Origin of the sequence: Hymenobacter sp. BT491 (assembly GCF_014349165.1) — a bacterium.
GTDB classification, from domain to species: domain Bacteria; phylum Bacteroidota; class Bacteroidia; order Cytophagales; family Hymenobacteraceae; genus Hymenobacter; species Hymenobacter jejuensis.
In genome coordinates this window covers 1-57,671 of the sequence record NZ_JACSJJ010000002.1, presented here as the reverse complement: position 1 = coordinate 57,671, position 57,671 = coordinate 1, and the positions used below count along the sequence as shown (strand labels likewise).

At 55.0% G+C, this 57,671-nt stretch carries 48 protein-coding genes (1 of these 48 running past the window's edge); 23 read left to right on the top strand and 25 right to left on the bottom strand.

Annotated features, from left to right (window positions below; translation table 11 throughout):
* On the top strand, window positions 1-114 hold the 3' end of the coding sequence (locus H9I52_RS06145) for a Gfo/Idh/MocA family protein (RefSeq protein ID WP_187453147.1). Its footprint begins 1,092 nt before the window's first position; 114 of the gene's 1,206 nt are visible here — the last part of the coding sequence; the start codon falls outside the window, past its left edge; the stop codon is at window positions 112-114.
* Between the two features lie 40 nt (window positions 115-154).
* On the opposite strand, the gene H9I52_RS06140 is transcribed toward H9I52_RS06145, so the two are convergent.
* The gene (locus tag H9I52_RS06140; protein ID WP_187453146.1) at window positions 155-544 is read right to left on the bottom strand and encodes a VOC family protein; all 390 of its coding nucleotides are present in this window, start codon (window positions 542-544) and stop codon (window positions 155-157) included.
* 364 nt (window positions 545-908) lie between these two features.
* On the opposite strand from H9I52_RS06140, the gene H9I52_RS06135 reads away from it, so the two are divergent.
* Window positions 909-2,234, top strand: coding sequence for a hypothetical protein (locus tag H9I52_RS06135; protein WP_187453145.1), 1,326 nt, complete (start codon window positions 909-911; stop codon window positions 2,232-2,234).
* Between the two features lie 173 nt (window positions 2,235-2,407).
* Here the strand turns inward: H9I52_RS06135 and H9I52_RS06130 are convergent, their stop codons facing one another.
* Together H9I52_RS06130 and H9I52_RS06125 are read right to left on the bottom strand one after the other, a co-directional pair.
* Window positions 2,408-3,106 carry a hypothetical protein gene (locus H9I52_RS06130; protein ID WP_187453144.1) on the bottom strand — a complete coding sequence of 233 codons (699 nt, stop codon included), beginning with the start codon at window positions 3,104-3,106 and terminating at the stop codon, window positions 2,408-2,410.
* 50 nt (window positions 3,107-3,156) lie between these two features.
* The gene (locus tag H9I52_RS06125; RefSeq protein WP_187453143.1) at window positions 3,157-3,399 is read right to left on the bottom strand and encodes a hypothetical protein; all 243 of its coding nucleotides are present in this window, start codon (window positions 3,397-3,399) and stop codon (window positions 3,157-3,159) included.
* A 110-nt stretch (window positions 3,400-3,509) separates the two neighbouring features.
* Here H9I52_RS06125 and H9I52_RS06120 point away from each other — a divergent pair, with 110 nt between their 5' ends.
* From H9I52_RS06120 to H9I52_RS06100, 5 genes are all read left to right on the top strand, one after another.
* The gene (locus H9I52_RS06120; RefSeq protein WP_187453142.1) at window positions 3,510-4,856 is read left to right on the top strand and encodes a YfcC family protein; all 1,347 of its coding nucleotides are present in this window, start codon (window positions 3,510-3,512) and stop codon (window positions 4,854-4,856) included.
* Between the two features lie 294 nt (window positions 4,857-5,150).
* Window positions 5,151-5,714: a biliverdin-producing heme oxygenase gene (locus tag H9I52_RS06115; RefSeq protein WP_187453141.1), complete on the top strand. Its 564-nt coding sequence runs from the start codon at window positions 5,151-5,153 to the stop codon at window positions 5,712-5,714.
* Window positions 5,696-8,011 carry an ATP-binding protein gene (locus H9I52_RS06110; RefSeq protein ID WP_187453140.1) on the top strand — a complete coding sequence of 772 codons (2,316 nt, stop codon included), beginning with the start codon at window positions 5,696-5,698 and terminating at the stop codon, window positions 8,009-8,011. The genes H9I52_RS06115 and H9I52_RS06110 overlap by 19 nt, the downstream gene beginning before the upstream one ends.
* A gap of 2 nt (window positions 8,012-8,013) precedes the next feature.
* Entirely contained in the window at window positions 8,014-8,463 is a 450-nt protein-coding gene (locus tag H9I52_RS06105) for a response regulator (RefSeq protein ID WP_187453139.1), read from the top strand.
* An 8-nt stretch (window positions 8,464-8,471) separates the two neighbouring features.
* Window positions 8,472-9,719 (top strand): ATP-binding protein, encoded by a 1,248-nt coding sequence (locus H9I52_RS06100; RefSeq protein ID WP_187453138.1) that lies wholly within the window; start codon window positions 8,472-8,474, stop codon window positions 9,717-9,719.
* 76 nt (window positions 9,720-9,795) lie between these two features.
* Here the strand turns inward: H9I52_RS06100 and H9I52_RS06095 are convergent, their stop codons facing one another.
* Window positions 9,796-10,197: a DUF6960 family protein gene (locus H9I52_RS06095; RefSeq protein ID WP_187453137.1), complete on the bottom strand. Its 402-nt coding sequence runs from the start codon at window positions 10,195-10,197 to the stop codon at window positions 9,796-9,798.
* A gap of 395 nt (window positions 10,198-10,592) precedes the next feature.
* Entirely contained in the window at window positions 10,593-11,312 is a 720-nt protein-coding gene (locus tag H9I52_RS06090) for a hypothetical protein (RefSeq protein WP_187453136.1), read from the bottom strand.
* A gap of 171 nt (window positions 11,313-11,483) precedes the next feature.
* Between H9I52_RS06090 and H9I52_RS06085 the strand changes: the two genes are divergently transcribed.
* The 8 genes from H9I52_RS06085 (at window position 11,484) to H9I52_RS06050 (ending at window position 20,436) form a co-directional block, all read left to right on the top strand.
* Window positions 11,484-13,301, top strand: coding sequence for an alpha-amylase family glycosyl hydrolase (locus H9I52_RS06085; RefSeq protein ID WP_262385976.1), 1,818 nt, complete (start codon window positions 11,484-11,486; stop codon window positions 13,299-13,301).
* Window positions 13,302-13,487: 186 nt separating this feature from the next.
* Window positions 13,488-15,326 (top strand): glycosyltransferase, encoded by a 1,839-nt coding sequence (locus H9I52_RS06080; RefSeq protein WP_316248004.1) that lies wholly within the window; start codon window positions 13,488-13,490, stop codon window positions 15,324-15,326.
* Between the two features lie 278 nt (window positions 15,327-15,604).
* Window positions 15,605-16,429, top strand: a complete 825-nt coding sequence (locus tag H9I52_RS06075; protein ID WP_187453135.1) for a DUF4198 domain-containing protein — start codon at window positions 15,605-15,607, stop codon at window positions 16,427-16,429.
* A gap of 105 nt (window positions 16,430-16,534) precedes the next feature.
* Entirely contained in the window at window positions 16,535-16,909 is a 375-nt protein-coding gene (locus H9I52_RS06070; RefSeq protein WP_139516449.1) for an STAS domain-containing protein, read from the top strand.
* Window positions 16,910-17,043: 134 nt separating this feature from the next.
* Window positions 17,044-17,964 carry a ribonuclease Z gene (locus tag H9I52_RS06065; RefSeq protein WP_139516448.1) on the top strand — a complete coding sequence of 307 codons (921 nt, stop codon included), beginning with the start codon at window positions 17,044-17,046 and terminating at the stop codon, window positions 17,962-17,964.
* Window positions 17,965-17,986: 22 nt separating this feature from the next.
* The gene (locus H9I52_RS06060; RefSeq protein WP_187453134.1) at window positions 17,987-18,733 is read left to right on the top strand and encodes a queuosine precursor transporter; all 747 of its coding nucleotides are present in this window, start codon (window positions 17,987-17,989) and stop codon (window positions 18,731-18,733) included.
* 97 nt (window positions 18,734-18,830) lie between these two features.
* On the top strand, window positions 18,831-19,808 hold the full coding sequence (trpS, locus tag H9I52_RS06055; RefSeq protein ID WP_139516446.1) for a tryptophan--tRNA ligase: 978 nt from the start codon (window positions 18,831-18,833) through the stop codon (window positions 19,806-19,808).
* Window positions 19,809-19,995: 187 nt separating this feature from the next.
* Window positions 19,996-20,436 carry a VOC family protein gene (locus H9I52_RS06050; protein WP_222940423.1) on the top strand — a complete coding sequence of 147 codons (441 nt, stop codon included), beginning with the start codon at window positions 19,996-19,998 and terminating at the stop codon, window positions 20,434-20,436.
* Between the two features lie 112 nt (window positions 20,437-20,548).
* On the opposite strand, the gene H9I52_RS06045 is transcribed toward H9I52_RS06050, so the two are convergent.
* Both H9I52_RS06045 and H9I52_RS06040 read right to left on the bottom strand, forming a co-directional pair.
* A complete protein-coding gene (locus H9I52_RS06045) occupies window positions 20,549-21,400 on the bottom strand; it encodes a hypothetical protein (protein ID WP_262385975.1) in 852 nt (283 codons plus the stop codon).
* A 111-nt stretch (window positions 21,401-21,511) separates the two neighbouring features.
* On the bottom strand, window positions 21,512-22,732 hold the full coding sequence (locus H9I52_RS06040) for a CaiB/BaiF CoA transferase family protein (protein ID WP_187453133.1): 1,221 nt from the start codon (window positions 22,730-22,732) through the stop codon (window positions 21,512-21,514).
* Between the two features lie 75 nt (window positions 22,733-22,807).
* Here H9I52_RS06040 and H9I52_RS06035 point away from each other — a divergent pair, with 75 nt between their 5' ends.
* A complete protein-coding gene (locus H9I52_RS06035) occupies window positions 22,808-23,833 on the top strand; it encodes a Gfo/Idh/MocA family oxidoreductase (RefSeq protein ID WP_187453132.1) in 1,026 nt (341 codons plus the stop codon).
* A 228-nt stretch (window positions 23,834-24,061) separates the two neighbouring features.
* Window positions 24,062-25,564 carry a DEAD/DEAH box helicase gene (locus H9I52_RS06030; RefSeq protein ID WP_187453952.1) on the top strand — a complete coding sequence of 501 codons (1,503 nt, stop codon included), beginning with the start codon at window positions 24,062-24,064 and terminating at the stop codon, window positions 25,562-25,564.
* A 241-nt stretch (window positions 25,565-25,805) separates the two neighbouring features.
* Here the strand turns inward: H9I52_RS06030 and H9I52_RS06025 are convergent, their stop codons facing one another.
* The 11 genes from H9I52_RS06025 to rocF form a co-directional block, all read right to left on the bottom strand.
* Entirely contained in the window at window positions 25,806-26,675 is an 870-nt protein-coding gene (locus tag H9I52_RS06025; RefSeq protein ID WP_187453131.1) for a family 16 glycosylhydrolase, read from the bottom strand.
* Window positions 26,676-26,709: 34 nt separating this feature from the next.
* Window positions 26,710-27,507 carry a PKD domain-containing protein gene (locus tag H9I52_RS06020; protein WP_187453130.1) on the bottom strand — a complete coding sequence of 266 codons (798 nt, stop codon included), beginning with the start codon at window positions 27,505-27,507 and terminating at the stop codon, window positions 26,710-26,712.
* A gap of 35 nt (window positions 27,508-27,542) precedes the next feature.
* Window positions 27,543-29,033 carry a RagB/SusD family nutrient uptake outer membrane protein gene (locus H9I52_RS06015; protein WP_187453129.1) on the bottom strand — a complete coding sequence of 497 codons (1,491 nt, stop codon included), beginning with the start codon at window positions 29,031-29,033 and terminating at the stop codon, window positions 27,543-27,545.
* Between the two features lie 19 nt (window positions 29,034-29,052).
* Window positions 29,053-32,196 carry a SusC/RagA family TonB-linked outer membrane protein gene (locus H9I52_RS06010; RefSeq protein WP_187453128.1) on the bottom strand — a complete coding sequence of 1,048 codons (3,144 nt, stop codon included), beginning with the start codon at window positions 32,194-32,196 and terminating at the stop codon, window positions 29,053-29,055.
* A 615-nt stretch (window positions 32,197-32,811) separates the two neighbouring features.
* Window positions 32,812-34,842 (bottom strand): 7TM diverse intracellular signaling domain-containing protein, encoded by a 2,031-nt coding sequence (locus tag H9I52_RS06005; RefSeq protein ID WP_187453127.1) that lies wholly within the window; start codon window positions 34,840-34,842, stop codon window positions 32,812-32,814.
* 60 nt (window positions 34,843-34,902) lie between these two features.
* A complete protein-coding gene (locus H9I52_RS06000) occupies window positions 34,903-35,832 on the bottom strand; it encodes a 1,4-dihydroxy-2-naphthoate polyprenyltransferase (protein ID WP_187453126.1) in 930 nt (309 codons plus the stop codon).
* A gap of 62 nt (window positions 35,833-35,894) precedes the next feature.
* On the bottom strand, window positions 35,895-36,488 hold the full coding sequence (locus tag H9I52_RS05995) for a glutathione peroxidase (protein ID WP_187453125.1): 594 nt from the start codon (window positions 36,486-36,488) through the stop codon (window positions 35,895-35,897).
* A gap of 127 nt (window positions 36,489-36,615) precedes the next feature.
* Window positions 36,616-37,197 carry a TIGR00730 family Rossman fold protein gene (locus H9I52_RS05990; protein WP_187453124.1) on the bottom strand — a complete coding sequence of 194 codons (582 nt, stop codon included), beginning with the start codon at window positions 37,195-37,197 and terminating at the stop codon, window positions 36,616-36,618.
* A 64-nt stretch (window positions 37,198-37,261) separates the two neighbouring features.
* Entirely contained in the window at window positions 37,262-39,055 is a 1,794-nt protein-coding gene (gene argS, locus H9I52_RS05985) for an arginine--tRNA ligase (protein WP_187453123.1), read from the bottom strand.
* Between the two features lie 208 nt (window positions 39,056-39,263).
* The gene (locus H9I52_RS05980) at window positions 39,264-39,647 is read right to left on the bottom strand and encodes a hypothetical protein (protein ID WP_187453122.1); all 384 of its coding nucleotides are present in this window, start codon (window positions 39,645-39,647) and stop codon (window positions 39,264-39,266) included.
* A gap of 186 nt (window positions 39,648-39,833) precedes the next feature.
* Window positions 39,834-40,835, bottom strand: coding sequence for an arginase (gene rocF, locus H9I52_RS05975; RefSeq protein ID WP_187453121.1), 1,002 nt, complete (start codon window positions 40,833-40,835; stop codon window positions 39,834-39,836).
* A 243-nt stretch (window positions 40,836-41,078) separates the two neighbouring features.
* Here rocF and H9I52_RS05970 point away from each other — a divergent pair, with 243 nt between their 5' ends.
* Window positions 41,079-42,479 (top strand): arginine decarboxylase, encoded by a 1,401-nt coding sequence (locus H9I52_RS05970; protein WP_139516432.1) that lies wholly within the window; start codon window positions 41,079-41,081, stop codon window positions 42,477-42,479.
* Between the two features lie 689 nt (window positions 42,480-43,168).
* Here the strand turns inward: H9I52_RS05970 and H9I52_RS05965 are convergent.
* Window positions 43,169-43,702 carry a D-glycero-alpha-D-manno-heptose-1,7-bisphosphate 7-phosphatase gene (locus tag H9I52_RS05965; RefSeq protein ID WP_187453120.1) on the bottom strand — a complete coding sequence of 178 codons (534 nt, stop codon included), beginning with the start codon at window positions 43,700-43,702 and terminating at the stop codon, window positions 43,169-43,171.
* A gap of 82 nt (window positions 43,703-43,784) precedes the next feature.
* On the opposite strand from H9I52_RS05965, the gene hemG reads away from it, so the two are divergent.
* The 3 genes from hemG to H9I52_RS05950 all read left to right on the top strand — a co-directional run bounded on the left by hemG (window position 43,785) and on the right by H9I52_RS05950 (window position 47,018).
* Window positions 43,785-45,125, top strand: a complete 1,341-nt coding sequence (hemG, locus tag H9I52_RS05960) for a protoporphyrinogen oxidase (RefSeq protein ID WP_187453119.1) — start codon at window positions 43,785-43,787, stop codon at window positions 45,123-45,125.
* Between the two features lie 82 nt (window positions 45,126-45,207).
* Window positions 45,208-46,017: a polyprenol monophosphomannose synthase gene (locus H9I52_RS05955; RefSeq protein WP_187453118.1), complete on the top strand. Its 810-nt coding sequence runs from the start codon at window positions 45,208-45,210 to the stop codon at window positions 46,015-46,017.
* A 56-nt stretch (window positions 46,018-46,073) separates the two neighbouring features.
* Window positions 46,074-47,018 (top strand): TerC family protein, encoded by a 945-nt coding sequence (locus tag H9I52_RS05950; protein ID WP_187453117.1) that lies wholly within the window; start codon window positions 46,074-46,076, stop codon window positions 47,016-47,018.
* A gap of 116 nt (window positions 47,019-47,134) precedes the next feature.
* Here H9I52_RS05950 and H9I52_RS23205 read toward each other — a convergent pair whose 3' ends face one another.
* Window positions 47,135-49,270, bottom strand: coding sequence for a transglycosylase domain-containing protein (locus tag H9I52_RS23205; RefSeq protein WP_187453116.1), 2,136 nt, complete (start codon window positions 49,268-49,270; stop codon window positions 47,135-47,137).
* A 159-nt stretch (window positions 49,271-49,429) separates the two neighbouring features.
* On the opposite strand from H9I52_RS23205, the gene purB reads away from it, so the two are divergent.
* Window positions 49,430-50,794, top strand: a complete 1,365-nt coding sequence (gene purB, locus H9I52_RS05940; protein ID WP_187453115.1) for an adenylosuccinate lyase — start codon at window positions 49,430-49,432, stop codon at window positions 50,792-50,794.
* 46 nt (window positions 50,795-50,840) lie between these two features.
* On the top strand, window positions 50,841-51,941 hold the full coding sequence (locus tag H9I52_RS05935; RefSeq protein ID WP_187453114.1) for a glycosyltransferase family 9 protein: 1,101 nt from the start codon (window positions 50,841-50,843) through the stop codon (window positions 51,939-51,941).
* A 19-nt stretch (window positions 51,942-51,960) separates the two neighbouring features.
* Here H9I52_RS05935 and H9I52_RS05930 read toward each other — a convergent pair whose 3' ends face one another.
* The 5 genes from H9I52_RS05930 to H9I52_RS05910 form a co-directional block, all read right to left on the bottom strand.
* Window positions 51,961-53,088, bottom strand: coding sequence for a glycosyltransferase (locus H9I52_RS05930; protein WP_187453113.1), 1,128 nt, complete (start codon window positions 53,086-53,088; stop codon window positions 51,961-51,963).
* A gap of 82 nt (window positions 53,089-53,170) precedes the next feature.
* Window positions 53,171-54,157 (bottom strand): glycosyltransferase family 2 protein, encoded by a 987-nt coding sequence (locus H9I52_RS05925; RefSeq protein WP_187453112.1) that lies wholly within the window; start codon window positions 54,155-54,157, stop codon window positions 53,171-53,173.
* Window positions 54,150-54,680 carry a DUF4199 domain-containing protein gene (locus tag H9I52_RS05920; RefSeq protein WP_139516422.1) on the bottom strand — a complete coding sequence of 177 codons (531 nt, stop codon included), beginning with the start codon at window positions 54,678-54,680 and terminating at the stop codon, window positions 54,150-54,152. Before H9I52_RS05920 ends, H9I52_RS05925 begins: the two co-directional genes overlap by 8 nt.
* Before the next feature lie 44 nt (window positions 54,681-54,724).
* Window positions 54,725-55,219, bottom strand: a complete 495-nt coding sequence (locus H9I52_RS05915) for a DUF4199 domain-containing protein (protein WP_230471376.1) — start codon at window positions 55,217-55,219, stop codon at window positions 54,725-54,727.
* A 100-nt stretch (window positions 55,220-55,319) separates the two neighbouring features.
* Window positions 55,320-57,374, bottom strand: coding sequence for a BatA domain-containing protein (locus H9I52_RS05910; protein WP_262385974.1), 2,055 nt, complete (start codon window positions 57,372-57,374; stop codon window positions 55,320-55,322).
* Between the last annotated feature and the right edge of the window lie 297 nt (window positions 57,375-57,671).

The window sequence follows — 57,671 nt, the reverse complement described above, 5'->3', positions numbered from 1 at the left end:
CCCGGCGAAATGGGCCTGCGCGACGTGCAATTGTTGGAAGCCATCTACCGTGCTGCCGACACAGCTACCCGCATTTCTACGAAAGACGTGGCCGCTGTACTCGATAAAGTGTAGGCGGCTACTGCCCGCGGCGTGCGTAATACGTCAGGGTTGGTTACTGCTCGTAAAACTCCAGCGGCAGGCCGTCCGGATCGGCAATGAAAGTAAAGCGCTTGCCAGTGAATTCGTCCGTCCGGATGGGCTCATATACAACATTATGATTATTAAGATGTTGCGCAACAGCTTCCAGATCCGGAACGGCAAAAGCCAAGTGGCGCAAGCCGGCCGCTTCGGGGCGCGACAAGCGTTTGGGGGTTTCGGGAAAGGAAAACAGCTCGATGACGTACTGCCCGTTCAGGGCCAGATCAAGTTTATACGACTGTCGTTCAGCCCGATACACTTCTTGCAGGACGCTTAGGCCCAGCACTTCCGTGTAAAACCGCTTCGAAACTTCGTAATTGGAGCAGATAATGGCAATGTGGTGAACCTGGGTTATCGAGATCATGGGCAAAGCTAAAAAGCAGGGTTATTTGGTAAATGTAGGCGGCGGCAACTTGGTGGTTTATACTCCATTGCGCATCTTCCTTGTTTAGCTTCAATCCTACTGGCAGGTTGCCGTTGCTTGCCTCAGCGGCGTAGCATTTCCGACCGACAATTAGCACTTGCTAATATTTTGATTGTTAAAATAAGCGATCGGTCTTCCCGTAGCTGCCGACACGCCACCTCAATTGAGTACAACTCTTGCCCTGTTTTTGGTTTCGGTTTTTTATGGACAAACCCGTGTCAGCCAGGCGTACAGAATACTCGCTTATACTTTGTCTTGTCCAATTACACGCGGCTAAAACGCCTGCTTATCCACCTCTTATTACATGAAAATTTTTGCTCCGGCACGTCTTGGTTTGTGGCTAACGACCACGCTCACAGTGGCTTCTACGCCCGCCTTCATCTCCCCGATTCGTATGCACGCAGAAGCGCCAGCCGCCGCGGTTAAAGTAGAAGTCCGCAAGCAGCAGAACGGCAAGTTTCAGCTTTTGCGGAGCGGCAAGCCGTATTACATCAACGGTGCGGGCGGCTCGCAGTACCTCGACCGGCTGGCAGCGTACGGCGGCAACTCCTTCCGGACGTGGTCGACGACGGATGCCGACAAAACGCTGGCCGAGGCCAACAAATACGGCCTGACGGTGATGATGGGCCTGGATGTGGCCCGCGAGCGCCACGGCTTCGACTACAACAACACGGCTGAGGTGGCCAAGCAGCTGGCGCGGCTGCGCGCCGACGTGCTGAAGCACAAAGACGACCCGGCCCTGCTGCTGTGGGGCATCGGCAATGAGCTAAACCTCGACTACACCAACCCGAAGGTGTGGGACGCCGTGAACGACATCGCCAAAATGATTCACGAAGTCGACCCGAATCACCCGGCCACCACGGTGCTGGCCGGCCTCAACCCCAAGGAGGCGGCGTTGGTGAAAGCCCGCTGCCCCGACTTGGATTTGCTGGCCGTGAACACCTACGGCGGCCTGCCCGCACTGCCCAAACAGATCCGCGACTACGGCTGGGAAGGCGCGTACATCGTGGCCGAATGGGGCCCGACCGGCCATTGGGAATGCCCCCAAACGTCTTGGAAGGCTTCGGTAGAGGAAACCAGCAGCCAGAAAGCCGACGCCTACCAAAGCCGCTACGCCGCCTCAATGCAGCAGGATACGGAGCGCTGCCTGGGCTCGTATGCGTTTCTGTGGGGGCAAAAACAGGAGCGCACTCCCACGTGGTACGGCCTCTTTACCGAAGATGGCAAGGAATCGGAAGTCATTGACGTACTGCAACATCTCTGGACGGGCAAGTGGCCCGCCAACCGCGCGCCCCACGTTTCGCCGCTGCTACTCGACGGCAAAAAAGCCACCGACAACGTGTATCTGAAGCCCGGCGGTAGCTATTCTGTCGCGGCCACGGCCACCGACCCTAACCGCGACCCGCTCACTTACCGCTGGGAGCTTTTGCCCGAAAGCACCGATCTGAAGCAGGGCGGCGACCGGGAAAGCCGGCCGGTGGCCGTTCCGAACGCCGTTGCCAATAAGCAGCCGGGGCAGGCCCTGCTCACGGCGCCGGCCAAAGAAGGCGCGTACCGCCTGTTTCTGTATGTCTACGACGGCAAAAACAACGTTGCGACCGCCAATATTCCCTTTTATATAAAATCTTGATAATCAAGCATTTATAAACAATTGCTGTTTTTAAGCCAAACCCAACAGCCTTAAAAAGTAGAAACGGCCGGTGCGTTTGCGCCGGCCGTTCTAGTGAGTCTGGAAACAGGTATGTAAGAGGTAGTGTCGGGAGCGGGGGTAAGCGTAAGCGATAAGTATAGAATAACGATAGGCTAACGGGTAGTTACGGCGAGGTGCTGTTCCGGCGGTCGACTTCGCATGGTTGCCATCTTGGCCATGAACATATAGTAGCGCGAAAGTGCCTGAAAGTAAGCCGCTTCTGAGGTATAAATTCGGCCCGAAGCGGCTTCGTCAAAGCAGGGTACCACGCCAAATTCGCCGTTGATCAGGATCTGGCCTTCACTGTCTTTGGTGGTGATGGCCCGGAACCCAGCCGGATCGGCGACGTGCAGGCGGGCGATGATCTCGTCGTAGAGGCGGTACTTCATCTTGCCGCTGTCACTGACGATGAAACGGCCCGTACGCTGCGGAATCGTCATTCCCTTACTGCCGAAGCCTTCCTGTCGAAATCCTTCGATGGTGCGCTCCTGCCCGAAGATCGCAATCGGGTCGTCGCCTTCGCCCGCATCGCGGTAGTGGTGAAACGGAATCGGTTCGTGCGCCACCGAGAAATTTGCGTCGTAGGCTCCCGGCTCGTCGATTTCGGAGTTGAGGGTGCTGAGCTTGATGTAGTAGTCTTCGTTCAATAAGGATCGGTTAAGCCCTGCCATGCGCTGCTGCGCCTGCTCTAAGCGCCGCTCAAGGATGCTCTTTTTGGTGATGAGCTCCAGCAACTCGGTTCGGGTAGCTGTTATTTCCTGTCTGACTTCCGCTCGAATTTTCCAATATTCTTTTTCTTCTATCGTTGACATTTTTTCTATACATTTTCCAATAAAGCAAAGCTAGTCTATTCTGTAATAAATCATACTTCTGGCAGTGTAATTTTTTCTAAATAAGGTACTAGTCCGGCTGGGTGTTGGAAGAGGTGAATGAAAAGGATGTGCTCTTGGTCGTGCACGCGCCAGATCTCGGCGTAGAAATCGCCGAGGGCATAAAGCTGCAACCGGAAGCTGTCTTGCTTCCGCTCGGCCAGGAAGTGGCCTTGCTGGCACAGGCAGCTGGCCTGCTGGCGCATGTTGAGCTTTTTGAAAACCGTTAGCCGCATAGAACCCGACCAAAACCCGAATATAAGTCGGCCGGGTTCCCGATGGTAGTGCTGGGCTGCGGCAGAAGCGTATTTTTGGCCTCCCTGTTCTGCCTCAGTTCCTGCCCCGCATGATCCCGTTTCGCTTTCCGCACCCCCTTGTGCTGCTTGTTGGCTTTATTCTGCTCGCTACTGTGCTGAGCTATGTGTTGCCGGCGGGCGTGTTTGAGCGCCGCCCCGATGCCGCTACGGGCCGCGAAGTAGTGGTGCCCGGCTCCTACCACCACGTAGCGGCCACGCCCGTGAGCCCGTTGCAGGCACTGGTCGATATTCCGAAGGGGATGGCCGACGCGGCTTCGGTGATCTTTCTGATTTTTCTGGCCGGGGGGGCCTTCACGGTAGTCGACCAGACCGGGGCCTTGCGCCGCGGCGTCGATTGGTTGGTGGGCCAATTTGAAGGCCACGAAAAGTGGGTGATCCCGATTATCTCGCTGCTTTTTGCCACGATGGGTGCCTTGGAAAACATGCAGGAAGAGATTATTCCGCTGGTGCCCGTACTGCTGGTGCTGATGCGGCGGCTGGGCTACCCAGTGCTCACCGCGGCCGCGGTGAGCCTGGGTGCGGCAGCCGTGGGCGCGGCGTTTAGTCCGATGAACCCGTTTCAGGTGGTTATCGCGCAGAAGCTGGCCCAAGTGCCGGTGTTTTCGGGCGCCGGATTCCGACTGGTTTTTCTAGCTGCTGCCTTGGTGCTCTGGATTGGCGGCACGATGCGCTACGCCGCCCGCCACCGCGTTGCACCAGAAGTATTTGACAATGAGGTGATTGCTACAAATGCCACCGCCCGGCATGGGTTGGTTCTGCTGCTGTTGCTGCTGACTTTTGCGCTGTTCACGTACGGCATCCTGAAGCTGGGCTGGGATTTTGAGCAGATGGGCGCTTTGTTTTTTGTGCTAGGCGTGCTGGCGGGCCTCATCGGGGGCTTGGGCCTAAACGGAACGGCTGAAGGCTTCGTGACCGGCTTTCGCGATATGGCGTTTTCGGCCATGCTGATCGGGTTTGCCCGCGCGATTTTTGTGGTCTTGGACCAGGGCCACATCGTGGATACCATCGTCAGCGGCATGTCGGCCCCGTTGGCGCATTTGCCCGTGGCTTTGTCGGCCTTGGGCATGATGGGCGTGCACACCGCGCTGCACTTGCCCGTGCCCAGCGTGAGCGGCCAGGCCGTGCTGACCATGCCCATTCTTACGCCCCTCTCCGACCTGCTTGGGCTCCCCCGCCAAGTCACGATTCTGGCCTACCAATACGGCGCCGGCCTTTGCGAGCTGGTCACGCCCACCAACGGCGCCCTCATGGCCATCGTGGCCGCCTGCGGGGTGCGCTTCGACCAATGGTGGAAGTTTGTGTTGCCGCTGTACCTGGCACTGCTGGCACTGGGCGCAGTTGCCGTGATGGTGGGCATTGCCATAGGGCTGCAATAAAAATGAATTCGCATAATGTTATAAGTATTTGATTATAAGATAATTACATATTCAGATCGCGTCCGTCATCCAGAGCAGGAGCATCGGGCACGTGTCAGGACAAGCACCTCGAATACGCTTGCAGGCCGTACCAAAAGGCGTTGCCTGCCATCGATTCAGCAGCGACAAAAACCTTTGTCGTTGCACTTATTGAGTTGCCCAACGGTTACCTCGCTCGGTGGGCGAAAGATTTGTACTTGCCGGTCGTTCCCTGTTACTTGCTATCTTTTCCCGGAGTACCGCTTTCCTTTTTGCATGTCGATTACCCTCGAAAACACCAGTATTCTGCAGCGCCTGCGCAGCGAAACCCACGCTTCGCACGACGCTCTGGAGCAAAACGAATTCAACCAAGCGCTCACTGCCGGGCATATTTCAGCGGAAGCTACGCGGCGTTTTCTGGCAAAACTGTACGGCTTTTTGCAGCCCTACGAGGCGCAGCTTTCCTTGCATACTTTCCCGGCGGCTTGGGAAGTGGAACACCGCCGACGGGCACACCTGATTCTGGAGGATTTGCAGCCGACTTCTGAGCTGCCGCTGTGCCCCGATATGCCCCCCCTGCGCACGTGGCCGCAGGTGCTGGGCGCGATGTACGTGCTGGAAGGCTCGACTTTGGGCGGCCAGGTGATCACGCGCCAATTGGCCAAAGCAGGCATCGCCACCCGCACGTATTTTACAGGCTATGGCGAACGCACCGGCCCGATGTGGAAGAGCTTCTGCCAACTCCTGACGGAAGCCGCCAACGAGGCCAATCAAGCGGAAATCGTGCAGTCCGCCATCCTGACGTTTCAAAAACTACACGCGTGGATCGATCAACCGTAATTTACTCCGACGAGAGCTTGCTCAACGCTCCCGTCACGCTTACTAATTGCGACCGGGAGCCTATTCATATTCCGGGTTCGGTGCAGCCGTATGGGTTTTTACTGTGCCTGCATGAAGAGACCAAACGGATCGTCCACGCCAGCCAGAATACTCAGGCCCTGATCGGGATGCCCGCGCAGGAGCTCATCGGAGCGGGCCTCGACCGGCTGCTAAACCCAGCTCAGATCGCGGAAATCGAGCGGTTGTGCGACTCGCTGACTGAGGTAACCAAGCTGCAAGGCGCCCGCCTCGACTTGGTGCCGGGCCAGCCGTTCTACAAAATCATCCTGCACCGCTACGACCAGTTGCTGTGGCTGGAGTTTGAGCCCGTCGAGGAAAACAGCGCCAGCGTGTTCGACCTGCCTTCGCTTAACGTGGCGTTGGGCCAGATGCTCGGCGCAACATCGGTGCCGGAGTTCTGCCAGTTTGCCGTCGACCAGATTCGGGAAATTACGGGCTTCGACCGGGTGGTGATGTACCGTTTTGCGGAAGATGCCAGCGGCGAAGTAGTGGCCGAAGCCAAACGCGCTGATTTAGACCCATTTATGGGGTTGCATTACCCGGCCACCGACATTCCGCAGCAGGCCCGGGCCATGTATCTCAAAAACTGGTTGCGCTTCATTCCGGACGTTTCGTATGTGCCGGCGCCGCTGGTACCGGTCTTGAACCCAGTATCCAACCGGCCGCCAGACATGACGTATGCCGTGCTGCGCAGCGTATCGCCCATTCACTTAGAATACCTGCGCAACATGGGCGTGGCGGCCACCATGACCATTTCGGTGATCGTGGATGGCAAGCTCTGGGGCATGATGACCTGCCACCACCTGACGCCCCGGCTGGTGAGCTACGAGCTGCGGGAGCTGTGCCTGTTTATTGGCAAAACCTTCTCGGCCCTGCTCAAAACCAAGCAGCAGCACGACGATTACGCTTATCAGCTTCACATCCGCGAAACGCAGGTCCGGCTGTTTGAGATGGTGAGCCGCCAGCCCAACTTCATCGAAGGCCTCTACCGGCGCTCGCCCACTTTGCTGGACGTAATGGAGTGTGGTGGCGCGGCCATTTGCTTTGAAAATGAGATCATTACTCTGGGCACTACACCTACCAAAACGCAGATTGAGGAGCTGACGGCGTGGTTGCGGGAAAACGTAAAGCTGGATGTATTTTACACCGACTCGTACGTGCGGCACAACCCGGCGGGCCTTGCCATAAGGGGCGTGAGCAGCGGCGTGTTGGCCATTTCGCTTTCTCAGGATTCCAACGACTACATCATCTGGTTTCGGCCCGAGCAAATCCAGACGGTGACGTGGGCGGGCAAAACCCAGAAAGCCGAGGTCCTGCAAGACAGCCAGCTGCACTTATCGCCCCGGCAGTCGTTTGAGGCCTGGAAGCAGCTGGTTGACAGCACGTCGGCCCCCTGGAAACCCATGGAAATTGAGGCCGCCCAAGAGATTCGCCTGCACCTTTCCGACGTCAGACTCAAGATTTTCAACGAGTTGCAAGCCCGCGCCGCTAGCCTGAGCCGCCTGAACACCGAGCTTTCGCGCAGCAACGACGAGCTGGATTCCTTTGCCTATGTCGCCTCCCACGACCTGAAGGAGCCGTTGCGCGGCATTCACAACTACTCTATCTTTCTGCTAGAAGACTACGCCGACCAACTCGATGCCGACGGGGTAAGCAAGCTTCAGACGTTGGTGCGGTTGAGCCAGCGCATGGAGGCTCTTATCGAGTCGCTGTTGCAGCTTTCGCGGGTCGGCCGGCAGGAGTTGCAAGTGGTCGAAACCAATGTCAACGAAGTGGTGGAAGAGGTACTGGACATGCTGCAACCGCGCTTTGAGCAAACGCAAACGACCGTAACCGTGACCGGAACCCTGCCTACCATCCGCTGCGACCGGGTGCGCATCCGGGAGGTGTTCAACAATTTGGTCACCAACGCCATGCGTTACAACGATAAGCCCGAAAGAACCGTAACCGTTGGCTTAGCATCAAATGGCGCGCTCGGCCCCCGGGGCACGGGCCGCCCAGAAGATTTTTACGTATTCTACGTACAAGACAACGGCATCGGCATCGACCCCAAGCACCACGAAACCATTTTCAAGATCTTCAAGCGCCTGCACACCCAAGACAAATACGGCGGCGGCACGGGCGCTGGCCTAGCAATTGCTAAGAAAATGGTGGAGCGCCACGAAGGCGAGCTTTGGGTCGAATCGACGCCCGGCAACGGCGCTACATTTTATTTCTCCCTCTCCAAACACCTATAAAAGTGACAGCCTTATCTCTCAAGCCCATCTTGGTGGTGGAGGACAGCGCGGAGGATTTTACGGCCCTGGGTCGTGCCTTCCGCAAGCATGCGCTCCCCAATCCGGTACTGCGCTGTGAAGACGGCGATCAGGCGCTGGAATATCTACAAGGCTACGGCAAGCGCGCCGGCTGGCCCCAGATGCTGCCGGCTTTTGTGCTGCTCGACCTCAACATGCCCGGCACTGACGGCCGCACCGTGCTCGGCGTACTCAAGCAAGACCCTTATTTACAGTCGATTCCGGTGATCATCTTCAGTACCTCGACCAACGTGCGGGACATCGAAGATTGCTACCGCTTGGGGGCCAATAGCTACCTGACCAAGCCCATTGAATACTCCGTTTTGGAAGAGAAAACCCGGTTGCTGATCAGCTATTGGCTGGGCACTTCGGAGCTACCCTTTTCGAACTCGTAGCTGCTGGCGTGAAAAAGATATTACTCATTGACGACAATGAGCAGGACCGCATGCTGTACAAGCGGTTTCTGGGCAGGCAAGTCGGGCACGAGCGAATCGAGATTCATGAAGCCTCGTCGGGGAAAGAAGGCCTTACCTTGTTTGCGGCCCAAAAGCCCGATTGTGTCCTGCTGGACCACAACTTACTCGACACCGACGGCCTTACGCTGCTGGGCGACCTGAAACGGCTGGCGCCCCCGGATGCTTTGTGCGTGGTCATGATTACGGGTGGTGGCAGCGAAACCCTAGCCGTACGCGCCCTCAACGAAGGCGCCCTGGACTACTTGGTGAAGCAGCAGTTTGACCGCGAACTGCTCCGCAAAACCGTGATGCACGCCATCGAGAAAAACGAGTGGCGGCAATACGTCACGCGCTACCACGGGCAACTGCAAGCCGTAAACCAGCAACTGCGCGAATCGCTGGAAGAGCTCACCGAAACGCGCCAGCAGATACAGGAAAAAAACGCCCAGCTCACCATCGCCAACGAAGCCATTCGGGCGCGCAACCAAGAGCTGGCGGCCACCAACCAACAGCTGGCCCGCACCAATATTGACCTAGACAACTTCGTGTACGCCGCCTCGCACGACCTGCGCCAACCGGTGCACAACCTGCACGGTTTGTTTGATGAATTGCGCCGCACGGCCACTTTTCACGACCCCGAAGCGGCCCAGATGCTGCGCTTCGTCGACGATTCACTGCGCGACCTCACGGCTACCATCACTGATCTGGCAGCCGTAGTGCAGGTAGCCCGCCAACCCGGCGAGCAAAAAGCCGAACCCGTAGGCCTAGCAGATCTCACCGCCGACGTGCTGCAGACCTTGCGCCCCCAATTGCAGACCACGCAAGCCGACGTTCAAACGGATTTTAGTGCCTTGCCCGAACTGCTGTATGTGCGCAGCAACCTGCGCACCATCGTGCTCAATTTGGTAGCTAACGCGCTCAAATACCGTCACCCCGACCGCCCGGCCCTGGTGCGGGTGCGCAGCAATCAACTAGCCGACCAGCCGGTGCTCGAAGTGGCTGATAACGGACTCGGCATCGACCTGGAACGGCATGGCTCGGAGCTGTTTCAGCTGTTTCGCCGCTTTCACCCCCACGCCGAAGAAGGCACAGGAGTAGGTCTTTTTCTGGTGAACCGATTGGTACAGGCCCAAGGTGGCCGCATCGAAGTGGAAAGCCAGCTCGACTGCGGTACTACGTTTCGGGTATTTTTTTAGACCGGAAGGCTGGCCAAGGGCAATTTCGCCTTACATATAAATAATTGACAGTCAAGCATTTGCAAAAAACTACTTCTTAAGCGTTGCGTAATTCCTCCGCTTCAAACACGCGTTTTACTTTCCGCTTTTTCTCTACAATTTGGTAGGTGGCGCGGTCGCTGCTTTCATTCCAGAAGACGTCTGAAATCAGCCCTCGATGGGCCGGACGGCCGGGCTCCGGCTCCACTTCTTCCACCAGATCACCGAAGCTGAAGGGTGGCTTTTGGTGCAGTTCGGTGAAGAGTTCGCCGCTTACTTTGAATTGCTGTTCGTCGTAGCGCAGCAAAATCCAGTCTTCGGTTTCGTCGATTTTCTCAAATACTTTGCCCAGCGGTTCGAGCCACTCGAATGTGCGGCGGTTGGCGGGGTGAATGTAGCGCAAGCCATAAGCCGGCGTCCAGGGGTACAGGCCGTAACGGACAGGTTTGGGTCGGGGCACGGTGATCGGTAAGGTGAACGACAAAATAACGCGCTCATCGGCGATATGTTAGCCGAAAGCAGCGCTCAAAAGCCGATATTTTTCTTCGTAATAGCCGCTGTTTGGGTATCAGTCGATGTTTTTAACCCAACATCTAGTAATGTAACTGGCTTTTTTACAGAGCAAATTCCGTCTTTATCTCGGTAACCACTCCCCTGGCATTCATCGTTCAATAATCCAAGATCAAGACTTGTTTAACGCGCTTTGTGTCATAAAGGCAACTTCCGAACCCGAAGCGAAAAAAAGTCACTCGGTATGTAGGCTTACCCAAACTGCAGTAACCTAACGCGAGAAAACTGGTGCTTACCAGAGCCTACGCATGCTGTGGGCCAACAGCTTGGAGTGAGGCCGCGGCTTCACAACAACTCGGCTTCTGGCGTTTGAGGGGTTGGGAGGCTGCCCGTGGGAAGTGCGCCGGTAGCATGAGCATGAGCCAGCAATTGGTCGCGGTGCGCGGCTCCATTGTGCATAGCGGCAAAAGAAATGCGTTGGTGCCGGCCGTCGGTGGTATGCACCAGCATATCGGTGTCGCCAACGGGCTCAACATCAACCACATCCTGCCATGTATACCGAAAGTGCCGGCCAAACGGCTTGAGGCGCAACGCAAAGCCATGGTTGTGCAGATGCAGGTAGCGGCGCGCATCCAGTTGCGACATTTTGAACGCCATCAGCACGTACACCCCGGCCAGTGCAAAGTAGATCCAAGGCAGCACATGAAACTTGTTTACGCCCGTCTGAAGCGCCAACTCGTGGTGCCGATGCCAGATGTGGTACCCTTCGAGGCCCAGAATTCCAGCCGATGCGATCTCCAACCAGGCTATTCGTTCCCGGTGGTGAGGATTGTGGCGCAGGTGCCTGATTTCGCGCACTAGCAGCACTATATACAGCACTCCTATTCCAAATTCCAGTCCTGTCAGAAACGTAAGGGGTTCGTGCTCTTTGATCGCTTGCCCGGCACTGTAAATCAGTACCAAGGCCGGCGCCAGGTGCCCGAGGGCCTTTTTCTGCTGGCGCACACCGTGGCTGCGATGATAAAGAGTAGTGGGGCCGTTAGAGGCGCTGCTAGCATGATTCATGACCTCAAAAACGGCAAATTTTAAATGGGGTGCAATGCTTGCGGCCGTACACCCTTATGATCTAGGCTGTTCAGTACCAGAGGTTTCAAGGAAGGAACACAACCTAACTGTACCCTAATCAGTTAGAGGGCTAGCACTGCCCAGTTTCAGGGCAGCTCTGACCTTACGCACATGCCCACACCTACTACCCTCTCTGCTCCTACGCTGCAAGCCGGCATGGGCGCAATTCCGCATGCCAGTGGCACCACGTTTCGCGTGTGGGCCCCCCACGCCAAAGCCGTATCGGTTATTGGCACATTCAACGACTGGAACGCCAAAACGCACCCGCTTAAGGCGGAAGGCAATGGCTATTGGGCCGCCGATGTAGCCGCCGCCCAGCCCGGTGCCGAGTACAAATTCTGGATCCGCAACGGCAAGCAGGTGCTCAAGCGCAACGACCCTTACGCCCGCGCAGTCACCAACTCGGCGGGCAACTCCATCGTCTTCGATCCGGCCTACGACTGGGAGGATGACCACTTCGAGATGCCCGCCTGGAACACCTTGGTAATCTATGAGTTACACGTTGGCACGTTCAATCCCAAATCGCCCGACGAACCCGGCACGTTCTACGACGTCATCGAGAAGCTGCCGTATTTGCAGGAGTTAGGCATCAATGCCATTGAGGTAATGCCCGCCACCGAGTTTCCGGGCGGTCGCTCGTGGGGTTACAATCCCTCGCATCCGTTTGCCCTCGAAACGGATTATGGTGGTCCTCAAGGCTTTAAAGAGCTCATTAAACAAGCGCATCGCCACGGCATTGCCGTTATTCTGGATGTGGTGTACAACCACTTTGGCCCCGGCGACCTCGATTTGTGGCAGTTTGATGGCTGGAGCGAAAACGACGGCGGCGGCATTTATTTCTACAACGACTGGCGCGCCGAAACGCCTTGGGGCCACAACCGCCCCGATTACGGCCGCGAAGCCGTGCGCCGCTACATCCGCGACAACGCCCTGATGTGGCTGGAAGAATTTCGAGTCGATGGGCTGCGCCTCGACTCAATTTCGCACGTCCGTAACGTGCACGGCTCCGACAACCCCGAAACTGACCTGCCCGACGGCTGGAGCCTGATGCGCTGGATCAACGAGGAGATTCATGCGCACATGCCTTGGAAAATCACGATCGCCGAGGATTTGCAGGGCAACGAATACATCACGCGTTCCGCTGAACAAGATGGCCAAGGCTTTGCTGCTCAGTGGGATGCGGCTTTCGTCAACATCGTGCGCGACGCGCTCATCACCCAGTCCGACGACGACCGCAACCTTTCGGCTGTGGCGGGCGCGATTGGTACCAGCTACAATGGCGACGCTTTTCAGCGGGTGATCTACACCGAATCGCACGACGAAGTGGCCAACGGCAAAAGCCGGGTGCCCGAAGAAATCATGCCCGGCGAAGCCGCGCATTGGTACCCTAAAAAGCGGGCAACGCTGGGTGCAGCGCTGGTATTTACTTCCCCTGGTGTACCGATGATTTTTCAGGGCCAGGAATTTCTGGCCGAAGGGTATTTCTCTGATGATCAGCCGGTTCAGTGGCATCGCGCGACCGAGCTGGCAGGATTGGTCAACCTGTACCGCGACCTTATCCGGCTGCGTCGCAACCTACATGGCACTACCAACGGCCTCACCGGCCAGCATACGGAAGTGTTTCACATCAACGACGAGGATAAAACAATCGCCTTCCGGCGCTGGGCCGACGGCGACGGCGGCCCCAACGATACAACCATCGTGCTGGCCAATTTTGCCGATCGCACCCACGAAGCCTATACCGTTGGGCTACCAGCCGAAGGCCAGTGGCACGTACGCTTCAACAGCGACTGGCAGGGCTACGACGAAGGCTTCGGCAACTTCGAAAGCTTCGGCGCCGAGGCCGAAGAAGGCGAATACGACGGCATGGCTTGGCACGGAAGCTTCGGGCTGGCCCCTTATTCCGTCCTGATTATTTCGCAGGGCTAACGCAGCTTTTTTGCCTTTGGGCAAGGCAACGCTGTGCCTCTAAAATTTAAAAGCCCCGCCATCTTGAGTGATGGCGGGGCTTTATTTTTTCAAAGTGCGAACCCAAGTAAGTGTTTACAACGAATAATCTGCGTAATCTGCATTCTCTGCGGTTAACTCATCCCTTCCCACCAAAACCCTTCCGCTGTGCAACTACCCGTTCCCGCCCCTGAGCCCATTGCCCCCGACGCGCTGCTTGTTGAAGTAGCCTGGGAAGTCTGCAACCAAGTAGGTGGCATCTATACCGTCATTCGCTCGAAGGTTCCGGCCACCGTGCAGGGCTGGGACGATCGGTACTGCCTGCTAGGGCCCTACTTTCCGCACCAGGCCCAAGGCGAGTTCGAGCCCTACGATGAGCACCAGCTTTCGACCCTCAACGACCCGTTTGCGGGCGCCGTGCGCAAGATGCGCTCGTATGGGTATGATGTGCAGCTGGGCGTGTGGCTCGTGACTGGCCGCCCGCGGGTGGTGCTCATCAATCCCTTTCAGGTGTATGACCGCCTGAACAACATCAAATCGGATCTGTGGCATAACCACGGCATCCCGACGCCCGAAGGCGACGATCTGCTGCATCAGGTGGAGGCTTTTGGGCATTTGGCCAAGATATTTATCCAAACCCTTACGGGTGAAGTAGTTCCGCCCCAACGGGTAGTGGCGCACTTCCACGAGTGGATGACCGGCGTGGCCATTCCGGAGCTGCGCCGCGACCAGGTGCCCGCGCACTTGGTATTTACAACGCACGCCACGCTGCTGGGCCGCTACCTGGCCATGAACGACCCCAACTTCTACGACCATCTCATGCAGGTGAGCTGGCTACCGGAAGCCCAGCATTTCAACATCGAAACGGCCGTGCGCATTGAGCGGGCGGCGGCACATGGCTCGCACGTATTCACAACCGTGAGCGAGCTGACGGTGCGCGAATGCATTTACCTACTCGATCGTATTCCGGACGCGGTGTTGCCCAATGGCCTTAACATTGAGCGCTTTGTGGCCCTGCACGAGTTCCAGAACCTGCACCAGCAGTACAAGTCGAAGATTCACGAATTCGTGATGGCGCACTTTTTCCAGACGTATTCCTTCGACCTGGACAACACGCTGTACATGTTCACCTCGGGCCGCTACGAATACCATAACAAAGGCTTCGACCTGACGCTGGAAGCACTTGCCCGCCTCAATTACCGAATTCAGCAGAACAACGTGGATGGCCAAGTGGTGATGTTTTTCATCACAAAACGGCCGTTTTCCAGCATCAACCCTGGCGTACTGCAAAACCGCGCCGTGCTCGACGAAGTCCGCGAAACCTGCGAAGCCATTGAGCGCCAAGTGGGCGAACGGCTGTTTTATGCCGCCGCCGCCAGTTCGGAGCACCGCCTGCCCGACCTGTCGAGCATGGTTGACGACTACTGGAAACTTCGCTACCGCCGCACGCTGCAAAGCTGGAAAACGCACATTCTGCCGCCGGTCATCACCCATAACCTCTACGACGACCAGAACGACGACATTCTGAACTTCCTGCGGCGGGCCAACATGGTCAACAACCAGCACGACCGCGTCAAGATCGTGTACCATCCGGATTTTGTGTCGCCTTCGTCGCCGCTATTTGGCATGGAATACGGGCAGTTTGTGCGCGGTTGCCACTTGGGCATTTTCCCAAGCTACTACGAGCCTTGGGGCTACACGCCGCTCGAGTGCGTGGCCCGCGGCGTACCCGCCATCACCAGCGACTTATCGGGTTTCGGCGACTACGTCATGCAAACCGTGCCCGAACACGAAGACAAAGGCATTTTTGTGGTGCAGCGCCAAGAAAAATCCTTTGATGAAGCCGCCGAAGAGCTCACCAACATGCTCTGGGACTTTGTGCTGCAAAACCGTCGTGAGCGCATCACGCAACGCAACAAGGTAGAAAGCTCCGCCGACCTCTTCGACTGGAAAAACCTACGCGTCCATTACGACCGAGCCTACGCACTGGCTCTAGAGCGCATATAATTAATTATCAATGACTTAACCCTAAGTGCTAGATGTATCTTCTCGGTATGTCTAGCGCTTAGAGTCTAATTGTAATACGGCGCGGGAATGTGGCGCCTTGGCTGGATTGTAGAGAAAATTACACACCCGCTTGTTGTACTGATTTTGCTTCGTCAAATACGGATTCTTGAAGCTCAACCACAGCGATTGTTGTCCTTCATGCATTCTTAACCATCGCGGGTTGTCCTTTACATATCCTTGATAGTACCGATAGCATCTGTTACCCGATACGCGTTCATTTGAGAAAGACAGTGTTAGTATTGGCAGGCTGTGGTGCCACGCTTGCCGCCACAGCGCATGAGTTCTGGCTTCAGCCGCCCCGCTTTTTTATAGCAGCGGGCACCGTCGCGAACCTGCGCGTACTCGTGGGCGAGAAATTTGAGGGCCATCGGTGGCCTGGCAAAAGCAACCGCATAACTAGCCTAGTGCACTATGCCCCCAACGATACGCTCGACCTCACGGCCTTGGCTACCCAAGACGATTCGCTGCGCACCAACGTGGAGTTTGTGCAGCCGGGCGTGCACATGGTTGCGCTAGCGACCAACAATGCCTCAATCACGATGAGTGCCACCGAATTCAATACCTACCTGAAGGAAGACGGTTTTGATAACGTATTGGCTATCAGGCAGAAACAAAAGTCACTTGATAAACCAGGCCGCGAAATCTATCGGCGTTGTAGCAAAACGCTGCTGCAAGTAGGCCCGAGCAGCCTCGATACGGTTGGCACGTTCGCTTGGCGGGCAGGGCTGCCATTGGAACTGGTACCTGAGCAGAACCCTTATGCGCTCAAGCCTGGGGCGGCTCTTACCGTGTTGCTCCTCGCCAACGGCCAGCCTTTGCCCAACACGCTGGTGCAGGTTTGGCAGCGCTCGCCCGACAAACCGACACAAATTTTTCGGTTACACTCCAACCAAAAAGGCCGAGTGTTGTTTCGTCTTCAGATGCCTGGCAATTATATGGTGAGCGCTGTGCAAATGGTGCCTGCCACCGACCAGAAAGCGGCCGATTGGCAGAGCACCTGGTCCACGCTTACTTTTGGATTTTCTGGCCATTCGGCAAATTAAAACGGATCATTTTAACCTAGTTTTAAGGCCCTGGGAGGGTGTCTTGAACGAACATTTTTTTTCCTACCTTCGCAATTCTCTTAGACAACCGCAACCACCGACGGTATGAAGTACACGATTGATAAAAAGGAAACCTACACGATTATCACGATTGACGAGAAGAAGCTCGACACCACCGTCGCGCCCGATCTGAAGTCTGAATTCGTGAAGCTCAACGCCGAGGGTATCAACAACTTAATTCTGGATTTGTCCAACGTTAAGTACACCGATTCGTCGGGGCTCAGCTCTATTCTGATCGCCAACCGCCTGTGCAATTCTACCGGCGGCCTGTTGGTGCTAACCGGTTTGCAAGACCACGTTATGAAGCTAATCACCATTTCCAAGCTTGAGTCGGTGTTGCATATCCTGCCCACGGTTGAAGAAGGTATTGACCGCATATTCCTGCACGCCATCGAGCGCGATCTTACCAGCAAGGAATAAAGTAGTTTAGGTGTAAGTTGTTGGTTGTCAGTTGTCAGTTTGATCGAACTGACGCTAGGCAACCAATTTTTTTTACCCCTTTTCGGCCTTCTTCTTCTTCTGACGGCTTCCACCCCGCAACAGACTTACGACCATTGGAGTTTGAGCTAAGAATCCTGGGCAGTGCGTCGGCAACGCCATTTCTCAACCGCCACCACACGGCCCAAGTCCTGACCGTGGGCAACCACTTGTACTTGATCGACTGCGGCGAAGGCACCCAGGAACGCCTGATCGAGCACAAAGTGCGCCACCAACGGATAAGTACTATTTTTATTTCGCACCTGCACGGCGACCATTTCTTCGGCCTTTTCGGGTTGATTTCGACCATGCACTTGCAGGGCCGCACCGACGCCCTACAGTTATTCGGCCCGGTCGGCCTCGACGATATCCTGACCACGCAGTTTCGCTACTCCAATACGCAGCTTTCGTTTGAGCTGAACTTTACGCCCGTCAACAGCGAGTCGCATGAACAGATATATGAAGATAAATATCTGACTGTCAATACATTACCAATGCGGCATCGCATACCGTGCTGCGGATATCTGTTCCGAGAGAAACCCAAGCGGCGGCATTTGGTAAAAGATCGCTTGCCGGTGGGCCTCACGCCCAAGCAGCTCCACCAATTAACCCTCGGCGAGGATGCACTTGACGAAACCACCGGGCAAGTGCTCGTGCAAAATTCTGACGTTACGTCGCCGCCCAGCCACTCCCGCAGCTACGCTTTCTGCGCCGATACGCTGTACACGGAAAGCTTGGCCGAGCTGATTCAGAACGTCGATCTGCTCTACCACGAAGCAACCTTTCTCGACGACATGCGCGAGCGTGCCCTGACCACGCACCACTCTACCGCGCGCCAGGCGGCTCTGCTGGCACGCAAAGCGCAGGCCCACCACTTGTTAATCGGCCATTTTTCCTCCCGCTACCGCGACCTCGACCCACTGTTGCGCGAAGCGCAGGTGATATTTGAGCCTGTAGAGCTAGCAACGGAAGGCAAAACGATAAGCGTGCCCGAATAAACTCACTGCCCAGCCGACCCCCTTGAAAACCTTCGCCCACAAAAAACAGCAGCTCTACCTCATTCTGAGTGGGATTTTCGTAGTCAATGCCCTGCTGGCCGAGATCATCGGAGTCAAGATATTTTCCGTGGATGCGCTGCTGGGGCTGCCCGGCAACCTCACGGCGGGCGTGCTGATCTGGCCCGTAGTGTTCATCACCACCGACATCATCAACGAGTATTTCGGGCGCGAAGGCGTACTGCGTGTAAGCTTCCTCACGGTGGGCCTTATCCTGTATTCTTTCTTGGTAATTCTGGCCACGACCAAGCTACCACCCGCTGCATTCTGGCTCGACGTCAACAAAACTGACCACGACGGACGGCCATTCAACATTGATTTTGCTTACCAGAGCATTTTCCGGCAGGGATTGGGTATCATCATCGGGTCGGTGGTGGCTTTTATGGTCGGCCAGGTACTGGACGCGACTGTTTTCCAGGCACTTCGGCGCGTAACGGGCAGCCGCCTGATTTGGCTGCGCGCCACGGGTTCCACGCTCATCTCACAGTTAGTCGACAGCTTTGTAGTGCTGTTCGTGGCCTTTTACCTGTTCGGCAACTGGACTTTCGAGCAAGTACTCAGCGTGGCGAACACCAATTACTGGTATAAATTCGCAGCGGCTATTCTGCTGACGCCGGTGCTCTACCTCGCTCATTTCCTGATTGATCGGTATCTGGGCCAAGAGGAAACCACCGAGCTACAGCAAGAAGCGGCGGCCGATGTGTCGGTCTAGGGAAGCTTCGCTATGAGCGACGCCTGCCTTGCCTTCTCCAGAGGTTATTTCATCGTTTTACGACGGACGCCGGCACGGCGTCTCTACTGATTTTCCAATGTCCCGTATCCTTACCGGCATCCAAAGCACTGGCCGTCCGCACCTTGGCAACTTGCTCGGCGCCATTTTGCCTGCCATCGAACTCTCGCGCCAGTCGCAGAACGACTCGCTGTATTTCATTGCGGATCTGCACGCGCTGACCTCCGTCCGCGATGCGGAATTGCTGCGGCAAAACACATACGCTGTGGCAGCGGCATGGCTGGCCTGCGGTTTCGACACCGAAAAGGACTTGTTTTACCGCCAGTCGGATGTGCCTCAAGTGACCGAGCTGACGTGGTACCTGTCGTGCTTCACGCCGTATCCGATGTTGGCTAACGCGCACAGCTTCAAGGATAAGATGGACCGGCTATCGGAAGTAAATGCGGGGGTCTTCACCTATCCTGTGCTCATGGCCGCCGACATCCTGCTCTACGACGCGGAGATAGTGCCGGTGGGCAAAGATCAAATGCAGCACTTGGAAATTGCCCGCGACATTGCCGCCGCTTTCAACAACCGCTACGGCGAAACCTTTGTCATGCCCCAGGCCCGCGTCGATGCGCAGTTGATGACCATTCCGGGGCTCGATGGCCAAAAAATGAGCAAGAGCTACGGCAACATCATCGACGTTTTTGCCCCCGAAAAAGAGTTGCTCAAGACCATCAAAAGCATCGTTACCGACAGCCGCGGCCTCGACGATCCCAAAGACCCTGAAAGCGACACGGTATTTAAGCTTTATTCGCTGCTGGCTACGCCCGAGCAAACGGAGGAGCTGCGCGAAAAGTACCTAGCCGGTGGCTATGGCTACGGCCACGCGAAACAGGCTCTGTATGAAGTAATTATGAACCGCTTTGGCACCGAGCGCGAACAGTTCAATTTCTTCATCAACAACCTCCCTGAGCTGGACGCGCGCTTAGCCGAAGGCGCCCGCAAGGCACAGGCTTACGGCAGCACAGTACTCAATCGGGTTCGGGAAAAAGCAGGGTACAACCGGCGCTAAGCCCATCATCAACTCTCTGATTTAGTTGGCATTACAGACCATAATGCTTAAATTATAGGGAAGACAAAGGCGCTCTCCACCCGCGGCTGGGCTGGGGTAGCAAGGCAAGACTCGGCTTCGAACAGGAAGCCTGAGTAGCTGGCGACGATTCTGTAACGATTTTCGATGGGAACCACCTTGCGTAAGTATGCCAAGCTCACCTGTTACATCCACCACGTCTGATTCTGACGTCACCACCATGCTCACGGGTGCTCCTGTTACGATGCTGCTGCCCGTCATGAACCTGACCCGCGCCCGCGATTTTTACGAGCAAAAACTTGGCCTTCAGCCCCTTGGCTTAAAGCTAGACGGCAAGTTTGAATACGCGTGTGGCGGAAGCACCGGTGCCACCCTGGCCCTCTTCCCAAAACCGGAAGGCACCAAAGCCGAACATACGGCCCTAAGTTTTCAGGTGAGAGACATTGCCGCTGCTATTCAGGAGCTTGAGGAAAAAGGCGTGCAATTTGAGGATTACGATTATCCCGATCTGAAAACGAAAGACCATGTGTGCGTGCTGGGCAGCGAAAAAGCCGCTTGGTTTAAGGATACTGAAGGAAATTACCTCTGTATCCACCAAGACATTGCGTAACCCGGCTAAGCGCTGCTTTTGCAGACTCAAAACGATAAAAAGGCCCCGTAGCTAGTGCTACGGGGCCTTTTTGATGCCTGTGATTTAGGCACTTTGGATCCTACTCAGTCCCTCAGAACAACAGCCCATCAACGGAATGGCGCTGCTCACTGGAAAAGCTGAACCCAACTTTACTTCCGCGGCTAACCTGCTGATTTTCAATCTTTTGCTTAACCGTAATTTTCTGAATCTCGCCCATAGGCGGTGCAATCAGGTCGTTGTTGACGGCGGCGATCATGGCGCTTTCCACGAAAAGCTTCATCATGTTGGGCGTGATGAGGTTATCGGCCATATCGTTGTCGGGGAGTTCGAGCTGCTGCACGCCTTCCAGAAAAAAGTGGTTTTCGATGTTGACCAGCAGCCGCCCAACGAGGTAGCCGGGGTCGTTCATGCGCTGGTATTTGATGCTGTCGGCCATAAAGTTGTAGGCCATGATGTGGCCAAAAAACCGGCGCCGGAAGTCTTCCTCAACGTATTTGGTTGGCATGGGGCCATAGTCGTCGGGGAAGGTAACGATGTTGGAATGCATCACGAATACGAGCAAGTCGCCGGAAAACCGGATGTGAAATTCCATATCGTTGACGGGCCGGTACTCGATCACGACGGTCGAGTCAACTGCCGTAATTCGGCGGCTAAGCTCCACCACCAGTTCCTGCGAAACCAGCCGCAGGCAATCGAAAGCAGCATTTGTATTGCGATAAATTGCCTGTTTGGCCGTCGATTTTTGTTTCAGGCCCTCAAATATCTGATCGAGACGGTCGGCGGGAGCTTGGGACGGAGCGCCCGCTGGTGCAGTTGGCTCATTGTCGGTGGCGGTAGCTCCGCTATGAGCCGAAGGCACCGGAGCAACTACTTGACTAGCAGTTGATTCGGCCGACGGGGCGGCGGCGCTATTGGCAGGAGGGGTTTGCGAATTCTCGTCCATGCGAAGTACAAAACGGGCAGCGCCTGAAGCGGCGCGCCACATAAGAAGAACAAATTAGCTGCTGCAATCTGCATTGCGCACCCAGACAATGTGCATTCGCAGCTTCAATACTTACGAAAATACGTCGTTTTTCAGTTGTGGGTGTCCCTCATCCCCTTGGTTCAGCACCGCGGCCGACTGCTGGCCGATGTGTGGCGGGGCGCTTAGCGCAGGCATGACAGGCCAGGCGTTGCTTCGGAAAGCCACCGTGCGCAAGCCCGAATACGGAAACGCAGCGCATGGCGGCAGCAACATGTGCTGCGCTGACTTTGCGGTTAGGGCCTCTCCTACCGTGCGCACGGCGCCCGCCGGCACAGCCCGTTGCTCCAGAGCCAAAAGCAGTTCTGCGCCATTCACCTCCCGGATTCTTTCCTGCAACAATTCTTCCAACTCGTTTCGATAAGTTACTCGTAATGAGTTAGTTGCAAAACGCAAGTCTGTAGCCCACGAGGGGCGGCCGAGCGCGGCACACAACTGCTGAAACTGCCGATCGGAGCCAATTGCCAGCACCAACCGACGGCCATCAGCGGCTTGATAAACCGTTCCGTAGGGCACGATGCTCGGGTGCCCCGACCCCATCGGCTGCGGATCGTGGCCGGTCACGAGCCAGCCGGTGCCTTGGTTAGCCAGCGAAGCCAAAGCGCTATCCAGCAACGAAACCTGCACCAAAGCGCCCTGCCCCGTGCGTGCGCGCCGGTACAGCGCCGTAAGCAGGCCTTCTTTCAGTTGATGGGCAGTGAGCAGATCGACCATGGCCACGGGCATTTTGAGGGGCGCTTGCCCCGGCAACGCATTAAGGTGCATAAAGCCGGCTTCGGCTTGCAAGACGGCATCATAACCGGCGCGGTGAACCTCGGGACCGTAGCCTGTGATGTGGCCGTAGATGAGTTGGGGGTTCAGATTGGCAAGCGTCTCGTAATCAACGCATAACTTCTCGGCGTCGCCGGGTTTATAGCTGGCCAGCACCACGTCGGCGCGGGCAATCAAGGTGTGTATTGCCGCACGGCCTTCCGCAGTGGTCAGGTCCAGCGCTACGGATTGCTTGCCCCAATTGGAACTGGAGAAATAGGCCGAAACATCGGTATCGGCGGGTTCGGCGCTGGTTTTCCAGCTGCGCGTAACGTCGCCCCCCTGAGCCGCGTGTTCGATTTTCAGAACCGTAGCGCCCAACTCGGCAAAAAATTGTCCCACTTGGGGGCCAGCCAAGACACTGGCCAACTCTATAATCACTAACCCCTTGAAAGGCAGCTCATTAGCCGTGGGCGAAACTTGAGCGGAAACGATCGGAGTCATCAAATTAGAGCAAATAGGGCGAAGGCGGTAAGTTGGGCAGAATCGTGAGGAATCCCATAAATCCTATCTTCGGACATGACGAACGCAATTCAAACCGGCTTGCTCGCCTACGGAATGTCGGGCAGATTATTTCAGGCGCCTTTTGTGGCGGCGCACCCTGGCTTTCAGTTGAGAGCCGTCACCGAGCGCCACCAGAAGAAAGCGCAACACGATTATCCTGAGATTATCAGTTACACCAGCGTAGAGGAATTATTACAAGATCCTGAAATAGAGCTTATTATCGTCAACACTCCCAGCTACACGCACTTCGACTTTGCGATGCAGGCTTTGCGGGCAGGCAAGCACGTGCTGGTCGAGAAGCCTCTCACTGCCTCCCTGGCCGAAACCCAGGCGCTGTACCAATTGAGCCGGGAGGTGGGCAAGCAGGTATTTCCCTACCAAAACCGGCGGTGGGACAGCGACTTCCTGGCGGTGAAGCAAATCATTGAAAGCGGGCAACTGGGCCGCCTATTCGAAGTGAATTTCCGCTACGACCGCTACAAATCAACCCTGAATCCTAAGCCATTTAAAGAAGACCCGTTGCCCGGCAGTGGGTTGCCCTACGACCTAGGCCCGCACCTTATCGATCAGGTAATCAGCCTATTTGGCAAGCCGCTGAAAAGTCACAAAGCCGTAGGCATGTACCGCGCCGGAACCCGCATCCAAGATTATTTCTCGATCCGCCTGTTGTACCCCGATCAGCTGCACGTCACGGTTACGTCGGGCTTGCTGGTGGCCCAACCAGTGCCGGCTTTTGTGGTGCACGGCACGCAGGGCAGTTTCCTCAAGCAACGCGCCGACGTACAGGAAGCGCAGCTCGATAAAGCCCTTTCGCCTCTGGCTCCGAGCTACGGCCTGGAAGAGGCCGGTATGGAAGGCCAACTAACGCTGGTGGGCGCCAACGACGCCAAAACAACCACCGCCGTACCGTCAGGCAAAGGCGACTATATGCACTTGTTCGAGGCTGTGTATCAGGCGATTCGCAACAACTCCCCCTACCCCATCACCGAGGAGCACATGCTGTGGCAGAGTGCCTTGCTTGAACAAAAAGCCGATGAGTAGGTGTTAGGAAGAAAGGAAGATCGGGGGGCAGCGCGGTGGGTTTCTCAGACGCCGCCAACCGGCTCGCGTACCTCAACGGTACCACCCGGAATTACCCTATATTTGCTCTAAATCAAGCGGTTTGCTGACCCAGAAACACAAGGTCAGCCCATACTTCACTTATCTAGCTGCACCTTGAAGTTTAACGAATTTAATCTCCACGACGACCTGCTGGCTGGCGTGGATGCGATGAACTACCTGAACGCCACGCCCATTCAGGAGCAGGCGATACCGAAGATTATCGACGGCAAAGACCTCATCGCATGCGCCCAGACCGGCACCGGCAAAACAGCGGCTTATCTGATTCCGCTGCTCGACAAGATATCACACGCCCGGCACGACCACACCAGCACCCTCATCTTAGTGCCGACGCGCGAGCTGGCCAAGCAGATTGATGAGCAGGTAGAAGGATTTGGCTACTTTGTAAATGCCACTAGCACAGCCATTTATGGCGGCGGCAAAAGCGAAGGCTGGGAACAGCAAAAACGCGCCCTCACCACGGGCGCCGACATTATTATTGCCACGCCGGGCCGCCTGATTGCGCACATGCAAATGGGCTATGTGAAGTTCGACAAAATCGACTACTTGGTGTTGGACGAGGCCGATAAGATGCTCGACATGGGCTTCTCGGACGACATCCTGAACATTGTGCGTCAGCTGCCCAAAAAGCGCCAGACGCTGCTGTTTTCGGCCACCATGCCCAACAAGATCCGGGAGTTCTCGCAGCAGATCCTGCAAGACCCCGAAGAGATTCGGTTGGCGGTTTCCAAGCCGGCGGCCGGCATCGACCAGCAACTGTACATGGCGTTTGATCACCAGAAAATTCATGTACTGGAGCATTTGCTCAAAACCCAGGAAGTGCAAAGCATGGTGCTGTTTACGTCGCAGAAAGCGGCGGTGGGCGGCATCGTAAGGGCCATCAACAAGCTGGGCTACGTGGCCAAGGGCATTTCCTCGGACCGCACGCAGGAAGAGCGCGAGGTGATGATGCGCGAGTTTAAAAACAAGCAATTCCCGATTCTGGTGGCTACTGACGTGCTGTCGCGCGGCATCGACATCGACAACCTCACCCATGTGGTGAACTACGATATTCCGCGCGCCGCCGAAGATTACGTACACCGTATCGGCCGCACGGCCCGCGCCGCGACTACTGGCACGGCCATTACGTTCATCTCCGACCAAGACCAGGATCGCGTCATCAAGATCGAAAAGCTCATTGAGCGCGAGCTGGAAAAACGCGCCATTACCGAGGAACTCGGCCTCGGACCGGCACCCGAATTTGACCCAAAGCGCTTCAGCGGCTTGCATGGCAAAGGCCGGGGCACCAACGGCCGCAGTGGCGGTGGCTCGCGTGACGGCCGCCCACGGCGGGAAGGCGACAAGCGACGCGAAGGTGGCGAGCAACGGCGCGACAGCCGCGGCCCCCGCCGCGAAAGCCGCCCGGCCCCGACAGCGGCCGAAAATGGCACCGTAGCCGTAGCGCCCTCTGATGAGCAAGCTGCCCCCGTTTCTGCCGAAGCTCGGCCGCCTCGTGCCCCTCGCCCGCACAACGGTGAGCCACGGCCCGAAGGTGAGCAGGCGGCCCGCCGGCGTAAGCGCGGCGGTCGCAGCCGCGGCCCACGTCCGGAAGGCGCAGCTGGTGCCGAAACCAAGCCAGCGGAAGCTCCAGCAGCTGCACAAGCATCTGAATAGCAGCATTTTCGCAACCCCAGCAACACAAAGCCCCCGCCGTAGCTACGGCGGGGGCTTTGTGTTGCTGGGGCTGTTTTCAGAAATCTATTCCAAAAGGGCCGGTCCGCTCCCCTAACATTGGCGGAACCGGCCCCCGGAACCGAGCGCATCCGACTGGTGCTGCCAGCCGAATACAGCTCAGGTAAAATCATCTTACAACTATCTCATTATCAATTGCATGTGAAGCAATCATCTTCCGAAGCTATTTGTATTGATAATAGCGCACGTAGTCTACCTGCATCTGCTGCGGGAAAGTGGTAGTGGCATCGGGGTTTCCATCGAAGTTGCCCCCAACAGCCACGTTCAGAATGACGAAGAAGGGGTTGTTGAACGGATACGGACTGGCATCGCCGCTCGTGAACGTGTAGTACTGCTGCCCATCAAGGAAGAAGCGCATCTGATCTCGGCTGCGCACCACGCTGAAAATGTGGAAGTTATCAGACAGGTCAGTGGCCAGCGTTTGCGTAGTGCCTTTGAAGCGGTGGTCGGCCGAACTGGTGCCGTAGTGCATAGTGGAAAGCATCTCCCTGGGCTTGCTGCCGCGCAGTTCCATGATGTCGATTTCACCGCATACCGGCCAGTTGTTCTGGTCGATATCCGAGCCCAGCATCCAGATGGCCGGCCATACGCCTTTGCCTTTGGGGACCTTGGCACGTACATCGATGCGGCCGTATTGAAAGCTTTGCTTGCCCTTGGTAACCAGTCTTCCGGAGGTGTAGGCGTTGCCGCCCGACTGCTGCCGATTGGCTTGAATGACCAAGTTGCCGCCCGCCAGAAATACGTTGTCCGGCGAGGTGGTATAATTCTCAAGCTCGTTGTTGCCCCAGCCGCCGCCACCCTGCTCATACGCCCATTTGGTAAGGTCGAGGGTGCCGTCGCCAAACTCGTCGCTCCAGATCAGGTCGGTGTACTGCGCGTAGTCGCGGGCTTCTTGGTTGACGACGGGAACCCCGGGAGTAGGCGCCGGAATGTTTTTGGGCTTGACTTCGGTACAGGAAGCCAGACTTAGAGCCAGCAAAACGCTGACCCTAAGCTGCAGACTACCAGCACCTTGAAAGAGCTGAATATTCATACTATAGTAATTGACAAAGAAAAGCAGCCTGTGCTTAGGGCTTCGGCACCAACTTCATCTGAAACACGGTTCCACCGGGCTTTCCAGCTCGTAGCAGCATGCTCTTGTCGCTGATGTCGATGATGCGGTACGTCAGGTCGGGCGCATCCGTCACGCCGATGAAGGTGCCGGCTTTCTTGAACTCAAACATGGCAAAGCCCTCGCCGGTAGCCGGCCCAAACGTGAACTCCGACGTGCCGGAGCGCTGAGTAGAACAGCCCACGCCACCGGCTACGAAGGTTTCTGCCTTAGCATTGTAGGTGAACACACCCGCACTGGTGAAAGTGTATTCATCGTCAGCTTGGCAAGGAGGCAATCCACCTGCCTTGACTCCATTGAAGTACTCTGAGGGGTTGCCCTCGGTGCCCACCACAATGGGGGCATCCACGGCGTTGTTCAGCATCCAGGTTTTGGAGCCAGAGCCCGTCAGCAGCTGCTTCACAAAGTCAATGTTCTGCGGCAGTACGACGTCCTTCACAGCCGAAAGGCTGGTGCCACCACGGTACGCCGTGATGAGCTGGGCTTTCACGGTGCCGCTCTTTTTATAGATGTGCGTTACCGTTTTGCCCGTTCCTACAGACCCATCACCAAATGACCACTGGTACAGAAAGGCATCGGCGTTGGTGCTGGTAAAAGTAACTTCCGTCGTAAGGCCTACTGGCTTGATGGTGGTCGTGAAATCCGTTTGAGGCACGGCCCCTTCCAGCGTGCCTGAGTCATTCTTTTCGCAGGCAGTAAAAAGCAGCGGACTTGCAAGAAGTAAACAAGCCGCCTTGTTCCATATATTTTTCATTTCAGCTTAGGCTAAATCGTCAGTGAGAAGGAGGCTTAGTAACCGGGGTTCTGCGTCAGGCCGGGGTTGGCATCGAGTTCCGATTGCGGAATCGGCAGCACCAGATTGGTCGCCGTTGGCACCCCGCGCTTGATGCCCAGCGTAGCCAGGTAAGCGGAGTGTTCCGTCATGCGCGGAATCAGCTTGCCCGTGCGCTTGAGATCAAACCACCGGTCGAATTCGAAAGCCAGTTCGTAGAGGCGCTCTTTGAGTACGGCATCCGTGAAGTTGGGCGTAGAGGCCGTCAGGTCGGGCAAGCCAGCGCGACGACGCACCGTGTTGATGGCAGTAAGACCTTCCGGCGTATTGCCAACTGCCTCAGCCAGAATGAGATACATTTCAGCCAGGCGCAGTACCGGTACGTTCAGCGGCGAGTCCCAGATGTTGGTATTGACCTTGCCCACAAACCACTTCTTGCAGCTGAAGCCAAACGGTGAGCCGGGTAAGCTTGCCGGCTCTACCCAGTTGTCGGGGCCTTTATCACCAGGCGCCCAGATGGTTACGGCTTTGCGCGTATCGCCGGGCTCATAGCCGGCCACGAAGTCGGGCTCCGGGATGTTGAAGCCGTAGCCGCCGCCCGCAGGCGTGAGGCCAGAGCCGCGCGGGCCGAAGAACTCGTTCATGGAAGACCCGACGCTGTTGCGGTCGTAGCCGTTTTTGCCATTGACGAACTGCACTTCAAACAGCGATTCTTTGCCGTTGTCATTCTCTACTTTGAAGTTGTCGCCGTAGTTGGCCCACAGGCTTTTGCCCGAGCCCGTAATGACTTCGCGAGCCCGCTGGGCGGCTTCGGTTTTCTTTCCTTCGGTGATGTACACCTTGGCCAACAAACCGGTAGCTGCCCACTTGGTAGCCCGGCCCAAATCGGCCCCGCTGTATGAACCTGGCAGATTGCCAATGGCGTCGGTCAGGTCCTTCTCAATTTGGGAATATACCTGCGCAACAGGCGTACGAGGAATATTCACAGCCTCTGGGCTGGTAGGCGGCGCCGTAAACAACGGCACGTCCCCGAAGGCGCGAACCAAGTCAAAGTAGAATTTGGCGCGCAGAAACTGAGCTTCGCCCAAGCACCGCTTCTGGATAACCGGATCGATATCCGTGATGGCCGGCACTTTCTGCAACACGATGTTGGCGCGCTGAATGCCGATGAAAGAGCCTTGCCAGAGGCGCGTAGCCACGAAGTTGGTCGTCGGGATGTTGTAGTCGTCGAGCTGCGTGTACTCGATGCCGTCACTGCCGCCGCCACCGCCTGTAGTAGACACGTCGGCCATGATGTCCATGCCCCACAGCGCCGCGTTATACTGGCCTTCTTTGGTCAGTTCACTGTACACAGCCAGCGTGGCCTGTACTGCATCGGTCTGGGTCTTGTAAAAGTTGGCGTCCGTTACTTGTTCCGAGGGAGTTTCCGCCAGAAATTTTTCGCCGCAACTGGTCAGCAATCCCAGCGAGAGCAGGAAGGCGCCGGTGGTATATTTTGAAATAGACATTCGTAGGGGAGAATTAAAATTAGAAACCGATGCTTACACCGCCCAGCAGGGTGCGCGACTGCGGATAGATGCCCCGGTCGATGCCTGTGGAGCTCACTTCGGGGTCATAGCCGCTGTATTTGGTCAGCGTCACCAGGTTTTGCGCCGTAACATACAGGCGGAACTGCGTAGCCGACAGACGGCTCATGATGCTCCGGGGCAGTGTGTAGCCGATGGTGATGTTTTTGAGGCGAACGTAAGAGCCGTCTTCAATGAAGTACGTCGACGTCCGCAGGTTCCCGTTCGGGTCGCCGTTGATGGCGCGAGGCACGTCGGTGCTGGTGCCAGGTCCAGTCCAACGGTTCAGCAACCGCGTACCGCCGCTGAAGGAGCCATATAAAGCGCTCTCCGTGAGGTACTTATTCAGGTTGTAGATTTCATTGCCCTGCGAGCCCTGAATGAAGAAGCTCAGATCGAAGCCCTTATACCCTAGGGTATTGGTGATGCCGTACGTGAAGTCGGGGTTAGGATTGCCAATGAACCTGCGGTCGGCCGCCGTGATGACGCCGTCGCCGTTGAGGTCTTTGAAGCGGATGTCGCCAGGAGCGGTACCCGCCTGCTGCTTAGGAGCAGCCGTTACTTCGTCGGCAGTCTGGAACAGGCCGTCGGCCACGAATCCATAGAACGAGTTGAAGGGATAGCCCACATCATAACGAACTATACCATAGCCACTTAGCGTATTAGGACCGTTGTACGGCAAGCCAGCGCCCAGGCTTTCCAGCTTGGTTTTGTAAGCCGATAGGTTCAGCGTGGTCGTCCAGCTCAACGCGTCGCCGGAGCCCTGCACGTTGTGCGAGGTCAGCGAGAAGTCGATGCCGCGGTTGTAAGCCGAAGCTGCATTGCTGTTGATAGACTCGTAGGTACCCGACACGTAAGACACCGGAATCGGAGCAATCAGGTTGGGCGAGCTACGGTTATACAGGTCGATGCTGGCTTCGAAGCGGTTTTGCATGAAGCCCAAGTCCAAGCCAATGTTCGTCTGGTTGTTGGTTTCCCAGCGCAAATTGGGGTTAGCCAACCGGGTTGGGGCACCACCTGTGTTCAGCGTGCCATCCTGGCCCAGCGGGTAGGTGATGCCGAAGTTGATGGCGTAGAGGTAAGCAAAACGCCCGGCGTTCAGCGGGTTACCTACTTTTCCGTAGCCGGCCCGCAGCTTCAGATTGCTAATAGCGGAACTCCCCTTCAGGAAAGGTTCTTCCGAAATGCGCCAACCGGCCGATACACCCGGGAAGAAGCCAAACTTCTCGCCCGGAGGAAATACCGAAGAACCGTCGTAACGAGCGATGGCCTGGAACAGATACTTGCCGGCAAACTCGTAGTTGATACGACCGAAGTAGCTGGCCAAACGCTGAGGCGGGTTAATGGTTCCGCCGTTGGACTGCAACGTGTTGTTGGGGCCCGCGTTGATGGTCTGCAAGTCGTTGCGCAGGTACCCTTGGCGGCTAGCCGATACGTTGCTGTAGTTGAATTCCTGAGCTGATTGACCAAGCAGAAGGGTCACTTGGTGCTTATCAGCGAAGAGATGATCGTAGGTAGCCGTATTCTCGATCAGGTAGGTCGGCGCGTAGCTGGAGTTAGCATTGGCGCTGGCCGTTGAGTAGCGCGAAGTATACGTGCGTTCGGGCGTTACCAATTGAGGTACGGTAGGCCGGAATGAGTTGAAGTTGTCGAAGAACAGGTCAGCCCCCACGTTGGTACGGAAGCGCAGGCCTTTTACGGGCTCCAGCTCAGCGAACAGCGTAGTGATGGCCCGGTTGAGGTTGTAGCGCTGATTGTTTAGGGTAGCGGTTGCCAGTGGGTTCTCCTCGATAAAGTTATCGTACGCCGCGTTGGTATCGTAGAAATTACCATCGGGACGATAAGCGGGCACAATGGCCGGAATGCGCAGCAGTTGCTGCAAGGTGCCGTATTCGCCGTCGTTGGTGGTAACCTGCCGGTCCGATGAGTGCGTGAGCTGAATGCTGGTACCCATCTTGAACACCTTGTTCAACTGCGCATCGCCGTTCGCACGCAGAGTGAAGCGCTCGTAGTTGGAGCCTAGAATGGTGCCGTCCTGCTGAAAATAGGTGCCAGAAATTGCGAAGCGCGCGCTCTCGCTGCCACCCGTGGCCGAAAGCGAATAGTTCTGCACTTTGGCCCGACGAAACATAACATCCTGCCAGTCAGTACCTTCGCCCAACGCTGCCGGGTTGCGTAGCTTATCCAGCACGATGGGCAGGCCGCCCGCAATGCGGCTTTCGTTGTTGATGACGGCGTACTCCTGTGCATTCAGCAAATCCAGCTTACGTATTACCGTGTTCACACCACGGTAGGCATCCAGATTGATGTTCGTCTTGCCGGCTTTGCCCCGCTTCGTAGTGATAATCACCACGCCGTTGGCGGCCCGTACCCCGTAAATAGCGGTGGCCGAGGCATCTTTCAGCACATCAATCGACTCAATGTCGTTCGGGCTGATTGCGTTCAGCTGGCTTTCGCTGCTTTGCGCCATTGGAAAGCCATCGATAATGTAAAGCGGCTGGTTGTTGCCGTTGGAGGTTATACCGCGCACCCGCACCGACGTGCCGGCAGCGCCACCCGGCGCTCCGCCGTTGGAGGTAATAGTTACGCCCGAAACCTTGCCCTGCATCGCTTGGGTTACGTCAGCAACCGGCTGACGCTTAAGCTCTTGCCCGCTTATGGAAGAAATCGCACCCGTTACGCTGCCGCGCTCCTGGGTACCGTAGCCTACGACTACCACTTCGTTCAGCGCCTGCGTGTCTTCGGCCAGTACTACGTTGAAATCGGTGGTAGCGCCGGTTACGGGCACTTCTTTCCGCATGAAGCCTACATAGCTGAAAATCAGCGTGCTGCCTTCCGGGGCTGAAAGAGTAAACCGTCCGTTGGCATCGGTAGACGCGCCTTGGGTCGTGCCCTTTACCACGATGGTCACGCCGGGGAGCGCTTCGCCGTTGGTCTGGGTAACGCGGCCCGAAACCGTCACATCGGCTAGGGTCGGCCGCTCAACAAGTGGCACTAATGGGAGCCGAGGTGCCCCCACAACGGGTGCCACCGCAACTGGCAACCCACAGGCGGCCAGCCAGATGGCTCGTCGAGTCAGGAGATGTTTGTAGGAATTTTGCATCATATAAAGAAATGTTAGGGGTGAGGTCACATAAGAAAGCCTGCCTGATGCACTTAGCTAAGCACTGAGAAAGCTAGTTCACCAGCGGAGGACGCAAACGTTTGAAAGTCTTAGCATTCGCTACATGCTTTCCCGTAGCAAATAGCACAAGGCTTAGCACGCAGCATCTGGAAACGTTTGCAGTCTGGTCGAAATAAAAGCGCCGCAGCCAATGTCCTCGCGCGTTCCATATAGCCCGCGTTGTACGCACAGATAATGTGGCTCTGGATGTATGAACCTAGGGAGCAGGAGCACTTCCATTAGTAGATAAGGCACATAAAGTAAACGGTGCAGGGCACCACAGCACGTTGAGAATGCCCAAATATATCCGCGATTGTTTGGGAAATGCAATAGCAAAAATGCCCTTTACAGGTTGCAAAGGGCATTTTACAGTGTTCTTGCGTTCTAGCTTATACGCTTAGTACACACGTGTTTTTCGTCTTTTCCCCGTTGATTGAGCTTAATACTAGGCACTATAACCAAAGGGCAGCAGCTAAAAAACAATCTACAAATCCAGTATTTTTTTACTTCTCAGCTGATTTTTTTTCATTCTACTCACCCATCGTTTCCAATTGAGCTTTAATTAGGTTCTGCTAGTTCCATCGCCATGCTGGTGGCGTCTTCTTCAGTAGCTCCGGTGGCATCGAGCAGAATGCGGGTCCAGTCTTCGTTTTCGTCGAAATCAGGAGCAGTCCGGCGGCGGCGGATGGCTTCTACTACCTTCTGGCTAAAGTTCCAACAAGTGCCTTGCCGCAGCTCCAGCACCCGCGAAAGCTCCTGCGAGGAGTAGCTCCCTTTGTGCGCGTAGATGAGAAACACTGCGTAGAAAGCCTTGATTATAGAAAACTTGCACTTCTGTAATATGGTGTTGGCCGTTGCCGATTCTACGTAGCGACACCGTGTGCAACGGCGAGCATATTCTTCGCGGCCATCGCAGTGTTTTTCGTGGCCACATTTGCGGCACTGATAGCCTTTGGCCCACTTTAAGTCAGCTAAGTAGCGCAGGCACGCTTCTTTATCGGGGTAAATTTGGCTGAACTCGCCAAAATCGACTTCCTTCGATAGCACCCGCGCAGCTTTCACTTGCTGCAAATCGCGTTGCAAATCAGCATTGAGCTTTTCGATGGCGGCCGATTGCAGAGCCAGAAGCCCGTTGGCTTGCAACAGCTCATGGTTTTGGGCGGCAATGGTTTCACTTTGGCGTTGCAACTCCTCGGTACGGCGCACTACCTGAGCCTCCAGCTCCGTATTCAACTGATCCTTAAGGTCTTGGTTCTGACGCAGTTGCTCCATCAGCAACGCTTGCGCGTGGTGCTTCTTCTGCAATTGCTTCACCAAACGGGCCTGCGCTTTGAAAGTAGCTTCTCGAATGGCCTTGATCTTCTCGCCCAGCGCGTACGAAAGCACTGCTACTTCCACCATGAAAGCCGAATACATGCTATACACAGTGAAAGGACCGTTGAAAAAGTTAACCCCTACCCTTCTGGTAACGTGAAACAGCACCCCCAAACAAATCAGAGTATGCGCCGCCACGAAAAACCGTGCAGAGCGCACGCCCTGTTTGTAGACGCGCCACGCTGCCGAATAAATCAGGATGTAGGGCGCTAGGTAAAGCCAGTATAGAAAGGACGTACGCAACACAAGCGTATCGAGCAGTAACACCGCCACAGTACCTGCTGCCACAATCCGTATCCATTTATCGTGGCGAGGCAGGTGTTCGGCGGTGGCCAGAAAGCTGCGCGAATAGAAGCTTAGGGCCACCAACAAAAAGAAGGGCGCACTAGGATTGATGATGCGGTTGAGTCCCGGCAGCCCTGGCCACAGGTATTGAAAGCCCAAGCCGTCGTCGGATAAAAACATGAGGCTGCAACACAGCACATACAGCACGTAGTGCAGGTACGTTCGCTCGCGCATGAAGAGGTACAACCCAAAGTTGTAGACCATCATGATGAGCAGCACGCCGTAGAAACAACCAAACAGAATGTAGTTGTCCTGAGCGTCCTGAGGTAAGTCTTTCTCACTGCGCAACAGTCCCCGAAAGCTGTTTTTGGCGTCGGAGTGCAGGCGTACGTAATAGGTTTGCGTCTGGCCGGGCTGCAGATTCAGGGCAAATAGGAAGTTTTTAAACAGCACCGCCCGGCTCCGGAAAGGCAGGGCCGCTCCCGTCACGAGGCTATCGTAGTTGCCCTGCGGTTTAGTCCGAAAGAAAGCTACGTTTTCAATGTGCGAATCGAACACCTCCCAATACCACCTTTCCTGTGGCGAAGAATCGGTGTTGCGCACCGTCAGCCGGAGCCAGTAAGTGAATTTGGGATTCTGGATGCAGCGGCATTCGTCGTCGAAGCGGCTGAAGCGCGAGCGGAGAGCCGGGCTTGCGACTTCTTGAATAGTAAGCCGATTCGTTGGGTCTTCCAGCACGCTATACATGCCGGGCTGAAAGAAAATCTCCGCGATGTGTCGGTTTACGCGTAGGGTATCTTCTCGCGGCGGCGCCTCGGCGGCCATTGCCGGCTGAGCGGCTAGCAGCAACACCCAAAGCAATCTCCACGGCCAAGAACCCAACCAGCCGGCGGCGCTGGTTTTTAGGTAATAATAGTACACCTCTCTCATGGTAGCTCCCAATTTAGGAAACTAACCTGAGCATTAACCTACGGCGGCGGGTGGTGTGGGCTAAAGAATCTGCCCCAAACCGAACAGCAGCACAAACACCAATGTGCTCAGTGCCATCTGCTTTAGCAGCGGATCGAGTTGCATGGAGTCTTGGCGGCGCCACACTTGCAGGCCGTTGAAAACCAGCAGCGGCGCAGCCAGCACAAACAGCCATTGCCACGGCGAATGGTAAGTGGCTGCTACATAAATACTTGCACAACCAAAGCCTAGCAGCAGCAGCAGCCAATGGTAGCCGCGCGCGGGCTGCGGGCCCAAGCGCACCGGAATCGTGATTTTACCGGCCAACTCATCGGAGCGGATGTCGCGGATGTTGTTGACGTTCAGCACGGCAGTTGCAAAACAGCCCAGGCCGGCCGCGGGCAACAACACCGTCAGCGGCAAGGCACGGGTTTGCAGGTAATACGTACCGCACACGCCCACCATTCCGAAGAAGATAAACACCGACAAGTCACCAAGGCCTGCGTAACCGTATGGCTTTGAGCCCGCTGTGTAATTGACCGCTGCCCAAATTGCCGATAACCCCAGCACAAAAAACGTCAGGAAAATCCAAGCACCGGACGTGCCAAGCGCGGCCCACAGAAGACACAAGCCAGAAATGAGAGAAAGCAGGCCGAATACACCCATGCCCTGCTTCATTTGGACAGGCGTGATGGCACCGCTTTGCACGGCCCGCTGCGGCCCTTCGCGGTGCACACTGTCGGCGCCGTTCTGTGAGTCGCCGTAGTCGTTGGCAAGATTGGACAGAATCTGGAGCAGAACGGTGGTGAGGGCCGCCAGTCCGACCACCAAGCCGTTGAAACTGTGGTTGGCAGCGGCTAAAAAGGCCCCCATCAGGATGCTAGCCAAGGCCAGTGGCAGTGTGCGGGGCCGGAAAGCCGAAACCCAAGCCTTTGCGCGACTTGGGTTTGCGGGAGAAACAGCAGAAGCCATTTGCAGAAGTCGGTTATACAGCCGGCGCGTTGTTAGGCTTGCCAACAACGCAGCGTCTCAGATTATTTCAGAATGTCGGCGAGCAGTTCGTCGCTCATGGGCTTCACCTTCGACGGATAAAACTTCACGACGTGGCCTTGCTCATCGATGAGGTATTTGCAGAAGTTCCAGGTGGGCGCATCGCTCACGACTCCGTTCTTCCCCTTGTCCGACAGGAACTTATACAGCGGATCGGTGTCGTCGCCTTTCACCGAAATTTTGCTAAACAGGGGAAAGCTGACGCCGTAATTTTTCTCGCAGAAGGTGGCAATCTGCGAATTGGTGCCGGGTTCTTGTCCGCCGAAATTGTTGGCCGGAAAACCCAGTACGACCACTTTGTCGCCGTGCTTCTTATACAGTTCTTCCAGTTCCTTGTACTGCGGCGTAAAGCCACACTCCGACGCCGTATTGACGATCAGGAGCTTTTTGCCTTTGTATTGGCTCAGTTTCACGTCTTTGCCGTCGATGGTCTTGACGGTGTAATCGTAAACGGTGCCCTGTGCAGCAGGCGCTTCGGTGGTTGAGTCAATCATGGAAGAAACGGGTTGAGAGAACGTGTAAGACGACAATCCGGCCAAAGCCAGTGTTGCCGCCATAATCGTAAACGAAGCTTTCATACAGGGAGTTAGGTGAGACTAAGGTAAGCGCGAAAACAGCTTTCACTCCGCAAACCACCAACCGGAGCGCATTGTTTGCAGGCCCGAAGGTAGCAGTTTCGCCCTGTTGCTGACTTAGAAATGTCGGTTAGGTAGTGGGCGGCGAAAGCCACTTTTCTACTGCTACCGGCTGATACGCTAACATCTTGTCTAACAAGGCATTAGGTACAGGACTTTGCAATAGTTGGTCGCGGTTCTCGCGGCGTAGCAGGCCTTCCGTAGCCATGGTATCCAAGGCCAGCAGCAAATGGTCGTAAAAGCCGCTGACGTTGAGTACGCCAATTGGTTTTTGGTGCATGCCAAGCTGGCCCCAAGTCAGCATCTCAAACAGCTCTTCCATGGTGCCGTAACCGCCGGGCATGGCAATAAAGCCCTCGGCCAGCTCCGACATTTTGAGCTTGCGCTCGTGCATCGACTTGACCACGAACAGTTCCGTCAGGCCCAAGTGCGCCAGTTCTTTATTCGCCAGAAAATCAGGAATAACGCCGATAGCCTGACCGCCGTGCTGCATCACGCTGTCGGCAATGGCACCCATCAGGCCCACACGCCCGCCGCCGTACACCAACGTAATGTTGCGCGCTACCAATGCTTGTCCCAAAGCGTCTGCCTGTTGGCGATAAATCTCGTTGGTTCCGGCACTGGAACCGCAATACACGGCTACGCTTTTCATAAACTATCTATTCCTATTCGTTTTGCCTTTCGACTTTTATTCGCGGCTGCCTTTTGCTAATCAACTACATGCGGTCCGGCACTTCAATACCCAGCAACCGCATGGCCGCTTTGATGGTCCGTCCGGTTTGGGCGGATAGCGCAACCCGGAAGGCACGCTTTACCTCATCGGGCTCGGTGAAAATGGAGACTTCCGTGTAGAAACGGTTGTAGGCTTTGGCGACATCGTACACATACTGCGAGATGATGGCCGGCGAAAAGGTGCGGGCAGCTTCCGCTACGGCCGTACCATAACGAGCCAATTCCTGCACCATTTCGCTTTCCGTAATGTGCAGACTAGCAATGGTTTGCACATCAGCCGTTTCGCTGATCCCCAGTTCGGCGGCCTTGCGGCGGATGGCGGAAATACGGGCGTGCGAATATTGGATGAAAGGCCCTGTATGGCCCTCCAGACTCACCGATTCCTCGGGATTGAAGAGCATGCGCTTCTTCGGATCCACTTTCAGCAAATAGTATTTGAGCGCGCCTAAGCCCAACGTATGGTAAAGCTGCTCGGCTTCCTGCTCGGTAAGTCCTTCGGTTTTGCCTTTGGCCAGCGTCGCTTCTTTGGCAGCCGCTACTACTTCGCGCACCAGTTCGTCGGCGTCTACTACAGTGCCTTCGCGCGATTTCATTTTGCCCGAGGGCAGATCGACCATGCCGTAGCTGAGGTGGTAAATGGCGTCGGCGTAAGGCTTGCCCAGCTTTTTGAGCACCGCCTTCAGCACCTGCATGTGGTAGTTCTGCTCGTCGGCAATGACGTAGACCGACAGATCGTAGCCGAAATCCTGGTACTTCAGCTCGGCCGTGCCCAAGTCCTGGGTGATGTAAACAGACGTGCCGTCGGCACGGAGCAGGAGCTTTTCGTCGAGACCTTCTTCTTTTAGGTCAACCCACACCGAGCCGTCTTCTTTCTTGAAGAAAACGCCTTTTTGCAGCCCTTCTTCAACACGCTCTTTGCCAAGCAGATACGTTTCCGACTCGTAGTAATACTTGTCAAAATCGACGCCGATGGTCTGGTACGTTTCGTCAAATCCTTCGTAGACCCAGCCGTTCATCTGGCGCCACAGTTGCAGCACTTCTTCGTCGCCCTGCTCCCACGCCTGCAGCATCTCCTGCGCTTCGGTCATGAGCGGCGCCTGGCGCTTGGCAATGTCTTCGGCCACGCCTTCGGCCTGAAGCTGCCGCACTTGCTCGCGGTAATGCTTCTCAAACAGGACGTAGTATTTGCCGATCAGGTGGTCGCCTTTAATGCCGGATTCCTGGGGCGTTTCGCCGTGGCCGTAGCGCTGGTAGGCCAGCATCGATTTGCAGATGTGAATGCCGCGATCGTTGACGAGGTTGGCCTTCGTGACGGTAGCGCCGGTAGCTTTCAGAATCTCAGCCACCGAATAGCCCAGGAAGTTGTTGCGCAAGTGCCCCAGGTGCAGGGGCTTGTTGGTATTAGGCGAAGAATATTCGACTACAACCTGCTGTGGGCCACCGGTTTGCACGGGTGTATTATCGGGCTGTTGGCGCAAGGCGGTAAAGAGTTGCAGCCACTGCGCATCGGCAATTTCGAGGTTCAGGAAGCCTTTCACCACGTTGAAGCCCGACACGCGCGCGTCGTTTTGCGTCAGCCACTCGCCCAGCGCCTGCCCAATTTGCTCCGGGCCTTTGCCCAAGGCTTTGGTCAGCGCAAACGTAACGAGCGTAAATGTGCCCGCAAACTCTTTGCGCGTCGGTTGAATCGTAAGCTGTGGCGCCGGCACTTCGGCGCCAAATACTTGCTGAATAGCCGTGCTCAGCGCGGCTTTGATGTCGTTTTCGAGTTGTTGCACAGAGAAAAATGCTAGGTAGCAGCAGCTAATGGCCTGCGCCGCTCGTCGGTTCTCGTCACTTGCCCAAACGCAGGCGACCGGCCGAAACGAAAGCTGCTTCCGGGTTCTACTGCTGCAAAGGTAGAAAGGCCGTGCGGAACGGGAAGGAAATGTTGGAGCCAAGTACCAAAACACTGGCTCAGCCAGATTATAAACCTAGCATAACCAGTTATAAGCTTGGCTTGAAATCACTTTCTTGGAAGTTCAAGTCTTTGCACACGATGTAAAAATCGGAGTCTCGGTGTTCAGTCTTCGTTTCCGGCGGCACCACACGTGGACTAAAATTGAACCACATTTCGCCATCCCACTCCACGACCGCGAACGATTCAACTACATCAATGGACATGTTCCGCGCTGCTGTTATGCGGAACTCTTTCACCCCGTAAAAAGTAAGTTCTAGATGCACCCAACTGTAGTCCTTTACTAAGGACATACAATTGATAGCGACTTTGATTTCAGGCCGAAAGTCTGCCGCGTACGATAGGCATACATCAAGGACCACAGCGTCGTCCAAATTGCCATAGGCTTCCGTAAACGCTTTTAAATTTTTCATTGGCTAATTACAAGCTGTGCGTCAAGGGCCTGTCCCCTTAGCTGGCGTGAGCTACGCAGCGTAACTCACGCCAGCTAAGGGGACTGCTAACCAAGAATCAGCACGCGAGATCCTTCGCTGCGCTCTGGATGACAAGAAATAAATAAAGTCGCAATATATTGATAATCAACTCGTTATGATTTTGCCCTAAAATGCACCACCCCTACCCGATTCTTGCCGGGACGTGGCATCTTCAATTCGCAGACGCTCCGTAATGGTATCCGTGGCTGCTTCGAGAATATCGAAAGCGTTGGAAGCCATGGTATTTTCGGAGTCGAGCGTGGGGTTGATTTCGACCATTTCGAAGCACACTACGCGCTCGTTGTCGAGCAGGGCGTGGCACAGGGAAATAGCTTCCTGCACGTCGAGGCCTTCTTCCACGGGCGTACCGGTGCCTTTGGAAAAGCGCGAATCCAGCGAATCGACATCGAAGGAAATGTAGACTAAGTCGCAGAAGCGCAGGCGCTCGTAGATCTCGCGGGCGACTTGCTTCGGGCCTTTGGCTTTGAACTCCTTCAGCGAAAAATTCTTGATGCCGCTGCGACGGATGATCTCGTCTTCTTCGTTTTCGGTGTCGCGCACCACCACATACACGAGGTGTTCGGGCTTTAGTTTCGGGCCTTCTTCGCCCAGGTTTTTCAGGCGGCGCCAGAAGAACTCGGTTTCGGGCTCTACTTCATTGCGCTGAAGCTCAAGGTTATCGAAGTTCAGGGCCATGGCCAGCGGCATGCCGTGGATGTTGCCCGACGGGGTGGTATAGGGTGAATGAATGTCGGCGTGGGCGTCGATCCAGATAACCCCGAGGGTTTTGTATGGGTAAGCGGCTTTGATGCCGGCAATGGTGCCGGCAGCGTTGCTGTGGTCGCCGGCCAGCACCAGCGGAAACTCGCCGAAACGCAACGTTTGCTCTACCGTATTGGCAATTCCCTTTTCTACCGTATACACCGAATCGATGTGTTTTGCGTAGGGGAAATGGTTTTTGTCGAACAAGACATGGTTCAGATCGGGCACGGCCACCGAATTGAACCGTCGAAAATAATCGGACCCTTTGTTAAGGCAGGCAATCTTGAGCGCATCCACTCCCAGACTAGCCCCACGAGTCCCGGCCCCCAGCTCGGAGCGGACTTCAATGAGCTTAATACGTTTCATAAAAGAACAATGCCCCGCACCGATGGAGGTCGAAGGACTCCGGCCGAATACCAGAAAGAGCAGGACCACGTCTCACCGCTCTCGTCCCGGGTACGCATGTCTGAGTACCCGATACCGCCTATCTTTGCGGGCCTACAAAGGTGCGGAAAAGCCTGCACAAAGGCCAACAGTCATAACCTTCTCATTCAGAGGCATTTGCCTTTCGTCGCCACCGGCTTCCCCTTCTAACCCCTCCTGACCCGAATGGATACTTACCACGACCTGATTTCCCAAACCTTCGATTTTCCCACGCCCGACTTTCACGTAGAGCAAAACGAGCTGCGCTTCCACGACATTCCGATGATGGACTTGGTGCGCAAATACGGCACGCCGCTCCGCCTGACGTACCTGCCCAAAATCAGCTCCCAGATTCAGCGGGCCAAGAAATGGTTTAACGACGGCATCGCCAAAACGGATTATCAGGGCACGTACACGTATTGCTACTGCACGAAGTCGTCGCACTTTTCTTTCATTCTGGAAGAGGCGCTGAAAAACGACATTCACATTGAAACCTCTTCGGGGTACGACATGCACATTGTGCGGGCGTTGTACAAAAAAGGCAAGCTCAACAAGCAGAGCTACATCGTGGCCAACGGCTTCAAGCGCGAACGCTACAAGCGCTACCTGACCGAGCTAATCAACGAAGGGTTTGTAAACTGCATGCCCATCCTCGACAACCTCAGCGAGATCGAGTACTACCACGACCACGTAACCGAGAAGTGCAACGTAGGCATGCGGCTGGCCTCCGACGAAGAGCCTCGTTTTCAGTTCTATACCTCGCGCTTGGGCATTCGCTACGCCGATGCGCTGCCGCTGTACGAGCAGAAAATCAAAGACGATCCGCGCTTTGAGCTGACCATGCTGCACTACTTCATCAACACGGGCATTAAAGACACCAGCTATTACTGGTCGGAGCTGAGCCGCTTTGTGCACAAGTATTGCGAGCTGCGGAAAGTGTGCCCTACCCTAACGACCATCGACATCGGCGGCGGGCTGCCCATCCAAACCTCGATTCAGCCGGAGTACGACTACCAGTACATGATCGAGGAAATTCTGCGCACCATCAAGCGCATTTGCGGCGAGGAAGGCGTGCCGGAGCCACACATCTTCACGGAGTTTGGCATTTTCACGGTCGGCGAAAGCGGAGCTACTATTTATTCCATTTTGGATGAGAAGCTCCAGAACGATAAGGAGTTGTGGTACATGATTGATGGCTCGTTCATCACCAACCTGCCCGATACCTGGGCCCTAAACCAGCGCTTCATCATGCTGGCCCTCAACGGCTGGGAAAAGCAATACAAGAAAATTCAGTTGGGCGGCCTCACCTGCGACTCGCAGGACTATTACAACGCCGAGAAGCACATCTACCAAGTGTTCCTGCCCGAGCGCAAACCCGCCGACAAGCAACCTTTGTACGTGGGCTTTTTCCATACCGGGGCCTATCAGGAGAGCCTTTCCGGCTACGGCGGCCTGAAGCATTGCCTCATTCCGGCCCCGCGGCACGTCATCCTCGACCGCGACGAAGACGGCACCCTGCGCGACTGGGAGTTTGCTTCCGAGCAGGACCCCGAGTCGATGATGCGTATTCTGGGTTACACCGAGTAATCTTTTTTAGTCAATTGTGCCCAGGAGTAAGCTAGTCCTGGGCACAAATTGTACTTTTGATTTCCTATATCAATACACCAACCCTCTGCATTCTGCATGATGAAAAATTTACTCTTGCTGGCTTCGTGCGCGGCTGTTTTCGGCTTGGGCTCCTGCAATAAAAAAGCAAATTGCCCCGCTTACACCGGCATCAAAGCTGCCAATCACGTTTCTTCACCCATCACAGCAAGCACTACTTCTACCGCTGCTTCGCGCCAATAAGTAGTCAAATTTGGCTTTTCCCAAGAGCTCTCTGCGCTAAGGTGCGGGGAGCTTTTTTTATGGCTCAAAATCAGCTACTTACAAAATAATATGGGCTGCACAATTTAAAGACGGAACAATCGTTATAAATTTAAATGTTTAGTTTTGAGGCTCTTAACACACGCACATTTTAACTCATTTTGCATTTTAGCATGAAAAAGTTTTTGCTCTTGGCGCTCGTTGGATTAGTAGGGATGAGCTCGTGCCGCACCAAGTGTCCGGCTTATTCATCTGCTAAGCCTGCGAATCAGGTTTCTTCCACCATTACGGCCAGCGCGGGGCAAGCTCCAGTAGTGCGGCAGTAAGTATTACCCATTCCAAAAACAGCAACGCCCGCTTTCTAAAAGTAGAAAGCGGGCGTTGCTGTTGAAGAAGTTTTAGGTTGGAAATCAATGCTGCAAAATCCATTTTACGGCTTCCGGCAGATCGGCAACCCGCGGCGAATACGCCACAGGTTCGGCATCGCCTACCAAGATCCCTCGTACGCCTACGCGAGTTCCGGCTTCCATGTCGCGGGCCCGGTCACCGATCATCCAGCATTGCGCCGGATCGAGGTGAAAACGCGCGATGGCTTTTTCGAGCATCAGCGAATCGGGCTTGCGCAGGAGCGACTCGCTAACGCTGGGGTGTGAGCGGGCAAAATAAAAGGCGTCGATCAGGCCGCCGCAAGCTTGTTGTAGCTTCTCATGGCAGCGGTACACATCGGCGGCCGTATACAAGCCTTTGGCAATGCCTGCTTGATTGGTAACCACAACCAGTTGGTAACCAGCAACTTTCAAATTCCTTAAACTTTCGGGTACGCCGGGCAACACCACAAAATCTTCGGGTTGCCACACGTAGCGGCCAATTTCTTGGTTTAATACGCCATCGCGGTCCAGAAACACGGCTTTGGACTTGACAGCGGAAATAACAGGTAGATTCATTGGTTCAAAGCTACTGATTCCGCTGAAGCCTGGAACAACCCGTCGCGCTGGCCTACCTTTGCGCCAAACGAATTTGCACGGTATGAACATTGCCATTCTGGGCGGCGGTATTTCGGGTCTTACCCTGGCCTGGTATCTACAGAAAGCCGGTATTTCCTATGACTTATTTGAAGCGCAACCCACGGCTGGTGGTAATCTGCGTACCGTGCACCCGGAAGGCTACCTACTCGAAACCGGCCCTAACTCCCTGCAACTCAGCGACGAGCTAGAAGCTTTACTAGCTGATCTTGGCTTAACAGAAGAAATTCAGGATACGGCGGCGGTCAGCGCCAACCGCTACGTGCTGCGCGAGGGCCGTTACCAAAAGCTGCCCGGCTCGCCCCCTGGCTTGCTATTGAGCAGCTTTTTTAGCTTAAGAGGCAAGCTTAACATTCTGAAGGAGTTACGCCGGCCAGCCGCTTCTCCCGACCCCACCGAAACATTGGCAGGATTCTTTCGGCGGCGCTTTGGGCAGGAAATTGTTGACTATGCGCTAAACCCTTTTATATCAGGTATTTACGCTGGCGACCCAGAACGGCTGTTGTTGCATAAAACCTTTCCGAAGCTCGGTGAGCTGGAACAAACGTATGGCTCGGTAGTACGCGGACTGGCCAAATCGGGCCGGGCTGGCGGTCGGCGCCGAATTATTTCGTTACGGCAAGGCATTCAGACCATTACAGATACAATTTCGGCCAAACTAACAAACTATCACGGCGGTCAGGGCGTTACGGAAATAGTACGCTTGCCCGACGCTCGATACCAAATCCGGACGGCGCAGGGCACTTTTGATCACGTTGCCTACGACGCCGTTGCGTTGGCCTTGCCGACTTACGCGGCCGCTCCTTTGTTGCAGTCTTTGTTTCCTGATGCTGCCGTTGCGCTTGCAGCCGTTTTTTACCCGCCCATGGCCGCCGTATACACCGCCTACCGCCGCACCGACGTTGGGCACCCGCTTGATGGCTTTGGAGCACTACACCCCAAGGTGGAGCAGCCGTATGCGGCGGGCAGCATCTGGACCAGTTCCATCTACCCCAACCGCGTGCCGGACGGCCAAGTATTGTTTACCACCTTTGTAGGCGGCTCGCAGTACGAAGCGCAGGCTCGGCAACCCGAAGCGGCGCAGCGCGCTGCTGTGCACGAGGAACTAAGCAGGCTCTACCACATCAAGGCCACGGAGCCGGTGTGGCAGTACCAGTACTATTGGGAAAAAGCTATTCCGCAGTTTGACAGTCGCATTCTCGCAGCGCACGCCGCGGCCGACGCACTTTCCGAACATAAAATTTATGCAGTAGCCAACTGGCGCGCCGGCGTGGGCGTGCCCGACTGCATTCGCTACGCCAAAGAACTGGCTGAAACGCTGGCTGGTTCTGCCCAAAATGCCTAGCCGAAGCTAGGAAGTCATAAAAAACCTGGGAAAAGTATTCGGGCTTTCTCTCGCACACCTATCTAACTTCTATCTTTGAACAATGAACGATGGGCTCGTCCTGATTCCTACCTATAATGAGCGCGAAAACGCCGAATTGATTATTCGGAAGGTGTTTTCGTTGCCCAAGGCATTCGACGTGCTCATCATCGACGACGGCTCGCCCGACGGCACCGCCGAGATCGTGCGACGCCTCCAGGGTGAATTTCCCAATCGGCTGTTCTTAGAGGAGCGTCGCGGCAAGCTGGGCCTTGGCACGGCGTACATCCACGGTTTTCGGTGGGCACTGGCGCATGGCTACGGCTACGTCTTCGAAATGGACGCCGACTTCTCGCACAACCCCGAAGACCTGGTGCGCCTGTACAAGGCTTGCGCCGACGATGGCTACGACATGGCCATCGGTTCGCGCTACATCCAGGGCGTAAACGTAGTCAACTGGCCCATGGACCGCGTGCTTATGTCGTGGTTTGCATCAGCTTATGTGCGCATGATCACCGGCATGCCCATCGCCGATGCTACGGCGGGCTTTAAGTGCTATACGGCCCGCGTGCTGCGCACTATTCCGCTGGACCGAATTCGCTTCGTGGGATATGCCTTCCAGATAGAAATGAAGTGGCTGGCCTACAAGTATGGGTTTCAGATCAAGGAAGTGCCGATTATTTTCACCGACCGCACCCGTGGCACTTCCAAAATGAGCAAGGGCATTTTCCAGGAAGCCCTGTTCGGCGTCATCCAGATGAAGGTAGCCAGCTGGTTTCGACGCTTCGACCGGCGGCCCATTGCCGCCGATGTCGCCCCACAGCCGGTAGCCGCCGCCGCTTCGGGCGCAACCTCCGTGCAAGAATCGCGGTAAGCGCCTGATACAGTTGGGTTCAGAAAAAAACTGACCAGTGCTGTATCTTGCTGCTAATGGAAAACACTCCTATTTTCTGGGTTGGCTTCAACGCATTCGTGCTGGTGATGCTCATGCTCGATTTGCTCGTTTTCAACCGCAAGGAGCACGTAGTGCATATGCGCGAAGCGCTGGGCTGGTCAGCTTTCTGGATCGCGCTTTCCCTCTCGTTCAACTACCTCGTGTACCGCACGATGGGCCGGCAGGCAGCCCTCGAGTTTCTCACCGGCTACCTGATCGAGAAATCGTTGAGCGTCGACAACCTATTTGTGTTCCTGCTGATTTTCACCTACTTCCAGGTGCCGCAGCAGTATCAGCACAAAATCTTGTTTTGGGGCATTCTGGGAGCACTTATTCTGCGCGCTGCCTTCATTTTGGCGGGTGCGGCGCTGCTGGCCAAGTTTCACTTCCTGATGTATGTGTTGGGCGCTTTCCTGGTCTATACGGGTGTGCGCATGGCCACTAGCGCAGGCGAGCCGGAAATTGACCCGGATGCCAACCCCATAGTCAAGTTTTTGAGCCGTTACATGCCCGTTACGCGCAATCTGGAAGGCGGCAAGTTCTTTGTACGCAAGGAAAAGCTGCTGTTTGCCACCCCGCTGTTTGTGGTGCTTCTGATGGTCGAAACGACCGATGTGGTCTTTGCCGCCGATTCCATCCCGGCTATTCTTGCCGTTTCCCGCGACACGTTCGTGGTGTACACGTCCAACGTATTCGCGCTGCTGGGCCTACGCGCCTTGTATTTTGCTTTGGCAGGCCTTATGCGGCTTTTTCATTACCTGCACTACGGCCTCTCGCTTATTTTGATTTTCATCGGGGGCAAGCTGCTGGCTTCTAATTATTTAGAGATCCCGATGGGCATCTCCTTGGGCATTGTGGGCTTTATTCTAGCAATGTCGGTCATCCTATCAGTTCTGTTGCCTAAGAAAGAAGACGAATCCGTCGAGGCTATTAACAAGTAATCAACATAAGTATTTGATTAATAATAAATTACATAAACACCCTTCTGGCCAGAACAGCAAGTAAAAGCCCCCGGTGATGCGCATCACCGGGGGCTTTTACTTGCTGTTCTGGCCAGTTATTGCTTTGGCGCCTGGTCAGGAGTTTCGTCCGGCGGAGGCGTGTTGGCACCTTCATCCGGGGCCTTGCTGCCGCCCAGCAGATCAATCAGGTTTAACGGCTCAAACTGCGACGAATCGGCGGCCGATACGGTGCGCACTGTATCAACAGCAGTCACGATGTACTTGCGAGCCGGACCGTTGAGCGCGACTCCGAGGGACAAGTTGTCGTAGTCGGACTGCGAAATCAGGCCGCGTTGGGCCATGATGCCCGCGATAAGGTGGTAGAAATAGCGGCTGCTGCCGCGTAGGTTGCCGTAGCTGTCGAAGGAGTAGCGGTAGAACTTGGGCTTGGGAATGATGCTCGCCAAGTACAAGCTTTCCGACAGGTTGAGGTTGGCAGGTTGCTTATCAAAGTAGAAGCGCGCGGCCTCTTTCACTCCGTAGATTTTCGGCCCCCATTCGATGATGTTCAGGTATACTTCAAACATCCGCTCTTTCGAGGCCAAACGCGTATTTTCAATAAGCCACACGATCAGGGCTTCCTCGATTTTGCGCGTAACGGTTTTTTGACGCGTCAGGAACACGTTCTTCACCAGCTGCATCGAGATAGTACTGCCGCCGCGCGCAAATCGCCGCTCCTTGATGTTCTGAATGATCGATTTCACGAACGCCTTCTCCATGAAGCCTTTATGCGTCAGGAAGCGCGGGTCTTCCGCCGTCATGATGGCATATTTCAGGTAAGGCGATATGCGATTGTACGGCACAAAATTGGGGTTAGAAGGCCCCACCGCGAAGGTTTTGATCGAGTCGCCTTTGTCGTTATAAGCGGTATAGGGGAAGTCCTCGTTCAGCATGTTGAGATTTTCGCGGCCGAAACGCGTAATCCGAAAGTTCTTACCCTTTAACGACGAGTCAAATCGCAGGCTGTCAAGGTGATTCATGTCGAGATTGGCCTGCAAGTGATACTTCAAAGTACCCTCACCCTGCATCCCTTCCAGCGTCCGGAACATGCCCTGCGGCAAGGCGGCAAAGAACACGTTAGCTGGTGTTTCCGCCGATTGAATATCAGCTGCTACCTGCAGACCCGCCAGCAGTTCGTTGCGGTTTTTCAGGCCGTTGGACTTGCCGATTACACGCTGTTTCAGAGGCAGCTTACGCACGCTAAACGTCGGAAAAAACTCCATACGGTTGAGCGTGATTTTGCTGCCTTTATCGAGCGAGAACGAGGCCTTGCCCAAGGTCGCTACAAAGTCGATGCCGCCGCGCGGGAACACCACGTCATCGGCCGAGAGCTTGGGGTGATTGACTACGAAGTTGCGGGCGGAGGCCTCGCCGCGTACCGTTAGCTTTTCGTCGTCGTATTCTTTGTCGGCTAGGCTTAGGCGCAACGTGTCGAACTGCACCCGCGCGCCATACCGGCTCTTTACATAGGGCAGCATCACGGGGCGGCGGTTCAGGCCAAATACATCAGCAGTTAGCTGATAATCACCGGCTTCCACGTGACCGCGCACTCCTACCTGGTTGCTCACCGAGTCGATGTCAGCAGTCAGCTGCCCGGCAATGTCTCCATCTTTGATGCTAAACCGCGGCATATTGATGGACGCCATATGGCGTGGGCTGCGGTACGTAATCAGAAAGCGCCGGAAATCAGCCTCGCCAGGCAAGTTGTCGAAACCTGCCTCAATCACTTGATTCAACAACAGGCCGTAATTGGTGCCCTGGGTCGTATCGCGCTTTATTACCGGCTGGTTTTTCTTGCGGTTGCGGTACAGGAACGAAAAGTTGTCAGTCGTCAGCGTACGGATGGCCGTCAGACGGGCATCGTCGATTTCGAGGTTGCTAAACACCGGCCGTCCCGCAAACAACGACCGCAAGCTCAGGGAAGCATTAATGCGCTGGGCACGCAACAGCGTATCGCCGCCAACGGGCACCATCGCAACACCCTGGATTTCAACGGTATTGAGATCCGTAAACTGGGCGGGCCCTAAAATGAGCTTGACGGGGTATTTGCGCTCTACCTTCGTTTTGACCTGCGCCAACGCATATTGCAGCAATTGTTGGCGCTTGAGGAGAAATACACCGAGCCCAATGGCTAAAAGCACCACAACGATGCCCACACCAATACCTATTTTTTTCTTCGTAGCTAGCTTCACGCGAACGGACAGAGGGGATGAGTCGCGGCCAGGCTAGCGAGTTTCGTGCCGAACCCGCTGCCGCTCGTAGCACAAAGGTAAGCAAAAGCGCTACGCTTGCCTTAGCCATCCGCGTCGGCTTCGTTACCTTTGGCACACTTGGCCATTTTCCTTGTACGCATGTCTTCAGCTGCCGACTACGACGAACTGACTTCCCTCAACGCCCTTTCTCCGCTCGACGGGCGCTACCGCCGCCAAACGGCCCCGCTCGCGCCGTATTTTTCGGAGTTGGCTTTGATTCGCTACCGCGTATTTGTGGAAGTTGAGTATTTCATCGCCTTGTGCGAGCTGCCATTGCCTCAATTGCAAAGCGTTGACCATCAAGTATTTACCTCACTTCGTAAGGTGTATCAGGATTTCTCCCGAGAAGACGCCGAAGCGGTAAAAGCCCACGAGCGCGTCACCAACCACGACGTAAAAGCCGTCGAGTATTTTCTGCGGGACCAATTCTCGGCTCTTGGACTGGGGCGCTACTTGGAGTTCATTCACTTCGGCCTGACTTCACAGGACATCAACAACACGGCCGTGCCGCTGAGCTTGCAACAAGGCCTTATTCAGGTGCTGTTGCCAGCTTATGCCCAGGTGCGCAATACGTTAGCCGCGCAGGCGAGCCAGTGGCAGAGCATTCCGATGCTGGCCCGTACGCATGGTCAGCCGGCATCCCCTACTCGCTTGGGCAAGGAAATAGCGGTGTTTGTGGCCCGTCTGGATGCGCAGGTAGCCTTGTTAGGACAGGTACCGTTTGGGGCGAAGTTTGGTGGTGCTACGGGCAATTTCAACGCCCATCATGTAGCCTACCCCAACATTGATTGGCGCCAGTTTGCCGATGATTTTGTAAATACCCGCTTGGGCTTGCACCGCAGCCATCCGACCACCCAAATCGAGCACTACGATCATCTGGCCGCTACATGCGACGGCCTGAAGCGGCTCAACACCATTCTGATCGATCTGGCGCGCGACGTATGGCAGTATATTTCGATGGGGTATTTTCGCCAAACTATTAATCCCGGCGAAGTAGGCTCTTCGGCTATGCCGCACAAGGTCAATCCCATTGATTTTGAGAATGCTGAAGGTAATTTGGGCGTCGCTATTGCCCTTCTGGAGCACTTGGCGGCGAAGCTTCCCATCTCCCGCCTTCAGCGCGACCTAACCGATTCTACGGTGTTGCGCACGCTGGGAGTGCCCCTTGGCCACACGCTCGTGGCTCTCACGTCGTTGCAGCGGGGCCTGGGCAAGCTGGCGCTCGACGAGGCGGCGCTACACCGCGATTTGGAAGCTAACTGGCCGGTGGTGGCAGAAGCCATCCAGACCATTTTGCGCCGCGAAAACTACCCCGACCCGTACAATGCGCTTAAGGCTCTGACCCGTACCCACGGTCCTGTTACGGCCGAAACCATCAGTGAATTCATTGATACACTGGAGGTTGGCGACACAGTGAAAGCAGAGCTGCGAGCGATTTCGCCAAGCTCCTACGTCGGCATCTAATTTCGAGGCTCTTACCTGCTAATCAACATATTACGCATTTTTTCTAATGCCCGAGCTCAACGGCATCACCGTTCATCCCGATTGTCGCCATTTCCGCGGTGACGTTCCCTGCCGCCCCAACAAAGAGCACGGCTACCAGTGCGCCGATTGCCCAGTGTACGCGCCTGTGCGGCAACGCATTCTGATCATCAAGCTAGGAGCCATCGGCGATGTCATCCGGACGACGCCCTTGCTGCGGCGCCTGCGCCAAGAATACCCCAACGCATTTATTACGTGGCTCACGCATACGCCTGCCATTCTGCCCGCCGGCGAGGTCGACGAAATCCTGAAGCTGGAGTTGTCGGCAGTGCTGCACTTGCAAGCCCGCCAGTTCGATCTGCTGTTTAACCTCGATAAAGACAAAGAAGCCTGTGCTTTGCTGGGCAGCATCAAAGCCGATCAGAAATTTGGCTACCAATTGCGCCCCACCGACGGCGTGGCGTGGCCCGTCAACGAGCTGGCCAACCACAAATTCCTGACGGGCGTGTTCGATCAGCTTAGCCTGCAAAACACCAAACCTTACGTGCAGGAGATATTCGAACTCTGCGATTATGACTTTCGCGGCGAAGAATATCTCTTTGACAATCACCAAGATAAAGGTTACACCTGGGATGCGCTTCCTTCCGGCAAGCGCGTAGGCCTAAACACCGGCTGCGGTGACCGCTGGACAACTAGGCTTTGGTCGGATGAGAAATGGATTGCTCTCATCTCCCAGCTCCAACAGGCGGGTTACACGCCTGTCTTGCTCGGTGGTACGGCCGAGGAAGAGCGCAATCGCCGCCTGCATGATGCTACGGGAGCGGCTTACCTGGGGACTTTTCCATTGGAGCAATTCATCAACCTGATGCACCAGATGGACCTGATTGTGACCCAGGTAACCATGGCTATGCACATCAGTATTGCATTGCGCAAGCCTACTGTGCTGATTAACAACATCTTCAATCCGTATGAATTCGACCTTTACGGCCGGGGCCAAATTGTGCAGCCCGATCGGCAGTGCGTTTGCTTCTATCGTGGCTCTTGCAAGCTGGGCACCAGTTGCATGGAAGACCTACCCGCCGACAAAGTGATGGCCGCAGTAGAAGCCAGCTTCCCAAGCAATTTATAACACCTTTACAATTAGATAGTTATCCCACCGAGACTGCTTTGAGTGCGCCGACCATTTCGGCCCATGAAAACTGTTTCTTGCGCTCGCGTACGCCGGCAGCAAAAGCGGGTTCCCGCTGATTTTGGTAGAAATCCAGGATCGCGTCGGCGATGGCTTTGGGCTGCGCTTTGGTTACGTAGCCCACTTCGCCGTCGGGTATTAGCTCGGCCAGGCCACCGACATCTGTAACAAGCATCGGGCGCTCAAAGTGGTAGGCAATCTGCGAAACGCCACTTTGCGTAGCATTTTTGTACGGCTGAACCACCAAATCAGCGGCACAGAAGTAGTCTACCACCCGCTCATTAGGGATAAAATCAGTGGCGCGCACCAGGCGGCTTGCCAAGGTGTGCTGCTTTATGATCGCTTCATAAGGCGAAGCATCTTCGTAATATTCGCCCGCCACAATCAGCTTTATGGGCAGTTGAGCCAGCCGTGAATCGGCAAACGCTTCGAGCAAAATATCCAAGCCTTTATAGGCCCGAATGAAGCCAAAAAACAACAGGTACCCATAAGCCGGATCCAGGCCCAGTGCAGCTAAAGCAGCCTCTTTGGGTTTTAGTGGGCCAAAGTTGTCATACAACGGATGAGGCTGATAACGAGCAGGTTGCTTGAAGTGCAAGCGCCGCAAATCGGCCAATACTGAGCGAGACATGGTCACGAAACCATGACAAGCAGCCAGAAAGTATCGCGTAAACGGCCGGTCGCCGGGGCGCTTTTCGTGTGGAATGATGTTGTCGGTGATGGCTACGATGCGCGTATGCCGGTTGCGCCTGATAAGCCTCGCAATCGTGCCCAAAGCCGGGCCCATAAACGGCAGCCAAAAGCGAAAGACCACTAAATCAGGCTTTTGACGGCGCAACTGATTGCCCACTTGCCACCACGACAGCGGATTAACCGAATTGATACTGACCTGTATATCTAGATCCTGTGGGCCAGCCTCGGTGCTAAACTGCGTTTGCCCCGGAAACAGAAAATTGGGGTATTGCAGACTGAACGTCACTATGCGCACCTCATCACCAGCCTCGCGAAAGGCCCGAGCCAACCGCTCGTTGTAGGTGGCTAAGCCTCCGCGCAACGGATATGCCGGCCCAATGATCACGACGTTCATTCAGCAGTAATTTTCACATTAGAAAGCCCTATGCATAACTAATTGACATACAATTAGTTATGCATAGGGCTACTTGTTTAAGTCAGATCACGTTGAGCTTCTCGCGAATCAGATATTGGTTCTTGCGCGGCCCATTCAGCTGGATCATTTCGGCTAGGAAACCGGCCAGAAACAGTTGCATACCGACCACAACAGCCACCAGCGCCAGGAAAAATAGCGGTTGGCTCGTCACATCTCGCGATTTGATATTGTGCAGCGCCAAATAAACTTTTTCGCCTACTAACCACAACGTAATAAGCATTCCGAGCACGAAGGACAAGGTGCCCATGGTACCGAAAAAGTGCATCGGGCGCCGCCGAAACCGGCTTACAAACGTGATAGACAGCAGATCCAGAAAGCCATATACGAACCGCTCCAGACCAAACTTGGTGGTGCCGTATTTGCGTTCTTGGTGCTGCACTACTTTCTCCCCGATGTTCCGAAACCCGGCCCATTTGGCAATCACTGGGATGTAACGGTGCATTTCGCCGTACACCTCAATGCTCTTTACAACACGCTGATTATAAGCCTTTAAGCCGCAGTTAAAATCGTGTAGTGGGATACCCGAAATCCAGCGGGTTACGCCGTTAAAGAGCTTGGTAGGAATGGTTTTGCTGATTGGATCATAACGCTTTCTTTTCCAACCACTTACCAAATCATAGCTACCCTGCACAATCATGTGGTAGAGTTCGGGCAACTCTTCGGGTGAGTCCTGCAAATCGGCATCCATGGTGCAGACTACTCGGCCTTCTGCTGCCTTAAAGCCTACATTCAAAGCCGCCGATTTGCCGTAGTTGCGGTTGAACCGAATGCCCCGCAGGTGGGTATCGATGTCGGACAATTCTTCGATGATACTCCAAGAAGAATCTGTAGAGCCGTCGTCGACCAAAATAACCTCGTATGTGAGTCCATGCTGGCTCAGCACGCGGTTGATCCAGCGTGTCAGTTCCGGCAAGGATTCGGCCTCGTTGAGCAAGGGGATAACAATGGAAAGCTCAACTGGGAAATGGTGCGGCAGGCGCTTACTCAAACTCAGGACGATTATGTTTGGTGATGGCGGAGATGATGAGGGAAAGAATAAAGCCGATCACGACGGCTCCCACAATGGCAAACACCAAGCCGAGCGGTCCCGTGCTAAATTTTTGGGACGTATTGACAGCTTGCTCAATTTGCTCGTCAGTCATGTTGCCTGCTTGGGCCATTTTCTCACGTGCCACATCAATTCCGCGTTGCATTGCCGACGGGTCAATGAATTCTAAGTACACATAACGAAAAATTCCGCCTAGAATACCCGAAACGAGCGACATCAGGGTGCCAATACCCAAGCCTTGCCCATAGGACATAAAGCCGCCGTTGTTGTCTTTGTAGAACTTGTGCGCGAGTACAAGACCTCCAATCCAGATGGCAAGCGCAACCAACCCTAGTGCGGTATTGCCCTCCTGCTTGGTTACGAAAAGGATGAACGAATAGATGACAGAAACCAGCCCCGTCAGCAACCCATATCGAATGGCAGTAGAAGTGGTTGTAACAGCAGCAGTAGAGGTGTTTTCCATGATCGTTGGGTGTTTGGTTTAGTATAAATAAATGAAAATCAGCATTATTTCCGAAAGAAAATCCCTCCTGGCACACTAATCAACAACCCAAACAGGATCTTATTTTTAAAGTCATCGGCGGCAAACCCTTGCGGGGTGCGGGCCAGTCCCTGCCGGGTGCGCTCGTATTGTTCCAAGCCGTGCGGTTGCTTCAGAAAATCGGCTTTGCTTGCTGCCAGCAGTTGATCCATTTCAGATAAGTGCCTCTGTATGGGCGCATTACCTGTAATTCTAGCAAAACCGTACACTCCTGCCGCCGATACCAAGGCGATGAAGAAAGTAGTGAGTAGACCAACGCCAATTGCTCGGCCTAACCCTGGACCTTCAGGTTGAAATTTCCGACGAAGCACGCCTTGGCTCAGGATTGCCGCCAACGGCGGGATGAAGAAGGTCATGAGCCTTTTGGGGCCATATGGGTTATTGCCCGTCAGGTATAGGCCTATAACCCAGAGAATGCATACAATACCTGCACTTACACCCCATTGAATGGCAGTGCGCACAACTGTTTGCCTGGCTGAAAGTGAAGAATTCACGCGTAGCTCGAAAGTGAGGCAGCAAGATAGAGTACTTTCCTCAAATCAAAGGACGCCATTAATAGTGTTAGGCTGCTACTGCGGGCCTACTGGCTTGCACTTTTGGTTTAGCTCGTAAAGCGAGAACCTCTAACAACAAGAAAGCGAGCGAGATCCATAAACAATAACGCCATAGCGGCTTGCCTACGCGCTCGGCCCGATATTGGGAAGCCACTGAACCACCTTTGGCAGGATCATAGACGTGTATGTTAGGCTGGTCGGGGCCGATCATCTTGCGCAAGTCATCGGCAGAATACTGTGCCAACTCAGATTCATGCTTGTCGAAGTTGAACGCTAACGTTGCCATCTTCTTCCCATTTTGCTCAAGTGCATAAAAGCCGGGTTCAGTCATCCCAGAAGGCACATCAAACCGGAGTACTCCTGCCTGTATTCGTTGCGCCGGAATGAAGCTCAGACTGTCTTTGGTGAGCTTGAAAACCTGATCAGCTTTTTGCAGCACCGATTGTGGTAAGGTAAATGCCACTGCTCGCTGGTTGAGACGATAGGCAATCTGCTGATCGCTCCGGTAGCTTTGCATCGCCAGCCGATACATTACCGGCACAAAGAGGGCATGCGAGGTAAAATCAGAATAAGTGGTATTAAAGGGAGCAGAAAATAAATATACAGCAGCTTGACCGTTGGAAAATCCGGCTAAGTACCCACTCCCGTCCCGCATTTGAAGCACGTCACTCCCCGATCGCGACCAGCGTAAAATTGGAGCTGCCTTCGGCATGATTGGCTGGCGGTTTTGCGCAGCAAATACATCTTTAAAGAATGGATTTTGCGGGCTTGGAGTAGCTATTTCCTGAAGTTCGGGATCACCAGAGGATCTTTCTTCCCATTGCACCACTCCTATTCCTAACTCTCTAAACAACTGGTTGTAGGTATCATGGCCAACAGCACCCGCCGGTGGAACAATGACAATAGAAGTCCCCTGTTGCAGTGCTCGCGTCAAACTTTCTCGCAGAGTAGCATCTACCCGTGGTAGCTCCTGTAACACAACTAAATTAGCTGCTGCCAACGAACGATAATTTGTAGACTGAGGCTGGCTAGCTGTGAACGCAAATAATGGTTCGTTGCCATACAACTGCTCGAGAGCAGCCGTGTTGTTGCCGATACCTAGTACTTTGATCTGAGGAGACGGTTGTAGCGTGAAGTAATACGTGTTATCGAATGTCACCGGAAAATCCTCAACCTCAACACGACACTTCCGAAGGCCATTTTCAGTGAGGCGAACCTGCACAACAGAAGTTGACGTCTTTCCAGCTTCTATTGTAGCACGATATACTGCTGCTTGTTGCTCAGCAATGAAAAGCTTTACCTGAACATCCTTAGCAGGTGCATTACCGCCATTGCGGACTCTTATTTTTAAAGAAATGTTGTTCCCAGAACGCACGAAAGCATCATCCAGCGCAATGCTATCAACATACACATTAGCAGCTTCTTGTGAAGCTATTGGCACCAACGATACATCTTTAGTGGAATCGACACCTCGCAAAAACTGAGGAGAGAAGGCATTCTTCTGAAAATCGGAAATAATAAATGTTTGCGCTATTCTACTCCTACTAAAATTAGTTTGCGCAATCGATGACTTTAAACTACGAGCTTGTCCTGAAATAGTAAGCTGTTTGAGTGCAGCTTGGTAAGCTGAAGCGTTCAGTATACTCTTAGGTCCTTCTTGAAGCAAAAAGCTAGTATTATTTACAAAAGCATTAGACAAACCTTGAGCTTGCTCCACAGCATTATCAAAAACCGACTGTTCATTATTACCTCTCGCCTGCATACTAGGCGAGTTGTCGATAAGTACAGCGATAGCGCTTCCAGTTGTTTTTTGTTCTTTCGAGGCAGGGATAAAAGGCTGAGCAAAAGCAAGAATCAGGAAAAACAAACCTCCAATACGTGCTAAGAGTACTATGATGTGCTTTAGCTTCCTCTGCTTTGCACTAATAAGTTTCACCTCTCGGATAAAACCAACGTTTGTAAAAGCAAGTCTTTGAGGTCGTCGTAATTCAAAGAGGTGTATTAATACTGGAACACCTAACGTAACCAAACTCAACAAAAACCAAGGATATGTAATTGACATTTGGACCTAATTCTTTCGAAAGCCGGTAATGATACAAGAAACGCTTAAAAGATAGGATTCGTCTAAACTTTGGGCCGTTCCGTCTTATAAAATAAGTAAATGCTATAAAAAAAAGCCCTGATACTGTTAACGGCACCAGGGCTTCATAACTAAAGATATCTTAGAAGTCACTTCATACTTTCCTTGCTTCTCGATATCAGACTAGCTTGCGAGAAAGGGGTAAACGCGGGGCGGCCCCCGCTCCGCATCGCCTGAACCCCGAAGCGGGGCAGGGACGCCGGGGCGGGGGCCGCGGGC

Bases quoted from the DNA above. Each gene is read 5' to 3' on its own strand.
- H9I52_RS06140 (WP_187453146.1), bottom strand. From the start codon at position 544: ATGATCTCGATAACCCAGGTTCACCACATTGCCATTATCTGCTCCAAT.
- H9I52_RS06135 (WP_187453145.1), top strand. From the start codon at position 909: ATGAAAATTTTTGCTCCGGCACGTCTTGGTTTGTGGCTAACGACCACG.
- H9I52_RS06130 (WP_187453144.1), bottom strand. From the start codon at position 3,106: ATGTCAACGATAGAAGAAAAAGAATATTGGAAAATTCGAGCGGAAGTC.
- H9I52_RS06125 (WP_187453143.1), bottom strand. From the start codon at position 3,399: ATGCGGCTAACGGTTTTCAAAAAGCTCAACATGCGCCAGCAGGCCAGC.
- H9I52_RS06120 (WP_187453142.1), top strand. From the start codon at position 3,510: ATGATCCCGTTTCGCTTTCCGCACCCCCTTGTGCTGCTTGTTGGCTTT.
- H9I52_RS06115 (WP_187453141.1), top strand. From the start codon at position 5,151: ATGTCGATTACCCTCGAAAACACCAGTATTCTGCAGCGCCTGCGCAGC.
- H9I52_RS06090 (WP_187453136.1), bottom strand. From the start codon at position 11,312: ATGAATCATGCTAGCAGCGCCTCTAACGGCCCCACTACTCTTTATCAT.
- H9I52_RS06085 (WP_262385976.1), top strand. From the start codon at position 11,484: ATGCCCACACCTACTACCCTCTCTGCTCCTACGCTGCAAGCCGGCATG.
- H9I52_RS06070 (WP_139516449.1), top strand. From the start codon at position 16,535: ATGAAGTACACGATTGATAAAAAGGAAACCTACACGATTATCACGATT.
- trpS (WP_139516446.1), top strand. From the start codon at position 18,831: ATGTCCCGTATCCTTACCGGCATCCAAAGCACTGGCCGTCCGCACCTT.
- H9I52_RS06050 (WP_222940423.1), top strand. From the start codon at position 19,996: ATGCCAAGCTCACCTGTTACATCCACCACGTCTGATTCTGACGTCACC.
- H9I52_RS06045 (WP_262385975.1), bottom strand. From the start codon at position 21,400: ATGGACGAGAATTCGCAAACCCCTCCTGCCAATAGCGCCGCCGCCCCG.
- H9I52_RS06040 (WP_187453133.1), bottom strand. From the start codon at position 22,732: ATGACTCCGATCGTTTCCGCTCAAGTTTCGCCCACGGCTAATGAGCTG.
- H9I52_RS06035 (WP_187453132.1), top strand. From the start codon at position 22,808: ATGACGAACGCAATTCAAACCGGCTTGCTCGCCTACGGAATGTCGGGC.
- H9I52_RS06030 (WP_187453952.1), top strand. From the start codon at position 24,062: ATGAACTACCTGAACGCCACGCCCATTCAGGAGCAGGCGATACCGAAG.
- H9I52_RS06025 (WP_187453131.1), bottom strand. From the start codon at position 26,675: ATGAATATTCAGCTCTTTCAAGGTGCTGGTAGTCTGCAGCTTAGGGTC.
- H9I52_RS06020 (WP_187453130.1), bottom strand. From the start codon at position 27,507: ATGAAAAATATATGGAACAAGGCGGCTTGTTTACTTCTTGCAAGTCCG.
- H9I52_RS06015 (WP_187453129.1), bottom strand. From the start codon at position 29,033: ATGTCTATTTCAAAATATACCACCGGCGCCTTCCTGCTCTCGCTGGGA.
- H9I52_RS06010 (WP_187453128.1), bottom strand. From the start codon at position 32,196: ATGATGCAAAATTCCTACAAACATCTCCTGACTCGACGAGCCATCTGG.
- H9I52_RS06005 (WP_187453127.1), bottom strand. From the start codon at position 34,842: ATGAGAGAGGTGTACTATTATTACCTAAAAACCAGCGCCGCCGGCTGG.
- H9I52_RS06000 (WP_187453126.1), bottom strand. From the start codon at position 35,832: ATGGCTTCTGCTGTTTCTCCCGCAAACCCAAGTCGCGCAAAGGCTTGG.
- H9I52_RS05995 (WP_187453125.1), bottom strand. From the start codon at position 36,488: ATGAAAGCTTCGTTTACGATTATGGCGGCAACACTGGCTTTGGCCGGA.
- H9I52_RS05990 (WP_187453124.1), bottom strand. From the start codon at position 37,197: ATGAAAAGCGTAGCCGTGTATTGCGGTTCCAGTGCCGGAACCAACGAG.
- H9I52_RS05980 (WP_187453122.1), bottom strand. From the start codon at position 39,647: ATGAAAAATTTAAAAGCGTTTACGGAAGCCTATGGCAATTTGGACGAC.
- rocF (WP_187453121.1), bottom strand. From the start codon at position 40,835: ATGAAACGTATTAAGCTCATTGAAGTCCGCTCCGAGCTGGGGGCCGGG.
- H9I52_RS05970 (WP_139516432.1), top strand. From the start codon at position 41,079: ATGGATACTTACCACGACCTGATTTCCCAAACCTTCGATTTTCCCACG.
- H9I52_RS05965 (WP_187453120.1), bottom strand. From the start codon at position 43,702: ATGAATCTACCTGTTATTTCCGCTGTCAAGTCCAAAGCCGTGTTTCTG.
- hemG (WP_187453119.1), top strand. From the start codon at position 43,785: ATGAACATTGCCATTCTGGGCGGCGGTATTTCGGGTCTTACCCTGGCC.
- H9I52_RS05955 (WP_187453118.1), top strand. From the start codon at position 45,208: ATGAACGATGGGCTCGTCCTGATTCCTACCTATAATGAGCGCGAAAAC.
- H9I52_RS05950 (WP_187453117.1), top strand. From the start codon at position 46,074: ATGGAAAACACTCCTATTTTCTGGGTTGGCTTCAACGCATTCGTGCTG.
- purB (WP_187453115.1), top strand. From the start codon at position 49,430: ATGTCTTCAGCTGCCGACTACGACGAACTGACTTCCCTCAACGCCCTT.
- H9I52_RS05935 (WP_187453114.1), top strand. From the start codon at position 50,841: ATGCCCGAGCTCAACGGCATCACCGTTCATCCCGATTGTCGCCATTTC.
- H9I52_RS05930 (WP_187453113.1), bottom strand. From the start codon at position 53,088: ATGAACGTCGTGATCATTGGGCCGGCATATCCGTTGCGCGGAGGCTTA.
- H9I52_RS05920 (WP_139516422.1), bottom strand. From the start codon at position 54,680: ATGGAAAACACCTCTACTGCTGCTGTTACAACCACTTCTACTGCCATT.
- H9I52_RS05910 (WP_262385974.1), bottom strand. From the start codon at position 57,374: ATGTCAATTACATATCCTTGGTTTTTGTTGAGTTTGGTTACGTTAGGT.